47 protein-coding genes and 1 pseudogene (1 of these 48 running past the window's edge) are annotated in these 57671 nt (G+C 70.9%); 24 read left to right on the top strand and 24 right to left on the bottom strand.

Features of this window, described 5'->3' with window-relative positions:
- The 3 genes in view from C6N31_RS17210 to C6N31_RS17200 are tightly spaced (at most 32 nt apart) and all read left to right on the top strand, a layout consistent with a single transcriptional unit that may run on beyond the window.
- A protein-coding gene (locus C6N31_RS17210) for an acyl-CoA dehydrogenase family protein (protein ID WP_138353555.1) crosses the window boundary here: on the top strand, positions 1-893 show its 3' portion. The gene continues 250 nt to the left of window position 1, outside the view; the window shows 893 of its 1143 coding nt (coding positions 251-1143); the start codon falls outside the window, past its left edge; it ends in the stop codon at positions 891-893.
- Entirely contained in the window at positions 890-2368 is a 1479-nt protein-coding gene (locus C6N31_RS17205; RefSeq protein ID WP_138353556.1) for an aldehyde dehydrogenase family protein, read from the top strand. Before C6N31_RS17210 ends, C6N31_RS17205 begins: the two co-directional genes overlap by 4 nt.
- Positions 2369-2400: 32 nt before the next feature.
- The gene (locus tag C6N31_RS17200) at positions 2401-3468 is read left to right on the top strand and encodes a Zn-dependent alcohol dehydrogenase (RefSeq protein WP_138353557.1); all 1068 of its coding nucleotides are present in this window, start codon (positions 2401-2403) and stop codon (positions 3466-3468) included.
- A 110-nt stretch (positions 3469-3578) separates the two neighbouring features.
- Here the strand turns inward: C6N31_RS17200 and C6N31_RS17195 are convergent, their stop codons facing one another.
- Positions 3579-4565: a GlxA family transcriptional regulator gene (locus C6N31_RS17195; protein ID WP_232485329.1), complete on the bottom strand. Its 987-nt coding sequence runs from the start codon at positions 4563-4565 to the stop codon at positions 3579-3581.
- A 271-nt stretch (positions 4566-4836) separates the two neighbouring features.
- Here C6N31_RS17195 and C6N31_RS17190 point away from each other — a divergent pair, with 271 nt between their 5' ends.
- Entirely contained in the window at positions 4837-6129 is a 1293-nt protein-coding gene (locus tag C6N31_RS17190) for an MFS transporter (RefSeq protein ID WP_164296030.1), read from the top strand.
- A gap of 71 nt (positions 6130-6200) precedes the next feature.
- Here C6N31_RS17190 and C6N31_RS17185 read toward each other — a convergent pair whose 3' ends face one another.
- From C6N31_RS17185 to C6N31_RS17170, 4 genes are all read right to left on the bottom strand, one after another.
- Complete coding sequence (locus tag C6N31_RS17185) at positions 6201-6833, bottom strand: flavin reductase family protein (protein WP_232485316.1); 633 nt, start codon at positions 6831-6833, stop codon at positions 6201-6203.
- A gap of 206 nt (positions 6834-7039) precedes the next feature.
- Positions 7040-7885, bottom strand: coding sequence for an enoyl-CoA hydratase/isomerase family protein (locus C6N31_RS17180; RefSeq protein ID WP_198357784.1), 846 nt, complete (start codon positions 7883-7885; stop codon positions 7040-7042).
- Positions 7886-7994: 109 nt separating this feature from the next.
- Positions 7995-10172, bottom strand: a complete 2178-nt coding sequence (locus tag C6N31_RS17175; protein WP_138353560.1) for an acetate--CoA ligase family protein — start codon at positions 10170-10172, stop codon at positions 7995-7997.
- A gap of 260 nt (positions 10173-10432) precedes the next feature.
- The gene (locus C6N31_RS17170) at positions 10433-11701 is read right to left on the bottom strand and encodes a flavin-containing monooxygenase (RefSeq protein WP_198357783.1); all 1269 of its coding nucleotides are present in this window, start codon (positions 11699-11701) and stop codon (positions 10433-10435) included.
- 184 nt (positions 11702-11885) lie between these two features.
- Here C6N31_RS17170 and C6N31_RS17165 point away from each other — a divergent pair, with 184 nt between their 5' ends.
- Positions 11886-12338 (top strand): DoxX family protein, encoded by a 453-nt coding sequence (locus C6N31_RS17165; RefSeq protein ID WP_138353562.1) that lies wholly within the window; start codon positions 11886-11888, stop codon positions 12336-12338.
- On the top strand, positions 12335-12814 hold the full coding sequence (locus C6N31_RS17160; RefSeq protein WP_198357782.1) for a Zn-ribbon domain-containing OB-fold protein: 480 nt from the start codon (positions 12335-12337) through the stop codon (positions 12812-12814). Before C6N31_RS17165 ends, C6N31_RS17160 begins: the two co-directional genes overlap by 4 nt.
- On the opposite strand, the gene C6N31_RS45915 is transcribed toward C6N31_RS17160, so the two are convergent.
- From C6N31_RS45915 to C6N31_RS17140, 5 genes and pseudogenes are all read right to left on the bottom strand, one after another.
- A complete protein-coding gene (locus tag C6N31_RS45915) occupies positions 12808-13137 on the bottom strand; it encodes an NAD(P)-binding domain-containing protein (RefSeq protein WP_307811457.1) in 330 nt (109 codons plus the stop codon). The genes C6N31_RS17160 and C6N31_RS45915 overlap by 7 nt on opposite strands.
- 98 nt (positions 13138-13235) lie before the next feature.
- Positions 13236-13355: pseudogene (locus C6N31_RS45910) on the bottom strand (NADP oxidoreductase); the annotation flags it as partial.
- Positions 13356-13422: 67 nt separating this feature from the next.
- Positions 13423-14322 (bottom strand): trypsin-like serine peptidase, encoded by a 900-nt coding sequence (locus C6N31_RS17150; protein ID WP_244809211.1) that lies wholly within the window; start codon positions 14320-14322, stop codon positions 13423-13425.
- A 197-nt stretch (positions 14323-14519) separates the two neighbouring features.
- Positions 14520-15689 (bottom strand): acetyl-CoA acetyltransferase, encoded by a 1170-nt coding sequence (locus C6N31_RS17145; protein ID WP_198357781.1) that lies wholly within the window; start codon positions 15687-15689, stop codon positions 14520-14522.
- A gap of 88 nt (positions 15690-15777) precedes the next feature.
- Entirely contained in the window at positions 15778-16056 is a 279-nt protein-coding gene (locus C6N31_RS17140; RefSeq protein WP_138353565.1) for a hypothetical protein, read from the bottom strand.
- Positions 16057-16163: 107 nt separating this feature from the next.
- On the opposite strand from C6N31_RS17140, the gene C6N31_RS17135 reads away from it, so the two are divergent.
- The gene (locus C6N31_RS17135) at positions 16164-17441 is read left to right on the top strand and encodes an acyl-CoA dehydrogenase family protein (RefSeq protein ID WP_138353566.1); all 1278 of its coding nucleotides are present in this window, start codon (positions 16164-16166) and stop codon (positions 17439-17441) included.
- On the top strand, positions 17438-17944 hold the full coding sequence (locus C6N31_RS17130; protein WP_232485315.1) for a nitroreductase family deazaflavin-dependent oxidoreductase: 507 nt from the start codon (positions 17438-17440) through the stop codon (positions 17942-17944). The genes C6N31_RS17135 and C6N31_RS17130 overlap by 4 nt, the downstream gene beginning before the upstream one ends.
- 164 nt (positions 17945-18108) lie before the next feature.
- On the opposite strand, the gene C6N31_RS17125 is transcribed toward C6N31_RS17130, so the two are convergent.
- Positions 18109-18756 (bottom strand): TetR family transcriptional regulator, encoded by a 648-nt coding sequence (locus tag C6N31_RS17125; protein WP_138353567.1) that lies wholly within the window; start codon positions 18754-18756, stop codon positions 18109-18111.
- Positions 18757-19430: 674 nt separating this feature from the next.
- Between C6N31_RS17125 and afsK the strand changes: the two genes are divergently transcribed.
- Positions 19431-21938: a protein serine/threonine kinase AfsK gene (gene afsK / locus C6N31_RS17120; protein ID WP_138353568.1), complete on the top strand. Its 2508-nt coding sequence runs from the start codon at positions 19431-19433 to the stop codon at positions 21936-21938.
- A gap of 157 nt (positions 21939-22095) precedes the next feature.
- Here afsK and C6N31_RS17115 read toward each other — a convergent pair whose 3' ends face one another.
- The gene (locus C6N31_RS17115) at positions 22096-22692 is read right to left on the bottom strand and encodes a hypothetical protein (RefSeq protein WP_198357780.1); all 597 of its coding nucleotides are present in this window, start codon (positions 22690-22692) and stop codon (positions 22096-22098) included.
- Positions 22693-22823: 131 nt separating this feature from the next.
- Between C6N31_RS17115 and C6N31_RS17110 the strand changes: the two genes are divergently transcribed.
- Positions 22824-23375 (top strand): hypothetical protein, encoded by a 552-nt coding sequence (locus C6N31_RS17110; RefSeq protein ID WP_198357779.1) that lies wholly within the window; start codon positions 22824-22826, stop codon positions 23373-23375.
- 419 nt (positions 23376-23794) lie between these two features.
- Entirely contained in the window at positions 23795-24070 is a 276-nt protein-coding gene (locus C6N31_RS17105) for a hypothetical protein (protein ID WP_138353570.1), read from the top strand.
- A 19-nt stretch (positions 24071-24089) separates the two neighbouring features.
- Here the strand turns inward: C6N31_RS17105 and C6N31_RS17100 are convergent, their stop codons facing one another.
- Genes C6N31_RS17100 through C6N31_RS17090 form a run of 3 tightly spaced genes read right to left on the bottom strand, consistent with a single transcriptional unit; the run spans position 24090 to position 26510 of the window.
- Complete coding sequence (locus C6N31_RS17100) at positions 24090-24854, bottom strand: enoyl-CoA hydratase/isomerase family protein (protein WP_198357778.1); 765 nt, start codon at positions 24852-24854, stop codon at positions 24090-24092.
- On the bottom strand, positions 24851-25345 hold the full coding sequence (locus tag C6N31_RS17095; protein ID WP_138353572.1) for a Zn-ribbon domain-containing OB-fold protein: 495 nt from the start codon (positions 25343-25345) through the stop codon (positions 24851-24853). Before C6N31_RS17095 ends, C6N31_RS17100 begins: the two co-directional genes overlap by 4 nt.
- Before the next feature lie 13 nt (positions 25346-25358).
- Positions 25359-26510, bottom strand: a complete 1152-nt coding sequence (locus C6N31_RS17090) for a lipid-transfer protein (RefSeq protein ID WP_138353573.1) — start codon at positions 26508-26510, stop codon at positions 25359-25361.
- Positions 26511-26656: 146 nt separating this feature from the next.
- Between C6N31_RS17090 and C6N31_RS17085 the strand changes: the two genes are divergently transcribed.
- Positions 26657-28231 carry a FadD3 family acyl-CoA ligase gene (locus C6N31_RS17085; protein WP_198357777.1) on the top strand — a complete coding sequence of 525 codons (1575 nt, stop codon included), beginning with the start codon at positions 26657-26659 and terminating at the stop codon, positions 28229-28231.
- Between the two features lie 426 nt (positions 28232-28657).
- On the opposite strand, the gene C6N31_RS17080 is transcribed toward C6N31_RS17085, so the two are convergent.
- Both C6N31_RS17080 and afsR read right to left on the bottom strand, forming a co-directional pair.
- Positions 28658-28822, bottom strand: coding sequence for a hypothetical protein (locus C6N31_RS17080; protein WP_164294336.1), 165 nt, complete (start codon positions 28820-28822; stop codon positions 28658-28660).
- 152 nt (positions 28823-28974) lie between these two features.
- Positions 28975-31905, bottom strand: a complete 2931-nt coding sequence (gene afsR / locus C6N31_RS17075; RefSeq protein ID WP_138353575.1) for an SARP-family global regulator AfsR — start codon at positions 31903-31905, stop codon at positions 28975-28977.
- A 499-nt stretch (positions 31906-32404) separates the two neighbouring features.
- On the opposite strand from afsR, the gene C6N31_RS17070 reads away from it, so the two are divergent.
- Both C6N31_RS17070 and C6N31_RS17065 read left to right on the top strand, forming a co-directional pair.
- Positions 32405-33070, top strand: coding sequence for an AMP-binding protein (locus C6N31_RS17070; RefSeq protein WP_232485314.1), 666 nt, complete (start codon positions 32405-32407; stop codon positions 33068-33070).
- A 76-nt stretch (positions 33071-33146) separates the two neighbouring features.
- Positions 33147-34364, top strand: coding sequence for an amidohydrolase family protein (locus C6N31_RS17065; RefSeq protein WP_198357776.1), 1218 nt, complete (start codon positions 33147-33149; stop codon positions 34362-34364).
- 63 nt (positions 34365-34427) lie between these two features.
- On the opposite strand, the gene C6N31_RS17060 is transcribed toward C6N31_RS17065, so the two are convergent.
- A complete protein-coding gene (locus C6N31_RS17060; RefSeq protein ID WP_198357775.1) occupies positions 34428-35858 on the bottom strand; it encodes an FG-GAP and VCBS repeat-containing protein in 1431 nt (476 codons plus the stop codon).
- A gap of 230 nt (positions 35859-36088) precedes the next feature.
- On the opposite strand from C6N31_RS17060, the gene C6N31_RS17055 reads away from it, so the two are divergent.
- From C6N31_RS17055 to C6N31_RS17040, 4 genes are all read left to right on the top strand, one after another.
- Positions 36089-37066, top strand: coding sequence for a TIGR03619 family F420-dependent LLM class oxidoreductase (locus C6N31_RS17055; protein ID WP_138353579.1), 978 nt, complete (start codon positions 36089-36091; stop codon positions 37064-37066).
- Positions 37067-37124: 58 nt separating this feature from the next.
- The gene (locus C6N31_RS17050) at positions 37125-37907 is read left to right on the top strand and encodes an SDR family NAD(P)-dependent oxidoreductase (protein ID WP_138353580.1); all 783 of its coding nucleotides are present in this window, start codon (positions 37125-37127) and stop codon (positions 37905-37907) included.
- Between the two features lie 104 nt (positions 37908-38011).
- The gene (locus tag C6N31_RS17045) at positions 38012-39139 is read left to right on the top strand and encodes an LLM class flavin-dependent oxidoreductase (protein WP_138353581.1); all 1128 of its coding nucleotides are present in this window, start codon (positions 38012-38014) and stop codon (positions 39137-39139) included.
- 144 nt (positions 39140-39283) lie between these two features.
- Complete coding sequence (locus C6N31_RS17040; protein WP_138353582.1) at positions 39284-41023, top strand: N-acyl-D-amino-acid deacylase family protein; 1740 nt, start codon at positions 39284-39286, stop codon at positions 41021-41023.
- Between the two features lie 439 nt (positions 41024-41462).
- On the opposite strand, the gene C6N31_RS17035 is transcribed toward C6N31_RS17040, so the two are convergent.
- The gene (locus C6N31_RS17035; RefSeq protein ID WP_198357774.1) at positions 41463-43025 is read right to left on the bottom strand and encodes a CehA/McbA family metallohydrolase; all 1563 of its coding nucleotides are present in this window, start codon (positions 43023-43025) and stop codon (positions 41463-41465) included.
- A 164-nt stretch (positions 43026-43189) separates the two neighbouring features.
- Here C6N31_RS17035 and C6N31_RS17030 point away from each other — a divergent pair, with 164 nt between their 5' ends.
- From C6N31_RS17030 to C6N31_RS17020, 3 genes are all read left to right on the top strand, one after another.
- Positions 43190-44014, top strand: coding sequence for a TIGR03619 family F420-dependent LLM class oxidoreductase (locus C6N31_RS17030; protein ID WP_198357773.1), 825 nt, complete (start codon positions 43190-43192; stop codon positions 44012-44014).
- Positions 44015-44126: 112 nt separating this feature from the next.
- Positions 44127-46721 (top strand): bifunctional FO biosynthesis protein CofGH, encoded by a 2595-nt coding sequence (locus C6N31_RS17025; protein WP_138353585.1) that lies wholly within the window; start codon positions 44127-44129, stop codon positions 46719-46721.
- 210 nt (positions 46722-46931) lie between these two features.
- Positions 46932-48035 (top strand): ADP-ribosylglycohydrolase family protein, encoded by a 1104-nt coding sequence (locus C6N31_RS17020; protein ID WP_138353586.1) that lies wholly within the window; start codon positions 46932-46934, stop codon positions 48033-48035.
- A gap of 47 nt (positions 48036-48082) precedes the next feature.
- On the opposite strand, the gene C6N31_RS17015 is transcribed toward C6N31_RS17020, so the two are convergent.
- From C6N31_RS17015 to C6N31_RS17005, 3 genes are all read right to left on the bottom strand, one after another.
- A complete protein-coding gene (locus C6N31_RS17015) occupies positions 48083-49663 on the bottom strand; it encodes a sodium:solute symporter family protein (protein WP_138353587.1) in 1581 nt (526 codons plus the stop codon).
- Between the two features lie 387 nt (positions 49664-50050).
- Positions 50051-50833: an SDR family oxidoreductase gene (locus tag C6N31_RS17010; RefSeq protein ID WP_138353588.1), complete on the bottom strand. Its 783-nt coding sequence runs from the start codon at positions 50831-50833 to the stop codon at positions 50051-50053.
- A 266-nt stretch (positions 50834-51099) separates the two neighbouring features.
- A complete protein-coding gene (locus C6N31_RS17005; protein ID WP_232485312.1) occupies positions 51100-52341 on the bottom strand; it encodes an aminotransferase-like domain-containing protein in 1242 nt (413 codons plus the stop codon).
- 173 nt (positions 52342-52514) lie between these two features.
- On the opposite strand from C6N31_RS17005, the gene C6N31_RS17000 reads away from it, so the two are divergent.
- From C6N31_RS17000 to C6N31_RS16990, 3 genes are all read left to right on the top strand, one after another.
- Positions 52515-53354: a hypothetical protein gene (locus C6N31_RS17000; RefSeq protein WP_198357772.1), complete on the top strand. Its 840-nt coding sequence runs from the start codon at positions 52515-52517 to the stop codon at positions 53352-53354.
- Between the two features lie 159 nt (positions 53355-53513).
- Positions 53514-53939 (top strand): hypothetical protein, encoded by a 426-nt coding sequence (locus C6N31_RS16995; RefSeq protein ID WP_198357771.1) that lies wholly within the window; start codon positions 53514-53516, stop codon positions 53937-53939.
- Positions 53940-54010: 71 nt separating this feature from the next.
- Positions 54011-56299, top strand: a complete 2289-nt coding sequence (locus C6N31_RS16990; RefSeq protein WP_307811444.1) for a tetratricopeptide repeat protein — start codon at positions 54011-54013, stop codon at positions 56297-56299.
- 87 nt (positions 56300-56386) lie between these two features.
- On the opposite strand, the gene C6N31_RS16985 is transcribed toward C6N31_RS16990, so the two are convergent.
- Positions 56387-56596, bottom strand: coding sequence for a DUF397 domain-containing protein (locus tag C6N31_RS16985; protein WP_198357769.1), 210 nt, complete (start codon positions 56594-56596; stop codon positions 56387-56389).
- 180 nt (positions 56597-56776) lie between these two features.
- Positions 56777-57634, bottom strand: a complete 858-nt coding sequence (locus tag C6N31_RS16980; protein ID WP_198357768.1) for a helix-turn-helix domain-containing protein — start codon at positions 57632-57634, stop codon at positions 56777-56779.
- Positions 57635-57671: the final 37 nt, after the last annotated feature.

The raw sequence follows: 57671 nt of genomic DNA, 5'->3' as shown, positions 1-57671 counted from the left end.
ACCTGCTCGCACCCACCCTCCTCGCCCACGGCACCCCCGCGCAGCGGGACCGCTTCCTTCCTTCGATAGCCCGCGGCGAGGAACTGTGGTGCCAGGGCTACAGCGAACCGGACGCCGGATCCGACCTGGCCGGGATCCGCACCGCGGCGGTCCGGGACGACGGCGGCGGCTACCGGATCACCGGCCAGAAGATCTGGACGTCGCTCGCCCAGGACGCCGACTGGTGCTTCGTCCTGGCCCGCACCGAACCCGGCTCCCGCCGGCACCACGGCCTCAGCTTCCTGCTGGTGCCGATGGACCAGCCCGGCCGGATCGAGGTCCGGCCGATCCGCCAGATGTCGGGCGACGCCGAGTTCAACGAGGTCTTCTTCGACGCGGCACACGCGTCCGCCGACCACCTCGTCGGAACGGAGGGCGGCGGCTGGACCGTCGCCATGTCCCTGCTCGGCTACGAGCGCGGGGTGTCCACCCTCGTCCAGCAGATCGGCTTCGAGCAGGAACTGCGCGAGATCACCGACCTCGCCCGGACCACCGGCGCCGACACAGAACCCGTCCTGCGGGCCCGGATCGTCTGCCAGTGGGCCGAGCTCAGAACGATGCGCTGGAACGCCCTGCGCACCCTGGGCACCGACTCGCCCGGCGCCCCCAGCGTCGCCAAGCTGCTCTGGGGCGGCTGGCACCAGCGGCTCGGCGAACTGGCCATGGCGGTCCGGGGCCCGGCGGCCGCCACCGGCCCCACCGCCTGGACCCCGTCCCGGCCCTACGAACTCGACACGCTGCAGCGGATGTTCCTCTTCAGCCGTGCCGACACGATCTACGGCGGCTCGGACGAGATCCAGCGCAACATCATCGCCGAGCGGGTGCTCGGCCTCCCGAAGGAGCCGCGGCCATGAGCCGACCTGTACCCCCGACCTACGCGCACTGGATCAACGGTCAGTGGCACGAACCCGCCCAGGGCCACTACGCGATCATCAATCCGGCCACCGAGGAAACCGTCGGGCACGCCCCCGAAGCGACCGCCGACGACGTCGACGCGGCCGTCCGGGCGGCCCGCGCCGCCTTCGACGGCTGGTCGCGCACCGACCCACGCGAACGTGCCGCCGTCCTCGACCGGATAGCCGACGCGATCTCCGCCCGCGCCGCCGAACTCGTCCCCCTCCTCCAGGCCGAGACCGGCGCCACCGCGCGCGTCGCCTCCGCCCTGCAACTCCCGCCGGCCGCCGACCGATTCCGCCGCTACGCCCGCGGCGCGGTCGAGCCCGATGTCATCCCGCTCGCTCCACAACCCGTCAAAGCTTCTCCTCTCGCACCCGGTGGACTGATCGGCGCCGCCGCCGTACGCCGCCCGGTCGGCGTCGTCGGCTGCGTCACCTCGTACAACTTCCCGCTCGCCAACCTCGCGGGAAAGGTCGCCCCCGCCCTGGCGATGGGCAACACGGTGGTGGCCAAGCCCGCCCCGCAGGACCCGCTGACCTGCCTGCTGCTCGGTGAGATCTTCAAGGAGGCGGGCCTGCCCGACGGCGTGTTCAACGTGGTCGCCGGATCGGGTGCGGCGGCGGGCGAGGCACTCGTCGCGCACCCGGGCGTCGACATGATCAGCTTCACCGGGTCGACGGCGGTCGGGAAGGCGATCGCTTCAGCGTCCGGCCGGACGCTGAAGCGCACGCTGATGGAACTCGGCGGCAAGGGTGCGGCGATCGTCCTGCCGGAATCGGGTGGAGCGGTCCTCAAGACGGCGGTCGGGGCGGTCGCCTCCACCTGGGCCTTCCACAGCGGTCAGATCTGCACGGCGCCCACCCGCGTACTGGTCCACCGCGACCAGTACGAGCAGGTGATCACTGCCCTTGCACAGTACGCCGGAGCGCTGACCACCGGGGACCCTGTGGATAACTCGACCGTCGTCGGCCCGCTCATCAGCGCCGCCCAGCGTGATCGCGTCGAGGCGTACATCGCGGGCGCCCGCGCCCAGGGCGCCCGCGTCGTCACCGGCGGCGAACGCCCCGACCTCAAGCCCGGCTTCTACGTCGCCCCCACCCTCATCGCCGACGTCACCCCCGACATGACCGTCGCCCAGGAGGAACTCTTCGGCCCGGTCGTCGTCGCCCTCGCCTACGACACCGAGGACGAGGCCGTCGAGATCGCCAACGGCACCCCGTACGGGCTCTACGACTACGTCTTCTCCGACGACGCGGGCCGCGCCTGGGCGCTCGCCGCCCGTCTGCGCAGCGGCAACGTCGGCATCAACACGGTTCAGCGCCACCCCGAGACGCCGTTCGGCGGCTTCAAGGAGAGCGGGGTCGGCCGGGACGGCGGCTCGTTCGGACTGCACGCGTACAGCGAACTCCAATCGGTCGTCTGGCCTTCCTGAAACCGAAGGCCCTTGAGGGAACAGGACAGTTCATGAGAGGCGTCATTTTCGACGGCACACAGCCCCAGGTGGTCGACGACCTGGAGGTCCGCGGCCCCGGCCCCGGCGAGGTGCTGGTCGCCATCCAGGCCGCGGGCCTGTGCCACAGCGATCTGTCCGTCATCGACGGCACGATCCCGTTCCCCGTCCCCGTGGTCCTCGGCCACGAGGGCGCCGGCATCGTCGAGGCGGTCGGCCCCGGGGTCACCCATGTCGAACCCGGCGACCACGTGTCGCTGTCGACCCTCGCCAACTGCGGCACGTGCGCGCAGTGCGACCGCGGCCGCCCGACCATGTGCCGCAAGGCGATCGGCTACCCGGGCAGGCCCTTCTCCCGGCAGGGCAAGGACCTGTTCAACTTCGCCTCGAACTCGGCCTTCGCGGAGAAGACCGTGGTCAAGGCGGTCCAGGCGGTCAAGATCCCGAAGGAGATCCCCTTCACGTCCGCCGCCCTGATCGGCTGCGGCGTCCTGACGGGCGTCGGCGCCGCGCTCAACCGCGCCAAGGTCGACCGCGGCGACACGGTCGTCGTCATCGGCACCGGCGGAATCGGCCTCAACGTCCTCCAGGGGTGCCGGATAGCGGGCGCCACCCGGATCGTCGCCGTGGACGCCAACCCCGCCAAGGGGGACGTGGCACGGCAGTTCGGCGCCACCGACTTCATCGACGCGTCCGCCGTGGACGACACCGTCGCGGCCGTCCGCGAGCTGCTGCCGACCGGCGCCGACCACACCTTCGAGTGCGTCGGCAACGTCAAACTCATCCGCCAGGCCATCGACCTGCTCGACCGGCACGGCCAGGCCGTCCTGCTGGGCGTTCCGCCGGCCGACGCCGAAGCGAGCTTCCTGGTGTCGTCCATGTACCTGGACAAGTCCATCCTGGGCTGCCGCTACGGTTCGTCCCGCCCACAGCGCGACATCGCGCTCTACGCCGAGCTCTACCGCCAGGGCAGGCTGCTGCTCGACGAACTGGTCACCGAGACCTACCCCGTCGAGGACTTCGCGAAGGCCGCCGACGACGCCCACCACGGCCGGGTGGCACGGGGGGTGCTCACCTTCTGACGGTCCGAACGGGCGGGAGTCCAGGAGTCACCCACCTTCCGGCAGCCCGGCGACGTCGTTGCCGATCCGGGCGTCGGAGGTGGGGTCGGTCGGAGGTGGGATCGGTCGGTTCAGGCGGTGGGTGCGGCGGCGGGTGTGGCCGTGGCGTTGTTGTTTGCGTTTGCGTTGGCGTTGAAGGTGCGGCGGTAGGCGGACGGTGAGACGCCCAGCGCCGCGTGCAGGCGCTGCCGCATGGAGGTCGCCGTACCGAATCCGGCCCGGTGCGCGACCTGGTCGACGCTCAGATCGCTGGACTCCAGCAGATGGCGGGCGCGTTCGACGCGCTGCTGCACGAGCCACTGCCCGGGGCTGATCCCCACCTCCTCACGGAACCGCCGGGTGAAGGTCCGTACGCTCATCGACTCGCGCTCGGCGAGTTCGCGCAGCGTGAGCGGCCGGTCGAGCCTGCCCAGCGCCCAGGCGCGGGCGGCCGTGGTGCTGGCCAGCTGCGGTTCGGGGAGCGGCCGCTGGATGTACTGCGCCTGGCCGCCGTCGCGGTGCGGGGGGACGACGGTGCGGCGGGCGACGGCGTTCGCGATGGCCGTTCCGTGGTCGCGGCGGACGATGTGCAGGCAGAGATCGATTCCGGAGGCGACGCCGGCCGAGGTGAGGATGTCGCCGTCGTCGATGTAGAGCACGTCGGGATCGACCTTGACCTGCGGAAAGAGCCGCTGGAAGTGGTCGGCGCTGTCCCAGTGGGTGGTGGCGGGCCGGCCGTCCAGCAGCCCCGCGGCGGCCAGCAGATAGCTGCCCGTGCAGATCGACACGACGCGGGTGCCGGGCCTGATGCGTGCGAAGGCGGCGGCCAGCGGGCCGCTCAGCCGGCCCGAGACGTAGATGTCGTCGAGCTCGTGCGTGGCGGGGACGACGACGGTGTCGGCCGCTTCCAGGACCTCGGGCCCGTTCTCGACGAGGATCGGGAAGTCCGCGTCGGTCTGGACGAGCCCCGGCACGGCCGAGCAGGTCACGACCTCGTAGAGGTTGCGACCCTCCTGGGTGCGGGCGCCGCCGAAGATCCGGGCGGGGATCCCCAGCTCGAAGGGGATCACACCGGGCATGACCAGGACCGCCACCCGGTGCCGGTCCTGATGCCGGAACGCCGTCTCTCGCGTTCCGGTGCGCGTTCCGGTGTGCTGCTTCCCGGCCTGGTCCGGAGTCGTCATGGCCCGATTCTTTCACATCATGGCCATCCGGCCACTCGTTCAGTGTTGAAGCAGGCCCGAAGCTGATCGTGTGACGCAGACACCTCAAGCCCCGACGCAGAATCCGCAGGACGTCCCGGTCTCCGAGGCACAGGACGTTCCGGTCCCCGAGGCGCCGGACGCCGGGATATCGGCCGGCGCGGTGCCCGTTCCCGGCCGGCGGTCGAGGGTTCACCGTGCCTGGTTCGTAGCGGCCGTCACCTTCGTGACGATCATCGGCGCGGCCGCGTTCGCCTCCCTGCCCGGTCTGCTGATCGAGCCCTTGCACGCGGAATTCGGCTGGTCACGCGGCATGATCGGCTTCGCCGTCTCCATCAACCTCGCGCTGTACGGGATCACCGCACCGTTCGCCGCCGCCCTCATGGATCGATTCGGCATCCGCCGTGTCGTCGCCGCCGCGCTCACCACCATCGCGCTCGGCGCCGGCCTCACCATCTTCATGACGCAGACCTGGCAGCTGATCCTGTGCTGGGGCATCCTCGTCGGCACCGGCAGCGGGTGCATGGCGCTCGCCTTCGCCGCCACCGTCGCCAACCGGTGGTTCGTCACCCGCCGTGGACTGGTGACCGGCATCCTGACGGCGGCCGGCGCGGCCGGACAGCTGGTCTTCCTGCCGCTGCTGTCCTGGATCGTCGAGCAGCACGGCTGGCGGCCCGCCGCCGCGACCGTCGCCCTCTCGGCGCTCGCCGTCGTCCCGTTCGTCTGGCTGCTGCTGCGCGACCACCCCGCGGACGTCGGCCTGTCGGCCTACGGGGCGCCGGAGTTCACCGCCAAGCCGGCCCCGGTGCGCGGAGCCGCCCGGCGGGCGCTCAAGGCACTGTCCGTCGCCGCCCGTACGGGCCCCTTCTGGCTGCTCGCCGGATCCTTCGCGATCTGCGGAGCCTCCACGAACGGCCTGATCAGAACCCACTTCGTACCGGCCGCCCACGACCACGGCATGCCGGTCACGGCCGCCGCGTCACTGCTCGCCGTCATCGGCGTCTTCGACATCGCCGGAACCATCGCCTCCGGCTGGTTCACCGACCGCTTCGAGCCGCGCCGGCTGCTCGCCGTCTACTACGGGATGCGCGGACTGTCGTTGATGTTCCTGCCCCAGCTGATGGCGAACACGGTGCACCCGCCGATGATCGTCTTCATCGTCTTCTACGGCCTCGACTGGGTCGCCACCGTCCCGCCGACCATCGCCCTCTGCCGTGAGTACTACGGCGACGACAGCGCCATCGTCTTCGGCTGGGTCCTGGCCGCACACCAGATAGGTGCCGCCGTCGTGGCCTTCCTGGGCGGTGTCGCGCGGGACGCCTTCGGCTCGTACGACCTCGTCTGGTACAGCTCGGGCGCGCTGTGCGCGGTCGCCGCGCTGATGGTCCTGGTCATCCGGCGGGGGCGCTCGACGGGAATCCCGGCCATAGCGGCGGCGTGAGTGGGTGCGTGCGACGACGTGAACCGAGCGTCCTGGCTCGACCCTCTGTGTTGACTACAGGGTGACGTCAACTACTGGGCGAACCGGCCGAAACGTCCACGGTAGAAGAGCAGTGGCCCGGCCTCGGGCGTGGTCCCGTCCGCGTCATCGGGCTCCGCGCAGCCGAGTTCGTTGACCCGGCCGACGACGATCAAGTGGTCGCCACCGGTGTGCACCGCGTGGATCGTGCAGTCGATCCACGCGGGTATGCCCGCCAGCCGCGGCGACCCGGTGACGGGCGCCGGCGTCCAGTCGACCCCCGCGAACTTGTCCGCCCCGCTCACGGCGAAGCCACGGCACAGGGTGCCCTGTTCGTCGCTGAGGATGTTGACGCAGAAGACACCGGCGCGCGCGATCTTCGGCCAGGTCGTGGACGTACGCGCCACCATGAACGCGACCAGTGGCGGATCGAGCGACAGCGACGCGAACGACTGGCACGCGAACCCCGTCGGGCCCTCCGCCCCGGGAGCGGTGACGATCGTCACCCCGGACGCGAACGTACCCAGCACCTTCCGGAACACCGCCGGATCGACCGGCGCCCGTTCGTCCGGCCCCACGGCCCGCAAGTCCGGGCGCGGCAGCGGTTCCACGGGCCCCGCCGTTGTGGCGGCCCCTACCGACCTGAGGTACCGGACGGCGGTGGCCGCCATCCCTGCGTGTCCCATCACATCGACCATTGAACCTGACGGTGCGTCAGATGGGAAGAGGGATCCGGCGGCGGATCGTGCCCCCTCTTCTCGAACTCCTCGCGATCAGCGGCGCGGTCCTGCACGTGCTGCCGGTCCTCGCGCTCTCCGCGTGGGCGGCCGGACGTCAGGGGCGTACGTGGTGGCTCTGGTGCATACCGATCGCCGCGGGGACCGCCCCGCCGTCATCGCCCCCCGAACTCCGGGGACCTGCGCTCCACGAAGCTCCGGACGCCTTCCTGGGCGTCGTCCGTCGTCATGTTGATCTCCTGGGCGGCCGCCTCCGCGGCGAAGGCCGTCGAACGGTCGGCGTCCAGTGAGGCGTTGACCAGTTGCTTCGTCAGGGCCAGGGAACGGGTCGGGCCGGCGGCGAGGCGTTCGGCCCATTCGCGGGCGGTCTTCTCCAGGTCCTCGGCGGGGACGACGCGGTTGACGAGACCGAGGCGTTCCGCGGCGGCGGCCGGGAGGTCGTCGCCGAAGAACATGAGCTCCTTCGCGCGCTGCGGGCCGATGAGCCGCGGCAGCAGATACGCCCCGCCTCCGTCGGGCACGAGGCCGCGGCGGACGAAGACCTCGATGAACTTCGCGCGGTCGGAGGCGAGGACGAGGTCGCAGGCGAAGGCGAGGTGCGCGCCGATGCCGGCCGCGGTGCCGTTGACCGCCGCGATCACCGGCTTCTCGCAGTCCAGGACGGCGGAGACGAGGCGCTGCGCGCCGCGCCGGATCGTCCGGGCGACATCGCCCGCGACGCGCTCGCCGGGCGCGGCCGCGCCGCCGCTGAGGTCGGCTCCCGCGCAGAACGCGCGGCCGGTGGCGGTGATGACGACCGCCCGGACGGCGGGGTCGGCGGACGCCGCGTCGAGCAGCGCGATGATGCGTTCGCGCTGGTCCCAGGTGACGGCGTTCATCGCTTCTGGGCGGTTGAGAGTGATCCATGAGACGCCGTTGTCAGTGGCGTGAAGTACCAATAAATCAACCGGATCGATCGGACTGATCGGGTCGACGGAATCTTCACGGGGGGTGGGCGTCATGGGGGAGTGGCTCCTATTTGTACGTAGGGCTGAGGGCGGATCGGACCGCTTACCGGCAGACAGGACACCGGCAGACAGGACACCGGCGGACGGCTCACCGGCAGGCCGCTCACCGGCAGACCGCGAGTGCGTCGAGCGCCACCGCACCCTGGCCGCGCGGCAGCACCATCAGCGGGTTGATGTCGAGTTCGGAGAGATCGCCGCCGAGTTCCATCGCCATCCGCTGTACGCGCATGACGACGTCGACGAGCGCGTCGACGTCGGCCGGGGGCGCCCCCCTGACCCCTTCGAGCAGCCGGTGGCCGCGCAGTTCGCCGAGCATGTCGCGGGCCATGTCCTCGCCGAACGGCGGTACGCGGACGGCGGCGTCGGCGAGGATCTCGACGAGGACCCCGCCGAGGCCGACGGTGACGGTCGGGCCGAAGAGGGGGTCGTGGGTGACGCCGACGACCATCTCGACGCCGCGTTCGACCATCTGGCAGACGAGGATGCCGTCGAGTTCCACGCCCTCGTAGCGGGCGATGTCGGTCAGGTCGCGATAGGCGTCGCGGACCTGGCTCGCGGAGGTCAGACCGATCTTGACCAGGCCGAGTTCGGTCTTGTGGCCGAGCTGCGCGCCGGACGCCTTCATGACGACGGGGTAGCCCACCAGGCCCGCGGCCCGGACGGATCCGGCCGCGCTGGTGACCAGCTGCTCGCGCGGCACCCGGATCCCGTACGCGCGCAGCATCTGCTTCGCCGCGTGCTCGCTGAGCTGGTGGCCCGCGCGCATCAGGGCCTGCGCCTTGCGGGCCGAGGAGGAGCGGGTGCGCGGGGCGTCGTCGAAGGGGGAGCGGTAGGCGGCGGCGAAGTGGTGGTGGTCGAGGTAGGACTTGACGGCGCTGATGCAGTTGCCGAAGGTGCGGAAGGTCGCGAGCCGGGACGAGCCGAGGAGCGTGGTGCGGTAGGCGTCCTCGGTGCCCAGCGGCGAGCCCCACACCACGCACACCAGCTTGTCCGTGCTCTCCGCCGCGTCGGCCAGGTCCTGCGCGAGCTTGTCGCTCATGGGTGGGAACGGACCGGTGATCGGACAGATGAGGACGCCGACGGACGGGTCGGCGAGGATCGCGTCGATGATCTTCCGGCCGCGCCAGTCGCCCACCGGGTGACCGCCGTTGTCGATGGGGTTCGCGACGTTGAGGTAGTCGGGGATCCACTGGTGGAGTTCGGTCTGCTTCTCGTCGGACAGGCGCGGGATATCGAGTCCGGCGGCGGTGGCGAGGTCGGAGAAGTGGGCTCCGGTGCCGCCGGATATGGAATAGACGACGACGCCGTCCGCGGTGGGCGGCTTGGCCCGGGCGAGCAGGGTCGCCGTGTCCTGGAGCTGGTCGAGACCGTCGACGCGGATGACGCCGAACTGCTTGAAGGCCGCGTCGACGACGGCGTCGGAGCCGGTCAGCTTGCCGGTGTGGGAGGCGGCCATGCGGGCGCCGGTCTCGGTGCGGCCGACCTTCACCATCACCACCGGCACCTTGTTGCGGGCCGCGCGGTCGGCGGCGAGGGTGAACGAGCGGCCGTCCCTGAGCCCTTCCACATACGCGGCGATGGCCCCGACCTCGGGCTGCTCGGCGAAGTACGAGATGAAGTCGGCGGTTTCGAGGTCCGCCTCGTTGCCGGTGGGTGCCCAGTGGCTGATGCGGATGCCCAGTTCCTGCAGCGTGTAGAGGGGCCGGCCCTGGTGGCCCGACTGGGTGATCAGCGCGATGGCCGGCCCGGTCAGGTCCTCGCGGAACTTCTCGAAGGCGTTGAGGTTGGTGTTCGGGCCGAGCAGCCGCATGCCGGAGGCGGCGACGACCTCGGCGAGCCGGGTCTGCGCGGCGGCGCCCTCCTCACCGGTCTCGGCGAATCCGGAGGCGAAGGCGACGGCGAACCGGACCTTGGCCTCGCCCAACTGCTCGATGACGGGAAGGGGGTCACCGACGAGGAGCACCGCGAGGTCCACGGTCTCCGGCAGATCCGTCACCGAGGCATAGCAGGGCAGGTCGAAGACGGTCTCGCGGCCGGGGTTGACCGGGAAGAGCCGGGCCCCGACCCGCTGCGACCAGGCGATGAGCTGTCTGGTGATGCCGGTGTTCGGCCGTCCTTCCGTGTCGGACGCGCCGACCACCGCCACGGTCTCCGGCCGGAAGAACCGGTCGAGGTCCGGGACGGTGTTGTGCAGCGGACGGCCACCGACGTCGGTGTCGGACGCGCCGCGTGCGGCGGGCCCGGGGCCGGGGCTGCGGGTGCTGTATGTCGATCCAAGCATCGGTCTCGCCCGCTCCTGCTCGAAGGTATACAGAACTGACGCATAGTCAGATTACTGAACTGACGACGTGTCAGGAACAGTGCGGGCATGTGAAAGATGTGAAGGAGGCCAACTGGGCCGCTATTCAGGGGGTTTTGGGCGCGCGAACGGACACCGGCGGACCCGGTCGGTGGCTTCTTTGGCCGGAAACGGCCAGAGCGGGGTCCGGGGCGGACGGGGGAGGAAGGGGTACGTACAAGAACGGATCGGACAGCGGTCGGTCACGGCCGCCGGGAGGTTCGGGCGGCCGCGCGGGCGATACGCCGGGCGTCGATGGCGAGTTCGCGGAACATGCCGCTGATGGGGTTGGTGAAGCCGGTGAAGTAGAGGCCGGGAGCGCCCGGCGGGGTGTGCGGGCCGTGCACGACGGGGCGGCCGTCGCTGTCGAGGACGCCCAGGTGGCCGACGAGGGGTTCGAGGCCGCGCCGGTATCCCGTGGCGGCGATGACGACCTCCGGACCGATGCTCGAACCGTCGGCCAGCACGACCTTGTCGCCGTCGAAGCTCTCCACGGCGGCGACGGGTTCCACCCGCCGTGCCTGGATCGCGTCGATCAGGCCGACGTCCTGTACCGGGATGGCTCCGTCGTCGCGCACGCGGGAGTAGAGGCCGGTGGTGGGGCGGGCGAGTCCGTAGGCGGACAGGTCGGGGACGCTGAGCCGCTCCACGTACGGGGCGACCCGGTCGACGACCGCGGTCGGCAGCCGGCGGCAGAGGATGCCGGTGGCCTGGGCGGGCCAGCCGGCCGTGGTGCGGCGCAGGATGTGCGGCGGCGTCCGGACGGCGATCCGCACGCGGGCGGCGCCTGCTTCGATGAGGTCGACGGCGATCTCGGCGCCGGTGTTGCCGACACCGACGACGAGCACGTCGCGGCCCGCGTAGGGCTGGGCGTTGCGGTAGTGGGCGGCGTGCAGCAGCTCGCCGGAGAAGCTGTCGCGGCCGGGCCAGTCCGGGAGGTGGGGCACGTGGTTGGTGCCGGTGGCGACCACGACGACGGAGGCGGTGAGCAGCCGTCCGCCGGTGGCGGGCAGCTGCCACGTGCCACCGCCCGTTCCGCTGCCCTTGCCGCCGCGCCCGCCGGCTCCTCCAGGGCTGCCCGCGGCGATGTGGGCGCCGTCGACGCGGTCGATCCGGGACACCTCGATGCCGGTGGCGACGTCGATCCGGTGGTGCGCGGTGTAGCGCTCCAGGTAGCGGATGACGTCGTCGCGGCCGACCCAGCGTCCGTACGCGCGCGGGATGGCGAAGCCGGGCAGGCCGGACAGTCGTCGCGTGGTGTGCAGATGCAGCCGGTCGTAGTGGCCGCGCCAGGACGCGGCGACCGCGTCCGACCGCTCCAGTACGAGCGTCCGGACGCCACGCCGGCTCAGCGCCGCCGCCGCGGCGAGGCCGCCGGGTCCCGCGCCGATGACGATCGCGTCGGGGGAGGCGGTGGCCGCGGCGGGCGCGGGGGAGGCCGGCGGGACGGAGGAGGTGGGGTGGTCGACCATGAGGTGCTCCCGGGGCCTGGCGGAGTGGCTGTCGGAGGGACGTACCGGAAGGTGACAGGTGGCGCGGGAGTGAGAGTAGTCCCGGAAGCGATCAATCCGAGAGCGTTTGGCGCCGGACTCTTGCGCGGATCAGTCTCCATCCGATGAACTGACGTACCGTCAGATTTCGAGAGGGAGGCCCACGATGCAGACGATCTGGCTCACCGGAGCCGAATGGCTCGCCGTGCTGCGCATAGGCCTCGGTCTGTGGTGGCTGGAGAGCTGGCGGCACAAGGACAAGAAGGGCTGGTTCGAGCGCGGCACCGGCATCGCCTGGGCCAAGAGCGTCGCGGACAAACACCGCTGGAGCTTTGTGCAGGGCGGCTTCACCACCGTCGTCGCGCCACGGCCCAAGCTGATGGCGTACATCGTCGTGTACGCCGAGCTGGCGCTCGGGCTGGGTCTGACGGTCGGCCTGCTGACACCGGTGGCGCTCGTCGGCGGGCTGCTCCTCAACCTGCTCTATCTCGTCCTGATGATCCACGACTGGGCCGAGCAGGGCCAGAACGCCATGATGGCGCTGATATCGCTCGTCGCGCTCTTCGCGATGAGCTGGCAGGCCTGGTCGCTCGACAACCTGTGGGGGCTGTTCCTGTGACGGCGCAGCGCTTCGACCTTCCCGACATCGACGCCTTCACCCGCCCGTACTGGGAGGCCGCCGCCGACGGCCGGCTGTTGATCCGGCGCTGCGCCGCCTGCGGGACCGCGCACCACTATCCGCGCGAGTTCTGCCCGTCCTGCTGGAGCGAGGACGTCGCCTGGGAGCAGGCGAGCGGCCGCGCCACGCTCTACACCTGGTCGGTCGTCCACCTCAACGACCTGCCGCCCTTCGGCACCCGGGTGCCGTACGTCGCCGCCGTCGTCGATCTCGCCGAGGGCCCGCGGATGATGACGGAGGTCGTCGACTGCGAAGCGTCCGCCCTGCGGATCGGCATGGACCTGCACGTACGCTTCCGCACCGAAGAAGCCAACCCGGAGGCACCGGCTAGTTCCCACGCTCCGGCCGTCGCCGTCTTCGCACCCGCCGCACCCGATACATCTCCTGTCTCCGGTACCCCGCTGCCTGCTCAGTGAGTTGAGTGTTCCAGGGGTGGCAGGACCGTGCGTGGGTCGCCGCCGGCGAACCATATGCCGATCACGAACGCGGCGGTGGCCTCCAGGTAGCCGGCGCGGTCCAGGCCGCCCGCGTCCAGGGGGACCGCGCGCAGGTCGGTCACGAGGGTGCGCACCAGGGCGAGGGCGTTCGCGTCGTCCCCGCACAGGGGGACGGCCAGGCCTTCCGTGGGTGCGGCCCACACCCCGGCAGCGCACAGGTTGAACGCCTTGACCACGTGTGCGCCGGGTGCCGCGGCCGCGATCCGGCGGGCCGCGGACGGGCCGCCGTCGGTGGTGAGCACGAGGCCGTCGGGCCCCGGAACGATCGGGTTCGAGCAGCGATCACCGCTCGTCCCGCGAGCGGGTCGGCGAGCGAGGTGATCACGTCGCTCATCGCGGCGTGCGGAAGCGCGGCGAGCACCGTCTCACCGTGCTCGGCGGCGTCCGCGAGCGTGCCTGCGCGGGCGCCGAGCCGGGCCGCGAGGCCGGCCGCCCTGCCCGCGTCGCGCGCCCCGACCACGCTGTTGTGTCCGGCCGGAACACGGGACGACCCTGGCCGACCAGCCGGCGGGCGCCGGGCAGGTCCCTCAGCCGCCCGCCGTCCGGTAGAGCGTGAAGAGGGCGTCCTCGAAGAGCGGGCTGTACGAGACGCTGTCGTCCGGGCCGCCGCCGTCCAGGCCGCCCACCAGGCCGATGACCTTGCCGGTCTTCGTCTTCGGATCGAAGTCCAGCAGCCAGGGGCTGCCGGACGTGCCGTCGTAGTAGCCGCCGCAGTCCATCTGCAGCTGGCGCAGGCCGGACAGCCGGGAGGTGGCCGTCGTGCAGCTGATCGCCCGGCCCGTCGGGTCGAAGGCCTCGCCGGGGTAGCCGATCACGGTGACCTTGTTGGTCCAGCCGGGTGTCCGGGCCAGGACGTTGGCGCCGGTGATGTCCTCGATGCTCCGGCCCTGGTCGTTCTTCTTCACCCGCGCGAAGGCGAAGTCGTAGTCGGAGCCGGTGTCGTAGTCCGCCCACCGCGGGTCGGTGAAGACCTGGTCGACGGCCCAGGTCCCGTACGGCTGGGTCTTCGAGCCCTTGACGTAGTCGGGGACGAAGACGACGTCCGTGCCCGCCTCGCAGTGCGCGGCGGTCAGCAGGAGGCTGCGGGACGGGCTGTGGACGACGCTCGCCGAGCAGAAGTGGGCCTCGGCCGACTCGTCGACGGAGAAGAGCACGCCGACGGTCGGGATACCGCTGATGTGCCGGGCGGCCCCGGCCGGGGCGATGGTGGTGCTGACGTTCGCGTTGGGGAGGGGCAGCTCCTCCGGCCCGAACGGAGCGGTCTGCGGCATGGCGTTCGCCATCCGCTCCGGGGTCCAGAACTGGGCCGCGGCCTGGTTCGTCCAGCCCTCCCGGGCGCTCGGCTGCGGGCTGGCCCACGGCGTCCACAGCGCGGCGGCGGTCAGCACGAGCGTGCAGGCCAGGGGTAGGGCGAAGCGCTTGACCACGCGATACCCCTCTCCGGGCCGCCGGTAGATCCACTGACCGGGCCAGCGTACTCACGCCCGCCGCGAAGAGGCCTTTCGTGATCTTCGATCTTCATGATTCTTCCGACCGGCGAGGCAATCCGACCGACGCTACAACCTGACCGACGGGACAAATGCTCCCGGTCCGGCCACTCCGTCCGGCCCGGCCACCGCACGCCCTAGCCGCGTTCGAGGATCACCGTTCCCGAGGAGCAGAACCAGCCGCCGGTCCCGGAGGCGACGGCCAGCCGTGGCAGCCGTCCGCCGGACTTGCGCACCTGCCGGTCGCCCGCCTCGCCGCGCAGCTGCCGGACGGCCTCGATGAGCAGGAACAGACCGCGCATCCCGGGGTGGCAGGCGGACAGGCCGCCACCGTCGGTGTTGACGGGCAGATCGCCGTCGATCGTGAGCCGGCCCTTCTCGACGAAGGCGCCGCCCTCGCCCTTGGCGCAGAAACCGAGGTCCTCCAGCGTCACGAGCGTCATGTACGTGAAGGCGTCGTAGATCTCGGCGAGGTCGATGTCGGCGGGGGTCACCCCGGCCCGCTCGAAGGCGAGCCGGCCCGAGACCGCCGCAGGGGAGACCGTGAAGTCCTCCCATTCGGACATCGTGGTGTGCGAGACCGAGGTGCCCGAGCCGAGGATCCAGACGGGGGTCTTCGCCGTGTCCGCCACGTACTCCTCGGCGGCCAGCAGCACCGCGCCGCCGCCGTCGGAGCGGATGCAGCAGTGCAGCTTGGTGAACGGGTCGGCGATCATCGGCCCGGACAGCACCTCGTCGACGGTGATCGGGGTGCGGTACATCGCGTCGGGGTTGCGGGCGGCGTTGGCGCGGGCCTGCACGGCGACCTCGGCGAGCTGCTCCGGCGTCGTGCCGTACTGGTGCATGTGGCGGCGCGCGGCCATCGCGTACTTGGAGATCAGGGTGTGGCCGTACGGGACCTCGAACTGCAGCGGGCCGCGGGCGCCGAAGGAGAGGTTCGCGGTGCGCCGCTTCGCCTTGATGTCGGCGCGCGCGGTGGAGCCGTAGACGAGCAGGACGGCGTTGGCGTGGCCGGCGGCTATCGCCTCGGCGGCGTGCGCGGCCATGACCTCCCAGGTGGAGCCGCCGACGGCGGTGGAATCCACCCAGGTGGGGCGCAGGCCGAGGTATTCGGCGACCTCGACGGGCGCGAGGATCCCGAGACCGGCCGAGGCGAGGCCGTCGACGACCGACCGGTCGAGCCCGGAGTCGGCCAGCGCCCGGCGGGCGGCCTGGGCGTGGAGGGCGTACGGGGTGGCCTCGTCGACCCGTCCGCAGTCGGACAGCGCCACGCCGACGACGGCGACCTTGCGAGCAGCAGCAGCCATGAATCTGACGGTACATCAGATTCGGAAGCCCGGAACAGGGGATGCGGCGAGGGGGCGGCGAGAGGGGGCGATAGGGAGGGGTGGTGCCTCAGCGCCTCTTGCGCAGCTGGGCGGCCGCCGAGGACATCTGCGTCAGGGCGACGAGCGCGAGCAGGATGTACAGCACCCGCTGGAAGCCCGAGATGTCGCTCATCCAGAACTGTGCGCTGATCCACAGGACCAGCAGCGCGGCCCAGATCGCGATGTAGACCTTGAGCTGTGTCGTCGACGTGTCCGGCCCTGGGGAGAGGAAGCGCAGCGTGGTGCTGCGCGGGCGCTGCGGCTTCGGGCGCGGGGTCTTGCCGTCCTGGCTGGAGTTCTGGCTCATGCCGGACATCATGCCCGGTCGGGAATGGGTGCTCCCCGGCCCTGTGCATCTGGACTGCCGCTCCCTAAGATGACGGACCGTCAGATTAGCCTGTGAGGAGCCCGCCGATGGATGCCGCGTTCACCGAGGAGCAGGACGAGATCCGGCGCACCCTGCGAGAGGTACTGCAGAAACGCTGCGGGCCGGACGAGGTCAAGGCCGCGGTCGGTACCACCGCGGGATACGACGAGCCCCTGTGGCGCCAGCTCGCCGAACAGCTCGGCCTGCCGGGACTCGGGCTGCCGACGGAGTACGGCGGCGCCGGTTGCGGGCCGACCGAACTGGTGCTGGCCTGCGAGGAGGCGGGCCGCACGCTGCTGCCGTCGCCCCTGTTCAGCACCGCGGTGCTGGCCGCTCCGCTCATCGCCGACCTCGGCACCGAGCAGCAGCGCGCCGACCTGCTGCCCAGGATCGCCGCCGGCGCCGTCACGGTGGCGCTCGCGCTGCCGGGCGGCCTCGGCACGGCCCTGGGCCTGACCGGCCCGAACGACGGCAGCTGGGCGGGCGGCGGCCGCGCCGGCGGCATCCAGGCCCGCCAGGATCCGGACGGGGCCGGCTGGCGGCTCTACGGGCAGGCCGACCAGGTACTGGGCGGGCACAGCGCAGGCCTGCTGCTCGTCGCCGCCCACGCGGGCGGCTACGCGGCCGCCCGCACCCGGCTCTTCCTCGTCGACGGCGACGCGGCCGGCGTCGTACGCACCCGCCTCACCGCGCTCGACGAGACCCGCCCCGAGGCCCGCATCGAGCTGCGCGACGTCGCCGCCGTGCCGCTCGGCGGCGACGAAGCGGCCGACCCGGGGCCCGCGCTCGCCCGGGCAGGTGAACTCGCCGCCGCCGCGCTCGCCGCGGAGGCGGTCGGCGCCGCGGACCAGGCGCTCGCCTCAACCGTGGAGTACGTGCAGGTCAGAGAGCAGTTCGGACGTCCCGTCGGCTCCTTCCAGGCGGTCAAGCACCGGCTCGCCGACCTCTACGTCCAGGTCCAGGCGGCGCGCTCCGCCGCCTACTACGCCGCCTGGGCGGCCGCCGCCTCCGAGGGCGACCTGCCGGTCGCCGGGCCGCTCGCGCTCGCACAAGCCCTGGAGGCCCTGCGGTCCGTCGCGGGTGAGGCGATCCAGCTGCACGGCGGCGTCGGCTTCACCTGGGAGCACCACGCGCACCTGTACTTCAAGCGCGCCGCGTCCGACGAGCTGCTCTTCGGCCCGGTACACCTGCTGCGCGCCCGCGCCGCGGACCGGGCGGGGCTCTTCGGGCCGGCGGTTCCCGTGGTTCCCGTGGTTGCGACGGCTCCGGCCGCTCCGATCGTGGAACCCGCCGCTGAGTCGACGGCCGCCGGGAGCGCGGCATGAAGAAGACGCTGATGGAACGTTCGAAGCCACTCGTCCAGAAGGTGTCGTCCACCCGCGGCTTCGCGAAGGTCGCGCCGTACGTCGTCCCGGCCATGGACAAGGTGGTGCACCGGCTGACGAAGGGAAAGGTGCTGCTCAGCGCCCAGATGCTACCCGGCGTCGTCCTGACGGCGACCGGCGCGAAGAGCGGGCAGCCGCGCCGTACGCCGTTGGCGTGCATGCCCGAGGACGGCGGCACGTTCGTCCTCATCGGCAGCAACTTCGGGCGGACCGACCACCCGGCGTGGACCGGCAATCTGATCAGGCATCCGGATGCGGAGATCAACTGGAAGGGGAAGGACCTGCTCGTCGTCGCCCGGCTCCTCGAAGGGGCCGAGCGCGAGGCGGCCTGGGCGGCGGTCCTGAAGTTCTGGCCGCCCTACGCGTCCTACGCGGCACGCGTGGACCGGCAGATCCGGCTCTTCCGTCTCGTACCGCGCGGTGAGGAACCGGCGGCGGACTGACCACCGACGACGTATCGAGCCATGGCATCCGCACGTACGAAAACGCGGGCGCCGTACCGGCTACCTCCCCCGAGGACCGGACGGCGCCCGCGTTGGGCGTGACGTGGCAGGACGGATGGACACATGAACAGGAGCGCGCCAAGGGCCGCTTGGGGCCTGATGAGTTACTTGACGGGCTTCTTTCCGGTGACGCCGAGATGCACCAGCAGTGCGAGGTTCGGCTTCAACTCGGCCTGTTTCACGCCCCAGCTGGTGAACCCCTTCTGGTGCGACGCGACGGCGGCCAGCATGGCGACCAGTGAGCCGGCCATGGCGGCCGGGCTGACCTCCTTGTCGACCTTGCCCTTGCTCTGCAGATCCTTGATGGAATCCGTGAGCGAGTTGGTGACGGCGTTGAGGATCTTCATGCGGATCTTGTAGAACCGCTTGTCCCCTTCTGCCGCTCCGAGGTCGACGACGCGCAGAATCGCGTCGTTCTTCCGCCAGAAGGAGAGGAAGCCGTCGACCAGTTCCTCCGCCGCCAGGGCGCCGGACTTGCCGATCCAGGAGCGTCCGGCGACCAGGTCGGTGAGGCTCGCTCCTTCCTTGGCCATTTCCTCGGCGAGTTCGAGGACCGCGCCCTCGACGTCGGGGAAGTACTGGTAGAACGTTGCGGGGGAGGTGCCCGCCATCCGGGCCACGTCAATGACCTTGACGTCCCGGTACGGCGAGGTGCTGAGCATCTCGCCGAGGCAGTCGAGCAGCTTCTGCCGCGTCGCCTGACCTCGACGACCGGCAACACGGCCGTCGACGGTGCGAACTTGTCCTGTCATGCCGTCAGTTTACCGGCGGGTGATCAGCGCGCGATTCGGCCTCGTGCAAATGGGTTCGACCGGATTCCGGGTGCGGTCCCGACTGCGTCGAATGCGGTCCCGACGGCGTCGGATGCGATGCGGGGGACGTTGGTCCGGCAGGCTTTCCGGTCGGCCCCGGCGCTGCCGCGCCTGATCGTCCCCGGTCCGCCTCCGGTCTGTCCCCGGTCCGCCATTCGAGCGAATCATCTTATCAACAGCCTGTGGATAACTTCTGTGGGCAGTGCTCTGCGGGGCCCAGGAAGGGCGCATATGTTCGAATAGTGGCCGAAGTGCCGTATTCGTCGTCCTTGGCGTGACGAACAGGGCCCGCGACACGCCGTCCCGACTTCTTTGATGAGTCGGTTCGCGGCCGGCCGCACTCCGGTCCGCCGTGGATGACGCGACAGCCCGCCCCACGGAGCCCCGGCCCGGGTTTTGCCTGGTTCGGGCCTGGTTCCGGCCCGGTTCGGGCCCGGTTCCGGGTCGCTTCCGGCTCCGGTCAGCCCTCTGTTCACAGCGGTCAGGACCGGGGGTCCGTACCGACAGAATCGACAGATGTCGTGTCGTTACGCCCCCGGGTTCGCAACTGGACCCTCCGCCAGGAAGAATCAGCTTCCATATGGGGAACACCCCACGGGGAGGGACGGGCACCGGTGGAGCAGCTGACGCAGCACGACCCGCGACGGATCGGCCCTTTCGAGGTGCTGGCCCGGCTCGGTGCCGGCGGCATGGGGCTGGTCTATCTCGCCAGGTCGGCCTCCGGCCGCCGGGTCGCGATCAAGACGGTGCGCGCCGAGCTCGCCGAGGACCAGCTGTTCCGGGTCCGCTTCAGCCGTGAGGTCGAGGCGGCCCGCGCGGTCAGCGGCTTCTACACGGCCGCCGTCGTGGACGCGGACGCGCGCGCGGCCGTGCCATGGCTGGCCACCGCGTACGTCCCCGCCCCCTCCCTCGAAGAGATCATCAACGAGGCCGGGCCGATGCCCGCCCAGGCCGTCCGCTGGCTCGCCGCCGGCGTCGCCGAGGCGCTGCAGTCCATCCACGGCGCGGGGCTCGTGCACCGTGACATGAAGCCGTCCAACGTCCTGGTCGTCGAGGACGGGCCCCGGGTGATCGACTTCGGTATCGCCAGCGGGGTGTCCAACACCCGGCTGACCATGACGAACGTCGCCGTCGGCACCCCCGCCTACATGTCGCCCGAGCAGGCCCGCGACTCGCGCAGCGTGCGCGGCGCCAGCGACGTGTTCTCGCTCGGCTCGACGCTGGTGTTCGCCGCGACGGGGCACGCCCCCTTCCACGGCGCGAACCCCGTCGAGACGGTCTTCATGCTGCTCCGCGAGGGCCCGGACCTGGCGGGTCTGCCGAGCGAGCTGCGGCCCCTCATCGAGTCCTGCATGCGGATGGAAGCCGACCAGCGGCCCACGCCCGCGGAGCTCCAGGCCCAGCTCGCCCCGCATCTGTTCTCCACCGGCAGCGACGACACGGGTACGGCGTCCGCGTGGCTGCCGCCCGGGGCGGTCGCGCTGATAGAGCAGCGCCGCAGCGGGCGGCCGGCCGTCGCCGTCAACGCCGGCACCGCACCGCCGCCACGGCCTCCCGTGCCGCCGCGCACCCCGGACCCCGAACCGGTCGGGCACGGCCGGCACGGTGTGGACGGCCGACAGGGCCCCGGCGGCGCCGGTGGGCTGAACGGTCCCGGCGGTTTCAACGGTCCCGGCGGGCTGAACAACGGCCCCGGTGGTCTGAACGCGGGCGGTCCGAACCCTGGTGGTCGGAACGCCGGTGGTCTGAACGCGCCGGTCGGCGGGCGAGGTGGTGCCGTGTCCGAGCCGCACACCCACGGGCCCGTCCGGCTGGCCGGTTCCGCTCCGATAGGGCCGGGCCTGCGCGTCGCGGACGCCGACCACGGTGCGCGACCGCCGGAGGGCGCCCCCGGCACGGACTGGGTGCGGCGCGGTGGCTCCCACCGGGCCAACGGGCCCGGCGCGCTCCCCGTGCAGCAGCTCCAGCCGCCGGCCCCGCCGGGGGAGTGGCGGCCCTGGCGCTTCCGTATGTCCAACGACGTGTGGGGCACGCCCGTCGTCTCCGACGGGCGCCTGTACGTCACCTCCTTCGAGGTGCACGCGCTCGACATCGCCAGCGGGCGGCGGCAGTTCAAGACCCGCGACGTCGCCTGGACGATGGCCGTCGCCGACGGCCGCATCCACGCCTCCGACGGACCGAGCCTCTACGCCCTCGACACGGCCGACGGCGGCGACCTCTGGCGCACCGGCGTCGAGGGCTGGATCTACTCGCTGCGCGCCGAACACGGCACGGTCGTCACCGGCACGCGGGGCGGCGGCGTCCAGGCCTGGGACGCCGACCGCGGACTGCTGCGCTGGGAGCGCGGCGGCGCGCAGACCGAGTTCGAGTCCCCCGAGTCGGGGCCCTCGATCGCCGCCGGCACCGTCTACTTCCAGGGCGGCGGCCGCTTCTACGCCATCGACGCCGGGTCCGGCGCCGAGCGCTGGTCCTACCCGGTCGGGGCGTCCGGCGTCCCCGGCGCGACCGGCAGCGTCCCGACGCGGCCGGTCGTGGCCGACGGCATCGTCTACGTCACCGCGGGCACGCGTGTCCTCGCCCTCGACGCCAGGTCCGGGGCGGAGCGCTGGCGCTTCGACGCCCCCGCCGTCATGTTCGGGCCGCCGGCCCACGTTCCGGGCGCCGGCGCGGCGGGCGGCGGCATCTACATCGCCGACCACCTCGGCACGGTCTACGCCCTCGACCCGCACACCGGCCGCGACCGCTGGCGCGTCGCCACGGAGCCCCGGCAGTCCCTCGAACCGGTGCTCGTCGCCGGCGGCGACGTGCTCCTGGGCGCGGGCAGCGCGCTCTACACGCTCGACGCCGTCACCGGCAATCCGAAGTGGCGCTTCGCCGCCCAGGGCGAGATCGTCGGATCGCCGGTCGTGGCGGACGGACGCGTCCACTTCGGCTCGAAGGACCACTGCCTGTACACGGTGGACGCCGGGGGCGGCCAGCTGCGCTGGAAGCTCGAAACGGGCGGCGAGATCACGGGGTCGCCGGTGGCGGCGGACGGGGTCGTGTACGCGTGCAGCAAGGACCGCTGCGTCTACGCACTGGACGCGGTGAAGGGAACGGGCGCTGCTGCGAGGCGGCCTTAGCGGTTGCGGGTTTGTTCGTGGTTCCGGTGCCCGGGTCCTGCGGGGCGGCGGTTCGAAATCGACTATTTACGGGCCTGGCGGCCCACAAATAGCTCGGCAGCATTTCGAACCCCCACCCCTCCGGCCCCGGGCACCTCGCGTTCCAACCCCTGCCGTCCTAGTCCGGACGTTCCGGTGTCGGTCGGTGCTCCGGTGGGATCCAGGTTGCTGTCCGGGTGTCCTCGAGTGGGGGTTCGGCCGGTTCGGGTGGGGTCTCGGGCGGGGTCGGCCAGGTGGGGGGAGTTTCCACGGGCTCGACGGGGGCGACGGTGTCGATGGGGTGGGGCGGTGGGGTGCCGTAGTGCGGGTGGTGGCGGCCGGACATGGTGGCGGCGCCGATCAGGAGCAGGATGCCGCCGCCGAGGGCGTTCGCCACGCCGATGCCGAGGCCGTTGCCGCCCGCGGTGAGGGAGCCGGCGGCCAGTCCCTGGCGGACCATCCACAGGATGGTGAAGCCGAGGACCAGGACACCGGAGAAGGCGACGAGGAGCCGGGAGCGCAGCAGGATCCCCAGGAGGGTGATCAGGGTGGCGAAGAGCATGGGGAGGAACAGGGAGCCCATGACGGCGGCCCGGTCGGTGGTGATCCCGTCGAAGAGGTCTTCGATGCGGATCTCGGAGCCGTGACGGCCGTCGTACCAGGCACGGAAGGGGCTCCAGACGGCGGCCGCCGCTCCGATGAGGGCGATGAGGGACCCGAAGACGTTGCGGATCATCGTGCGTCGTCCAATCTCGGCGCCCCCGTGTGGCCCACGCTATGCCGGTCGGCGTGAGCTCGCCACGCGGGGCAGACGCTGCCGCATGGACATCGGGAAGCCGCGCGCTTGGTGGTCGCACCGTCAGGGTCTTGACGGGTCGGTGGCTGCGGACGACGCGGCCGGGACGTTGGGGCGTACCGGGTGGGCGCGGTCCGTGGGCGGGTCCGGGCTGTATCTGGGGCTCCACGCGCGGGCCGGGACCGCAGGTCGAGCCCGGCCTGCTGTGGACGGAGGGGACGGCGGCGGAGTACGCGCGGTTCACCGTGCCGAAGGACCCCTCGTACGCGCTGGTCGCGGGCATCGACGGGATCCATCTGCTGCACCGCGACTTCGGGCGGCTGCTCGATCCGGCGGACGCGCGGCGCCCGGACCTCACCGGGCCGAAGGCGCTGGGCGCCCTGTCGGACTCGCCCGCGCACATGATCGTGGACCGGGGGCGGCTGGTCGGGCTGTGGGAGTTCGACACGGAGGCGCAGGAGCTCGTCCGGCAGCCGTGGGTGCCGCGGGACGCGGAACTGCGGGCCGCCGTCGCGTCGGCGGAGGCATGCGTCCGTGACCAGTTGGGCGACGCCCGCAGCTTCAGCCTGGACTCGCCGAAGAGCCGGGCGCCGCGGATCGCGGCGCTCCGGGCGGGGCGATGAGGCTGCTAGCCTGACGCGCTCCTGCCAACCACTGGGGATGGTCAGCCTTGCAGCTCCGTCAACTGCGCCTTGTCGCGGTACTCGCCGTCGTCGTTCTTTCGCTCACCGGTTTCAGCGGGAGCAAGAGCAAGAGCAAGAGCAAGAGCAAGAGCAAGAGCCACAGCAAGGGGGGCGGTTGCAGCAGTAGTCACAGCAGCAGCAGTTCCTCGAGCTCGAACTCCGGCTCCGGTTCCAGTTCCGGTTCCAGTTCCGGCTCCAGTTCCGGCTCCAGTTCCGGCTCGGGCTCGAGTTCCGGTTCCACTTCTGATTCGACGTACAGCCCGCGACCGCAGTCCACCAGCACCTACCGCCGGAGCACCAGCTCGCCGACGTCCTCCGGTTCGGCCAGTCCGACGGGGCTGCCGGCCGCGATCGACCAAGTGTCCGTCGTGCAGTGCCACGGCTCCGGTTCCAGCGCCGCGCGGCCCACGTCGCAGCTGCGGATCGACAACAGCCGGGGCACCAAGTCGTACTACTTCTCCGCCGTGGTGCGCCTGAAGAACGCGCAGGGCGTGCAGATCGGCAGCTCCACCTTGGCCCGCACCCTGGTGAAGGCCCGCTCGACGAAGACGGTCGACGCCATCGGGACGCTCGACTCGGGCGTCGCGAGCGGGGAGTGGACCGACTGCGTCATCGCGAGTGCCAACCGCAGCTGAGCTCATGGGTGGGTGACCGTCAGCGCACCCGGAACTCTCCGCTGCGCGACGTGAACAGTCCCGCCTGACGTTCCGGCGGCAGGTTCCCGAGCGCGATGAGGTGCGGGGCCTGCGCCAGTGCGTGCGCGCGGGCCGCCTCGCGGGCGGACCAGACGGCGCGGACAGTGCCCTGGACCGCTTCCGTCGGGTAGGAGGCGATGACGGCGGCGGCGCGCAGGGCCGCGTCGAGCAGCTCGTCCGCCGGGACGACCTCCGACACGAGACCGGTCTCGTGGGCCCGTCGCGCGCCGACCCGCTCCGCCGTGCCCATCAGCGACATCCGCATGACCTCGCCGTACGGCATGCGCTGCGCCATGAGGACGGACTCGTAGGCGCTGACCATGCCGTACGTCGTGTGCGGGTCGAAGAAGGTGGCGTGCTCGGCGGCGATGACGAACTCGGCCTCGCCCAGGAGATAGAAGGCGCCGCCGCAGGCCATGCCGTTGACGGCCGCGACGACCGGCTTCCACAGGTCGTTGGACTTGGGGCCGAGGCGCAGCAGCGGATCGTCGATGGAATACGGGGACGGCGGCTGCGGGACGTCGACGGAGCGGTCGATCCCGGTGCAGAACGCCTTGTCGCCGGCGCCGGTGAGGACGATCGCGCGGACGTCGTCGTTCATCCGGAACTCCCGCCACAAGGCGGTGAGTTCGGTGACGGTGTCGAGGTCGATCGCGTTGAGGCGCCGCGGGCGGTCCAGGGTGACGACGGCGACGCCGTCCTTCGACGTACAGGTGACGCTCATGGCCGCTCCAGCAGCCAGCGCGGCACGGTGACGCCGTCCGCCATCGCGTGGAAGGCGACCTTCACCCCGGCGCCGATGCGGAGCCTCGACGGATCGACGGAGTCGAGCGGGGCGTCGGCCGACGTGACGAGGTTGCCGACCAGACGGATCCGCGGGGCGTCCAGCAGCTCCACGACGATCGCGTTGTACGGCGCCTGTTCCGCGTAGGCGGGCAGCAGCGGCGGGTGCGGGAAGACGTACGACCAGATGCGGCCGCGGCCGCTCATCCGCCGCCACTCGCTGTCGAAGGACTGGCAGTGCGGGCAGCAGGGGCGCGGCGGGAAGCGCAGGACGCCGCAGGCGGCGCACGCCTGGACGCGCAGCTCGCCACGGCGGGCGTACTCCCAGAAGGGCGCGCCGTCGTCGTCGGGCACGGGCAGCAGCAGGCCGTCGCCGGTCGTGGCGGTGGCGGACTCGACGGTCCTGGCGGGCTCGGTGGGCAGGGCGGTCATGGCGGTCAGCTCCTCAGCTTCGCAGCAGCAGCGCGGATGTCGGTACGCCCTCGCCCGCCGTGACCAGGCAGGTCGCGGCGTCGGGGACCTGGGCGGTGGAGTCGCCGCGCAGTTGCTTGACGCCCTCGTTGATGAGGTTGAAGCCGTGGACGTACGCCTCGCTGAGCCCGCCGCCGCCGGTGTTGATGGGGAGCCGGCCACCGATCTCCAGGGCGCCGCCCTCGGTGAACGCGGCGCCCTCGCCGCGGCCGCAGAAGCCGTAGCCCTCCAGGGAGAGCGGGATGAGCGGGGTGAACGCGTCGTAGATCTGGGCGACATCGACGTCCTCAGGGGTGAGGTCGGAGTTCTTCCACAGATGGCGCGCGGTGGCCCAGGACGGGCCGGTCAGCGGGTCGTCGTTCCAGTAGTTGACCATGCCGTGGTGCTGGGCGGGCAGGCCCTGGGCGGCGGAGTGCACGTAGACGGGCTTGCGGCGGCAGTCGCGGGCGCGCTCGGCGCTGACGACGACGCAGGCCAGCGCCCCGTCGGTCTCCAGGCAGTTGTCGAAGAGGCAGAGCGGTTCACTGATCCAGCGGGACGTCATGTACATCTCGCGGGTCAGCGGGCGCTCATACATCATCGCGGCCGGGTTCTGGTTGGCGCGGTTACGGCAGGCGAGGGCGACGTTGAACAGGTGATCGCGGGTCGCGCCGAACTCGTGCATGTAGCGGCGGGCGAGCATCCCGATCTCGTCGGCGGGACGCAGCAGCCCGAAGGGCCGGGTCCACTGGCCGGGGGTGGGGAGCTGGACCGCGGTGTTGGTCCAGGGGCGCTTGCCGCTGCCGCGTTTGCGGGACCGCCAGGCCACGCCCACGGTCGCCTGCCCGGTGGCGACGGCCGCCGCGAGGTGCGCCACCGTCGCGCAGGAGCCGCCACCGCCGTACCCGACCTTGGAGAAGAAGGTGACGTCCCCGGCGCCGATGGACTTCGCCACCTCGACCTCGTCGGTCTCCTCCATCGTGTAGGAGGCGAAGCCGTCGACCTCGGCGGGTGCTATCCCGGCGTCGTCGAGTGCCGCGATGATCGCGCGGCAGGCCAGGGCGCGTTCGGACTCCACAAGGTTCTTGGCGAACGGGGTCTGGCCTATTCCCACGATCGCTGTCGCGTCCTTCAGGGCAGCGCTCACGGACACCTCCCGGCATGGTCATCACTGCTGACAGCCAGTCAGGGTACCGCTAATCTGACGGGTAGTCAGGTAGTGGTGGGTCAGAGGTATCCGGGTATTCCGGTAGCGGTGGTCAGGCAGTCGGTAAGCCCGTTGAGGGGAGCATCATGCGCGGTGACCTGGACTGGGGCAGCATCCCGGGGCTGGTACGAGCGGCGGTACGACAGTACGGCGACCGCGAGGCGGTCGTCGACGGCCGGACCCGCATCAGCTACGCGGAGCTGGGTGAGCGCGTCGAGCGGGCCGCCGCCGCCACGATCGCGGCGGGCGTCGAAGCCGGCGACCGTGTCGCCATCTGGGCGCCCAACACGCTCGACTGGATCGTCGCGGCGCTCGGCGCCGTGTCCGCGGGCGGCGTCCTCGTCCCCCTCAACACCCGCTTCAAGGGCGCCGAGGCGGCCTACGTCCTGGAACGGACCCGCGCCAGACTGCTCTTCGTCACCGGCACCTTCCTCGGCACGTCCTACGTGGCCTCGCTGCGCCGCGCCGACGCCGAACTGCCGCACCTGCAAGAGGTCGTCGTCCTCTCCGACACCGCCCCCGAGGGCTACCGCACCTGGCGGGACTTCCTGGCGGGCGGCGGGACGGTCTCCCGCGAGGCGGTGCGCCGCCGGGCGGACTCGCTGCGCCCGGACGACCCCTCGGACATCACGTTCACCTCCGGGACCACGGGCCACCCCAAGGGCGCCGTCATCAGCCACGCCCAGACGCTGCGCGTCTACAGCGTCTGGAGCGAACTGGCCGGCCTCACCGAGGGCGACCGCTACCTGATCATCAACCCGTTCTTCCACACCTTCGGCTACAAGGCGGGCATCATCGCCTGCCTCATGCGCGGCGCCACGATGGTGCCGCAGCCCGTCTTCAACGTCGACACCGCGCTCGCCAACATCGCCGCGGAACGCATCAGCGTCCTCCCCGGCCCGCCCACCCTCCACCAGTCGATCCTCGACCACCCGGCCCGCGCCAAGCACGACCTGAGCGCGTTGCGCCTCGTCGTCACCGGCGCCGCCGTCGTCCCGCTCGAACTCGTGGAACGGCTGCGCTCCGAGCTGAAGATCGCCACCGTCCTGACGGCGTACGGCCTCACCGAGGCCGGCGGCACGGTCACGATGTGCCGCCAGGGCGACCCCGCCGAAGTCATCGCCTCCACATCGGGGCGCGCCATCCCCGACACCGAGGTACGCGTCCTGTCCGCAGGGCCCGGCGAACCCGGCGAGGTCCTGGTCCGCGGCTACAACGTCATGCGCGGCTATTTCGAGGACCCCGACGAGACGGACCGCGCGATCGACGCCGACGGCTGGCTCCACACCGGCGACGTCGGCGTCATGGACGCCGACGGCAACCTGCGCATCACCGACCGCATCAAGGACATGTTCATCGTCGGCGGATTCAACGCCTACCCCGCCGAGATAGAACAGGCCCTGCGCCACCACCCCGACGTCACGGACGCCGCCGTCATCGGCATCCCCGACCCCCGCCTCGGCGAGGTGGGCAAGGCCTACGTCATCCGCCGCCGCGACTCCACCCTCTCCGCGGACGACCTCATCGCCTGGTCCCGCCGCGAAATGGCCAACTACAAGGTCCCGAGGGAAGTGAACTTCCTGACGGAACTGCCGCGGAACGCGAGCGGCAAAGTGATGAAGGCGGAGCTGCGGGGGGCGGCGCGGACGCCGCCCGCGTAGCCGGGCAAAAGTGCGAAGGGGACGTCGACCGCTCCCCTCGCGGCGGTAGAGCCGGTCCCGCACAGGAAGAGAGACCGGCCACGGCGCCCCCTCCACGCCATGGTCGGTCTCTCGCGTTCCCCCTGTGCGGTCCCGATCGTTCCGCTGAGTCCCCCCGGACTCCGGATTCGTGCCGGGTCCCCCCGGACCCGTTCACCAGTGGGCTCCCTCGAGCCCCGTGCACTCCTGAGTTCCCCCGAACCCCTGAGCTTCCCCCGTGCGGTCCCCCCGGACCATGGGCCCCCCGAGCCCGTTCGCTCCTGAGCTCCCCCGAGCTCCTGAGCGTTCCCCCGTCGTTCCCCCGTGCTTCCCCGTGCTTTGTGGTTCCCCCCGGTCACCCCTGGCGCTCCCCCGAGCGGGCGGGGCCCGATTCGCCGGCCCGGCCTGTTACTTGGCGGGCTCGGAGTCGTTGTGCCAGTTGTCGGGCTTGGTCTCGGGGCCACCGTCGGCGAGGAGGACGTCGGGGATGGGCTCCGTCGTGCTGTCGTTGTGCCAGTTGTCCGGCTTGACGGTGCCGCCGTCGTTCTTTGGCTTCGGGATCTCGGTGGTCATATGGACTCCCCAGGTTTTGTCGGTCCTGTGTTGCACCCACCCGGTGGCGACCCCCGTGCGCCACCGGGTGGGTAGCTCGTGCAATGAATGGAATCCTGGCATCCCGAGATAATCAACAGATAAACGAGCGCGTTGATTGAGGTGACCTGCGATTATATGGCAACGGCGGGGGACGACCGGTCGTCGATGAGCCGTCGGACCTCGTCCGCCTCGGGGGATCCGAGCGCCGTGAAGATGCCGAGGGCGTCGTGCCAGCAGGCGCGGGCACGGATGGTCTGGCCGAAGCCGGCGAGGGCTCGCCCCAGGACGGTGAGGGCGTTCGCGGTGCGCCATTCGCCGCCGACCTCGCGGAGGATGACGAGGGCCTGCTCGGCGTGGGACGCGGACTGGCGCCACTGGCCGCCCGCCAGGTGGACCTTGGAGAGCCGGAAGAGCGTCATGCCCTCCCAGAACCGCTGCCGCGCTTCGTGGAAGATGCCCAGGGCCTCGGTCAGGCAGACGGTCGCCTCGTCGAGCCGGTCGGTCGTGGTGAGGGCGATGCCCATGGCGTACAGGCCGTTGCCGAGCCGGAAGCCGGCGCCCAGTCCGCGGTAGATCGCCACGACCTGCTCGGTGGCGGACACCGCGGCGTCGGTGTCGCCCAGCTCCAGCTGGGCCCGGGAGAGGTTGCTGAGCGCGGCGGCCTCGCCGTGCCGGTTGCCGTCCTCGCGGAACGCTTCCAGCGCGTTGCTGTGGTACTCGGCGCACTCGTCGAAGCGGTGGCCCTGCAGGGCGATCCCGCCCCGCAGGTTGAGGGCGTAGCTGCGGGTCAGCGGGTCTTCCGCGGCCATGCCCAGGATGAAGGAGCGCTGCGCCTCCATGTCCGCGGCCACGAACTGCCCGGACAGCCGGTGGAGTTGGCCGAGGAGGACGCGGGCCCGGCCCTCGACCAGATGCTCGGCGCAGTCGCCCGCCGTCGTCACCAGCGCCTGCACACCCTGCTCGTACTGCCGCGCGTAGACGCCCGACTCCATCAGATCCTGGGCCGCCCACAGCAGGTCGACCGCGCGCCGCATCGGGCCCTCGCAGCCGCCGCCGGCGGCCTGCTGCACGGCGGCGAGCAGGCCCTGGGCCTCGGAGAAGAGCCATTCCAGGGCCTCTTCGCGGGTGCCGAAGGCCAGGCCGGTCCGTTCGGTCGGGGCGAGGTGGTCGAGGACGCGGTCGCCGGGGTTCTCCAGCTCGTACGCGCACGCGGCGGAGGAGAGGTAGAAGTCGAGCAGCCGGGACAGCGCCCGGCAGCGGGCCTCGTCGGTCTCGTCGCGGTCGGCGCACTCGCGGGCGTACAGCCGCAGCAGGTCGTGGAAGCGGTAGCGGGCCGGGGCGGCGGACTCGATGAGGCTGATGTCGACGAGGGCTTCGAGCAGTTCCTCGGTCGAGTACGGGTCCATGTCCAGGACGGCGGCGGCCGCGTCCAGCGAGATGTCCGGGCCGTCGGGCAGCGACAGCAGGCGGAACGCGCGGGCCTGGAGCGGTTCGAGCTGGCCGTAGCCGAGTTCGAAGGTGGCCTTGACGGCCAGGTCACCGGCGCGCAGTTCGTCGAGGCGGCGGCGCTGGTCGGCGAGCTTGCGGGCCAGGACGGCGACGGTCCAGGTGCGGCGCGCGGCCAGCCGGGAGGCGGCGATACGGATGGCGAGCGGCAGGAAACCGCAGGCGGCGACGACGTCGAGCGCGGACTGGCGCTCGCTGGTGACGCGCTCCTCGCCGACGATCCGGGTGAAGAGCTGCAGCGCCTCCTCGGGGCTCATCACGTCCAGGTCGACGAGATGCGCGCCCGCGAGGTCGACCATCCGGACCCGGCTGGTGATCAGCGCGGCGCAGCCGGGCGTGCCGGGCAGCAGCGGCCGGACCTGGGCGGCGTCATGGGCGTTGTCGAGCAGCGCCAGCACCCGGCGGCCGTCCAGGGTGGAGCGGTAGAGCGCGGCGCGGTCCGCGAGCGAGTCGGGGATCGCGCTGTCGGACAGGCCCAGCGCCCGCAGGAACGAGCCGAGGACGGCTTCGGGTTCCGCGGGCCTGGCGTCGGTGCCCTGCAGATCGACGTAGAGCTGCCCGTCGGGGAAGGCCTCGCGGGCGGCGTGGGCGACATGGACGGCGAGGGTGGTCTTGCCGACGCCGCCGATGCCGGCCAGCGCGGAGACGGCCATGACGCCCTTGTCGGCCTCGGTGAGCTGGGCGCCGAGTTCCCGGACGAAGGCGGCGCGGCCGGTGAAGTCGGCGACGGTCGCGGGAAGCTGGGCCGGCCGGACCACCTCGGCGGTGTGCGCGCCGGGCCCGGCGGGGGCGGCCAGGCCCGGATCGGCCTCCAGGATCCGCTGGTGGAGTTCGCTGAGCTCGGCGCAGGGGTCGACGCCCAGCTCGTCGGCGAGCAGCCGGCGGGTGTCGGCGTACACACCGAGCGCCTCGGCCTGCCGGCCGCTGCGGTAGAGCGCGAGCATCAGCAGGCAGCGCAGCCGTTCGCGCAGCGGCTGCTCGGCGGAGAGCGCGGTCAGTTCGGAGACGGCCTCGGCGTGCGCGGCCAGCTCCAGGTCCAACTCCAGGCGGGTCTCGGTGACGGTGAGCCGCCACTCCTCCAGCCGGTTGCGCTGGGCCTCCGCGTACGGGCCGGGCAGTCCGGCCAGCGGTTCGCCGTTCCACATGCCCAGCGCCGTCGCGAGCAACTCGCGGGCCCGGACCGGGTCGCCCGCGCCCCGGGCCTTCTCGGCCTCGGCGGCGAGCCGCTCCGCCGCGGCGAAGTCCAGCCCGTCGGGCGCCACATGCAGGGCGTAGCCGCCGGATTCGGTGACGAGCGCGTCGGCGCCGAGCGCCTTGCGCAGCCGGAACGCGTACGAGCGCAGCGCGGCCAGCGCGGTGGTGGGTGCCGTCTCGCCCCACAGGGCGTCGAGGAGTTCGGATGCGGTCGCGGTCCGGCCGCCGCGCAGCAGCAACGCGGCCAGGAGCGCCCGCTGCTGCGGCGACCCGGTGACGATCGGCTGGTCGTCGCGCCATGCCCGTACCGGACCGAGAACTGCGAACCGCAGTCCCCGGTCGGGCCCTGTCGCGCTGTCCATGCTGCCCCCTGAGGCGTGCCGGCCGATGCGGTGTCAATCGGCACGACGCGCGTATATCTATCGTTCATCGCGTACCGGAACAGTGTCCGCATGACGGGTGGGGCCGATCGCTCAGCCCCCCGTCCCGTGCCAGTTTGCCGTGTCGGAGGGCCGGGGTCACCCCGTGCTGGGGCCCGACCCGGCGTTACGGGGAAAGTTGTGCTGAATTTGAGGTTCCGTCTGTGTCTGCCCGCGGATTGTGCTGTGTGAATTTCGGTGGTGCCGGTGTGTTTCCTGGTGCGAGGGAGGTGAGAGGTCAGTCATGTGTTCACAATGCGTACCGGTGGCGGTGACAAGAGGTGGGTCCGGATCCGGTTCCGGGACCGGATCCGGTTCGGGAAGCGGTTCAGGACCGGGTTCAGGGTCAGGGTCGGGTTCCGGCCATGGTCCGGGGTCCGGATCTCGCCCCCGGAGCGGAGCCAGGGGCCTGGCGGCCGTCGACCGGCTGCCCGGACCGTGGTTGCGGCGACGGGCGGCGTGGGCACCGCAGTCGGTGCCGGTGCTGCCGTTCCCCGACGGCGCCACGGCGGGCACCGCCGGGTGCAGCTACCGGGAGTTGGACCGCCGGGCGCGGGCGGTGGCCGCGCGGCTGGGGCAGTTGCTGCCGCCCGGCAGCCGGGTGCTGCTCGCCTACCCCGAAGGGGCCGATCTCGCGGGGGCGTTCTTCGGCTGCCTCTACGCGGGGATGACGGCGGTACCGCTCGTGCTGCCCGCGCCGGGCGTGACATCGGCGGTGGCCCGCTGCGTCGAGCGCTGCGCGCCGGCCGCGGTACTGACGGGTGGCGACGGCTGGACCGCGCTGGCGGTGGACCGGTCCCGTACGCAGGTGGTGGAGGCGGACGGCACCCTCGTCGGCGGTGAGCCGGTGTGGAGCCTGGCCGAGAGCTGGCGCCCGGTGGGCGTCCTGCGCACCGCGCCGGGCTACCAGCGCTACCTGGACGACGGGCCGGCGGGCGGCCGGCTGGAGCCGGCGATGGGGCACGGGGACCTGGCGGACGTGGTGGCGGAACTGGCGCAGGCGGTGCGGCTGGGGACGGAGGAGGAGAACGTGGGGTGGATCGCGGCGGTGCACGGGGTGGAGGACGCGGTGTGGCGGATTCTGCTTCCTACGCATGTGGCGTTGTAGCGCGCGGGGGTGGGCCGTGAACAGAAGGCCGTTCACTTAGCTGACGGATCGTCAGATCGGCGCTACCGTGGTCGTCATGGAGACCTTCCCGAAGATCATCTCGGTGGACGACCACACGGTTGAGCCCCCCAACGTCTGGCGGGACCGGCTCCCGTCCAAGTACCACGACATCGGCCCGCGCGTCGTCCGCGCCCCCCTGAAGGAAATGACCTTCATGGGGGGCAAGTTCGCCCCCGTCATGGGGCAGCCGGGCGATGACGGGCCGATCGGCGACTGGTGGATCTACGAGGATCTGCACCGGCCGCTGACCCGCCTCGACACCGCCGTCGGTTACTCCCGCGACGAGATCAAGCTCGAGGTGATCACCTACGAGCAGATGCGTCCGGGGTCCTTCAGCGTGCCCGAGCGGCTGGTCGACATGGACGTCAACCACGTCCAGTCCGCGCTCTGCTTCCCGACCTTCCCGCGGTTCTGCGGCCAGACGTTCACCGAGGCCAAGGACCGGGAGCTCGGGCTGCTCGGGGTGCGGGCGTACAACGACTGGATGGTGGAGGAGTGGTGCGGCCCTGAGGCGCACGGGCGCCTCATACCGCTCACCCTCGTCCCGCTCTGGGACGCGGAGCTGGCGGCGGCCGAGGTGCGCAGGAACGCGGCGCGCGGTGTGCGGGCCGTCTGTTTCTCGGAGATCCCGCCGCACCTGGGGCTGCCCTCCATCCACACCGACGCGTGGGATCCGTTCCTGCGGGCCTGCGACGAGACCGGCACCGTCATCGCGATGCACATCGGCTCGTCCAGCAGGATGCCCTCCACCTCGGCGGACGCGCCGCCCGCGGTGGGTTCGACGATCACCTTCGCCAACTGCTGCTTCTCGATGGTCGACTGGCTGATGTCGGGCAAGTTCGAGCGCTTCCCGAACCTCAGGATCATGTACGCGGAGGGCCAGATCGGCTGGATCCCGTACATCCTGGAGCGCGCGAACGTGGTCTGGGAGGAGAACCGGGCCTGGGGCGGCGTGGCCGACAAGGTGTTCCGGCCGCCGTCCGAGCTGTTCGCCGAGCACGTCTACGGGTGCTTCTTCGACGACGCCTTCGGTCTCAAGAACCTCGACGCCATCGGCGTGCCCAACGTGCTGTACGAGACGGACTACCCGCACTCCGACTCCACGTGGCCCAAGTCGAAGGAGGTCGGCGAGGCGCAGATGGGGCATCTGGCCCCGGACGTCGTCGACCGCATCGTCCGCGGCAACGCGATCGACCTCCTCGGCCTCACCCCGGACGGCCTCTGGGCGGGCTGATCCGTCTCTCGCGGTGCCGTGCTCCCCGGGGGGCGGGGAGCACAGCACCGCGAGAGCGGGGGGTCAGCCGATGAGGTCCCCGCCGTAGGCCCGCTTGTCCTTCAGGCCGAAGTCGGCGGGCCCGAAGCGCACGGTGCCGGTGGCGCGCAGGCCCTCGGCGGTGCCGGGGAGGATCCAGGCGGATCCCATGTTCCTGTCGTCCTCCGGGCCGCAGACGGTGAGGTCGGCCTTGCCGTCGTTGTTGAGGTCGCTGAGGGTCAGCCGCTCCCCGAAACGGTCCCGCTCGACACTGTCGCCGGGGATGCCGGGGGTCTCCTGGGTGAAGTACTGGCCGCCGGCCGTGGTGAGGCCCTTCGCCGAGCCGCGCAGGAGTATGACCCTCCCGGCGTTGATGGTCGTCCCGAAGGGCTCCGCCCCGTCGCCGATGGCGAGGTCGGCGAAGCCGTCGCCGTTGACGTCGCCGAGGGCGACGCTGTCGGCGAACGGGCCGCGGGGAGGGGGGCCGGGGAGGCCGGGGGTGTCCTTGCTGATGACCTGGTCGGGGCGGCCGTCGCCGGGGCCGTCCTTGCTGCCGTAGGTGACGGTGACGAAGCCGGCGCGGCTCTCCTGTCCGTCGAACTGGTGGCTGGAGGAGTCGCCGATGGCGAGGTCGCCGTAGCCGTCATGGTCGATGTCCCCGATCGCGGTGACATGCCCCGCGGCGACGTCCTTGCCCTCCACGTCGGCCAGGCCCTGCCGGGAACCCTGGAAGAAGGTGTTCCCCGGGGGCTTGTCGTTGTCGGTGTACCAACGGGTTCCGACGATCAGGTCGCTGATGTGGTCGCCGGTGAGGTCGCCCGCCGTGAGGTGCGTCTCCAGCGGGCCCAGCCCGCCGGCGTTCGCGAATACGGACGAGAATGCGAGGTCGTAGGTGCCGGAGCGGGGCCCCTTGCGGGTGAAGCCGCCCGCGAGGACCGAGATACGGGGGTTCTTCTTGGTGCCGATGAAGGCGGCGAGTTCGGCCTTCCCGTCGCCGTTGAAGTCGCCGACCGCCAGGGCGCCGGCTCCGCCCGAGGAGTCGGACGGCTGGCCGGGCAGGTCGAACGCCGTGCCGCCGGACAGGCCGTCGGCGCCGCCCCACACGACGACATCGCTGAAGACCAGGTCGGTGTAACCGTCGTTGTCGAGGTCGCCGTAGGTCATGACGCCGTCGAGATGTCCGTCGGGAATGCCGTCGGTGTCCTGGTCGATGACGGTTCTGCGGGCGGCGTCCAGCCCGTCCTTTCCGCCGTAGGTCACCACGATCGCGCCGGGTTTCGTCTCCAGTTCGACGCGGAGACCGTTCACACGGACGGCCAGGTCGTTGTACCCGTCGCCGTTGAAGTCGGCACGCGGGCCCCCGGCCGCCTTGGCGGCTGGAGGGGTGTGCACGGGGGTGGGCGCGTCGGTGCCGGAGCAGCCCGCGATGCCGGCCAGCAGCACGGCTGCGGCGATGGGTGATATCCGGTGCCGCATGTGGTGCTCCTGTTGTCTGGTGTGAGTACTGGTCCTTCTGGTCATGGTGTTACGTGTCCGACTGCCGAAAGGTGCGGACGGTTGTACGACGCGGGCGCCGGGCGCCCGTACGACGCGGGCGGCGGCCTGTCGTACGACGTGGGCAACGGGTCGTTGTGTGACACCGGCGACGGCAGGCCGGCCCAGAAAACCCCGCGTACCCCTTTACTGACACACCGTCAGATACGACGATGGGCCGCGAAGCCCGGGCCGCAGGCCCGCCCCGTCGACCAAGGGAGAGCCGCGCCGTGCGTTACGGGATGCAACTGCCCGTCCAGTCGCTGAGCACGATGTACGCCGAGCCGTGGGAACGACAGGCCGGCCCCGCCGACCTCGTCGAGATCGCCCGGGCCGCCGACCGGTCCGGGTTCGACTACATCGCCTCGTGCGACCACGTCGCGATCCCGCGACGCCTGGCCGACGCGATGAGCACCACCTGGTACGACCCGGTGGCGACCCTCGCCTACCTCGCCGCCGTCACGACGAACGTCCGGCTGCTCAGCCATGTCGCCGTCGTCGGCCTGCGCCACCCCCTGGTCACCGCCAAGGCGTACGCGACGCTCGACCACCTCTCCGGAGGCCGGCTGATCCTCGGGGTCGGGGCGGGTCATGTGGCGGAGGAGTTCGACGCGGTCGGCGCCGACTTCGCGCGGCGCGGCCCCGTGCTGGACGAGACGATCGACGCGCTGCGGGCGGCGTTCGCCGAGGAGTTCCCCGAGCACCACGGGGAGTTCTTCGACTTCAGCGGCCTCGGGCAGCGCCCCCGCCCCGCCCGGCCGGGCGGGCCGCCGATCTGGGTCGGCGGGTCGTCGCCCGCCGCCGTGCGCCGGGCCGCCGTCCGGGGCGACGGGTGGCTGCCGCAGGGCGACCCGCGCGACAAGTTGCCCCAGCAGATCGCCCGGATCCGGGAACTGCGCGAGCAGGCGGGCGTCACCACGCCGATCGAGATCGGCACCATCGCCGAGCCGCTGTACGTCGGGGCGCCGGCATGGGAGGTCGGGCGGCGCACGCTGCACGGCAAGCCGGACGCGCTCGCGGCGAGCCTGCGGGAGTACCGGGCGATGGGGGTCGGGCAGATCCAGGTCCGGTTCCGCAGCCGTAGCAGGGCCGAGCTGATCGAGCAGATGGAGGCGTTCGCCTCCGATGTCGCGCCGCACCTCGACGAGTAGGTCGCGCCGCACCTCGACGAGTAGGTCGCTCCGCACCTCAACGAGTAAGGGGACACACATGGGCAAGCTGGACGGGCGCGTGGTGCTGATCACCGGCGCGTCGCGCGGGCAGGGCGAGCAGGAGGCGCGGCTGTTCGCCGCCGAGGGGGCGAACGTCGTCCTCGCGGATGTGCTCGACGAGCAGGGCGAGGCGCTGGCCAAGGAGATAGGGGACAGCGCCCGCTACGTCCATCTGGACGTGAGCCGCGAGGAGGACTGGGCGGCGGCCGTCGCCGCGACGACGGAGGCCTTCGGCCGGCTCGACGGCCTGGTCAACAACGCGGGCATCCTGCGCTTCAACGAGCTGGCGAGCACCCCGCTGGAGGAGTACCAGCTGGTGGTGCAGGTCAACCAGGTCGGCGCGTTCCTCGGGATGCGGGCGGCGATCCCCGCCATCGAGGCGGCCGGCGGCGGCACGATCGTCAACACCGCCTCGTACACCGCGCTGACCGGTATGGCGCTGCTGACGTCGTACGCCGCCACGAAGGCCGCGATCGTCGGGATGACGCGGGTGGCCGCGATGGAGGGCGCGCCCAAGGGGATCCGGGTGAACGCGATGTGCCCCGGCGCCATCGACACCCCCATGTCCAACCCCTCCCAGCTCGATCCGGAGGCGGACCCGGCGGAGTCCACGGCCGCGCTGGACGAGTTCTACAAGAAGCTCGTACCGCTGGGCCGGATCGGTCAGCCGGCCGAGGTGGCGAAGCTCGCACTGTTCCTGACCAGCGATGACTCGTCGTACATCACGGGGCAGCCGTTCGTGATCGACGGTGGCTGGCTCGCCGGGGTCTCGGTCTTCTAGTCGCTAAATCTGACACATCATCAGCTATTGACGCTCCGCCGAGGCGGTGCCAGAGTCGTTCGTATCTGACGGAGTGTCAGAAAACTTTAGGACGGTGAACCTCCTTGGAATTCGGGCTCTTTGTACAGGGATATGTGCCTGTCGCGCGCTCCGCGGTCGACCCCCAGGCGGAGCACAAGGTGCTGCTGGAGGAGACCGAGTACGTCATCCAGGCGGACAAGTCCGGCTTCAAGTACGCCTGGGCCTCCGAGCACCACTTCCTGGAGGAGTACTCGCACCTGTCGGCGAACGAGGTCTTCCTCGGCTACCTCGCCCACGCCACCGAGCGCATCCACCTCGGATCCGGCATCTTCAACCCGCTCGCCCCCGTCAACCACCCGGTGAAGGTCGCCGAGAAGGTCGCGATGCTCGACCACCTCTCCGAGGGCCGGTTCGAGTTCGGCTCGGGACGCGGCGCGGGCAGCCACGAGATCCTGGGGTTCATGCCGGGCATCACCGACATGAACCACACCAAGGAGATCTGGGAAGAGACCATCGCCGAGTTCCCCAAGATGTGGCTCCAGGACGAGTACGTCGGGTTCCAGGGGAAGCACTGGTCACTGCCGCCGCGCAAGATCTTCCCCAAGCCGTACGGGAAGTCGCACCCGGCCATGTGGTACGCCGCCGGATCGCCCTCCTCGTACGCGATGGCCGCCAAGAAGGGCCTCGGCGTACTCGGCTTCAGCGTCCAGAAGGTCTCCGACATGGAGTGGGTGCTGGAGCAGTACAAGAACGGCATCCAGGAGGCCGAGCCGATCGGCGACTTCGTCAACGACAACGTCATGGTGACGTCCACCGCCATCTGCGCGGAGACGCACGCCAAGGCCGTCGAGATCGCCGCCAAGGGCGGCCTCAACCGGCTGCAGTCGCTGGTCTTCCGCTACCACGACACCTTCCCCCGGCCCGAGGGCATCCCCGAGTGGCCGGAACTGCTCCCCGAGTACAGCGAGGAGATCATCGAACTCCTCATCGCCGAGGAGCTGATGATCTGCGGCGACCCGGACGAGGTCACCGCGCAGTGCAAGCGCTGGGAGCAGGCCGGCGCCGACCAGCTCTCCTTCGGGCTGCCGATCGGGATCTCGTACGAGGACACGATGAACACGATCAAGCTCATCGGTGAGCACGTCATCCCGAAGATCGACACGGACCCGGTGCACCGCACCACCCGGTTCCGCCAGGCGGCGGGCCAGTAGAAGCGGGGGCGGCGTCTTCCCGGACCGCCGCCCCGCGCCTCCGGCCGGGACAGGGCGTCATACGGCAGCGGTCTGCCGACCTGTCCGGACCGGAGGCGCAACCACGCCCGCACGACTTCACAACCCGGAGAGGTGAGATCGACCATGCTTGACCACCTGATCAAGGGCGCCACCGTGGTGGACGGCACGGGAGCCCCCGCGTACACCGCCGATGTCGGTCTGCGCGGCGGCAAGATCGCCACCATCGCCGAACCCGGCACCGTCACGGAGCCCGCCAGGACCGAAGAGGACGCCACCGGCCTCGTCCTGACCCCCGGCTTCGTCGACCCCCACACCCACTACGACGCCCAGCTGTTCTGGGACCCCTTCGCCACCCCGTCCATGAACCACGGCGTCACCACCATCGCGGGCGGCAACTGCGGCTTCACCCTGGCCCCGCTCAACCCCGCCCGCCCCGAGGACGCCGACTACACGCGCCGCATGATGTCCAAGGTCGAGGGCATGTCCCTCAAGGCCCTGGAGGAGGGCGTCGACTGGACCTGGTCCTCCTTCGGCGAGTACCTCGACGCCCTCGAAGGCCGGATCGCCGTCAACGCCGGCTTCATGGTCGGCCACTGCGCGCTCCGCCGGCACGTCATGGGCCCGGACGCCGTCGGCGGACAGCCGACCGGGAAGCAGCTGGAGCAGATGCTCCAGCTCTTCCACGAATCCATGGCCGCCGGCGGCTGGGGACTGTCCACCACCCAGTCCTCCACCCACTCCGACGGCGACGGCCGACCCGTCGCCTCCCGGCACGCCGGCCGCGACGAACTCATCGCCCTGTCCCGCGCCGTCGGCGAACACGAGGGCACCCAGATCGAGGCGATCGTCGCCGGCTGCCTCGACCAGTTCGCGGACGAGGAGATCGACCTCTTCGTCGACATGAGCGCCGCCGCCGGACGCCCCCTCAACTGGAACGTCCTCACCATCGACGCCGCCGTCCCGGCCCGCGTCCCCCGCCAGCTCGCCGCCTCAGAACGCGCCCGCAAGGCCGGCGGCCGCATCGTCGCCCTCACCATGCCGATCCTCACGCCCATGAACATGTCCCTCGGCACGTTCTGCGCCCTCAACCTCATCCCCGGCTGGGGCGAGATCCTCAACCTCCCCATCCCCGAACGCATCGCGAAACTCCGCGACCCCGCCGTCCGCGCCGAAATGCTCCGCAGCGCCAACAGCCCCGAAGCCGGCGTCTTCCGCCGCCTCGCCAACTTCGGCCGCTACGTCATCGGCGACACCTACTCCGAGGCCAACACCGGCGTCAGCGGCCGCGTCGTCAAGGACATCGCCGCCGAACGCGGCCAGGAGGCGTTCGAGACCATCGTCGAGATCTGCGCCAACGACGACATGCGGACCGTCCTGTGGCCGATGCCCACCGACAACGACCCGGACAGCTGGGCGCTCCGCGCCCGCACCTGGGAACACGAGGACGTCATGCTCGGCGGCTCCGACGCGGGCGCCCACCTCGACCGCATGTGCGGCGCCCCCTACACCACCCGCTTCCTCGGCGACTGCCTCCGGGGCCGCCGCCTGGTCCCCCTGGAACAGGCCGTCCGCATGCTCACCGACGACCCCGCCCAGCTCTTCGGCCTCCGCGGCCGAGGCCGGGTGACCGAGGGCTACTACGCCGACCTCGTCCTCTTCGACCCCACCCGCATCGACGCCGGCATCGCCACCCTCGTCCACGACCTCCCGGGCAATAGCCCCCGACTCGACTCGCGCGCGATCGGCATCGTCTCCGTACGGGTCAACGGCGTCGAGACGATCAGAGACGACGAAATCACCGGCGCCGTCCCCGGAACGGTGTTGCGGTCGGGCCGCGACACGGCATCCGTCCACACGGTGTAACGGGCACTGACGGGGTGCGGTACGTCGGCGCCCGCCCCACCGTTGCGCCTGCGGCGGGTTCCCCACCCACCCGCCCTTTGCCGGTACGGATGCATGTGCGTCGGCACCTGGCCCGCCGTTGCGCCTGCGGCGGGCTTTCCCCACCCACCCGCCCGATACCGGCATAGATGCACGAGCGTCGGCACCCGCCCGCAGACTCGACGCGGGCGCAAGGGATCCGGAGGCGGTGGCGCACCCGCCCCCGCACCCGCGGACGTGAAGGGGCGGGGGACGGACCCGATGCACGTGTATCGGCACCCGCACCAGTGCGCCGGTTGTGACGTGAGGGGGACGGGGCCGCAGGGGGAGGGGTCCGAAATGCTGCCGTGTATTTGTGGGCCGCCAGGCCCGTAAATATACGATTTCGGACCCCTCCCCCGGAGGGCCCGGCCCCCGACCCCTACCGAACGTTCAGCCACATCGGATTCGTCAGCGCAGCAACCGCCCCCGGAAGCCCACTCACCCCACCGTCAGTAACCGGATGCCGCACCTCCGCCCGGACGTACGCCGCCAGCGACGCCGTCGTCCGCCACTCAACGGAACCCGCCCCGCCGGAGGGAGCAAGCTGCGTGGCGAACATCTGGCCCTCGTCCGTCATCAACCGCACCTGCGCCCCGAACACCCCGCCCCCAACCGGCACCCCCGGCACCCCCGACACCTCCAGCCGCACCGTCACGACGTCCTCCGCCCCCACCACCAGCCGCTCCCCGATCCCCGCATGCTCCCCATGCGGCCCGGTGGCCGTGAAAGCGAGCTGGACGTCGGACGACTCCGCGAGCCAGCTGCGCCCCGCGCGGATTCCCGCGAGCAGAGCCGCACGGTCAAGGCCGTCCGCGAGGACGACCGTCTGGGGGAGGCCCACGACCTGCGGCTCGCGGTGGGCGTCCGAGTTGCCCATGGCGGGGATCCAGTGACCGTCGCCGCGGGTGGACGCCGTGAGGAGGTTGTCCCAGGTGTTGAGGGAGAGCTCGTCGTCGGGGCCCCAGGGGCCGTTCCAGACCTCGATGGCGTCCGCCTGGTCGTAGCCGAACTTCCACTGGCTGGCGGGGAAGATCCCGTACGGATGGGCCGGCACCACCAGGCCGCCCGCCCCGCGGATCTTGCGCGCGAACCGCGCGTACGCGTCGTCGCGGGCGCGGTAGCGCCAGTCGAACCAGACGCCGGGGTCCGTGCCGATGGCCAGGTAGTGGCCGTTGCGGGTGGTGATCTCCTCGCCGGTGAGGACGAGCAGGTCGTCGCCGGCGAGCGGCCCGTAGACGGAGTGCGCGGACGTGGTGTTGTGCTCGCTGGTGTTGATGAAGTCGAGTCCGGCGGCGCGCGCGGCGGCGGTGACCTCGGCCGGGGTGCGCTGCCCGTCGGAGTGGACGGTGTGCAGATGGCAGTCGCCGCGGTACCAGGCGCGGCCGCGCCCCTTGGCGTGCTGCGGCGGGTAGGTGGGCGCCGGGGTGGTGCCCCGCGGGCCGTAGCGCAGGGTGATGGTGACGGAGTAGTCCAGCCCCTGTGGGGCGACGGTGTACGGCCCGAGGACGACGTTCCAGGTGCCGGGAGAGACCGGTCCCGCGAGATACCCCGGCGTGGCCTGCTCGGCGCTGATCGTGAATGCGGTGCGGGCGCCGCCGGACCAGCCGCGGAAGCCCTTGCCGCCGAGCGCGGTGCCGTGCTGGTCGAAGATGCCGATGTCGCAGGCGTTGCCGACGGTTCCGACGGGCACGGCCGGCCGGTCGTAGGTGTACGAGACGGCGATCTCACGGACGCCGTGCGGCACGTTCACGGGCAGGTAGACGAAGTCCGCCACACCCGTGGGCAGATGCCCGGTGACGGTACGGGTCTCCTCGGCCGCGGGGGCGCTGTCCTGCGCACCCGCGCCCGCGGGCTCGGCTCCAGCGAAGCTCACAGGAGCCAGCGTAAACACTCCGGTGGCTCCCGCGAGCGCTGTGAACTTGAGAACTTCGCGTCGTTCCATCCGTCGTGCCTCCTGGGCGAGAGGGGTGGGAGGTTCCGCAGCGAACTGTTCTACTCCGGAGCGTCGGAGGCCGGAACGGCGAGCGGCCGGCGGATGACCGGATCGCATGCAAACGCACACGTAGCTGAACGAAGTTCGACTCCACCCTCAACCGGAGGTTGCCCGTGCGGATCAACACCACGATCTTCCTGACCGACGAGACCATCGGCCCCGTGCGCCTCGCCGAGGAACTGGAGCAGCGCGGGTTCGCCGGGCTGTTCCTGCCGGAGCACACGCACATTCCGGTGGCCAGGACCACGCCGGCGCCGATGGGGGAGCCGCTGCCGCGCGAGTACGGGCGGACGCTCGACCCGTTCACCGCGCTCGCGGCCGCCGCGGCGGTCACCCGGCGGATCGCGCTGGGGACCGCCATCACGCTGGTCGCGCAGCACGATCCGATCGTGCTGGCGAAGCAGATCGCGACGCTCGACCACCTCTCGGGCGGGCGGTTCACGCTCGGGGTGGGTTTCGGCTGGAACGTGGAGGAGGCGGCGGACCACGGAGTGGAGTGGGCGCGCCGGCGCGATCTCGTACGGGACCGGATGCGGGTGATGCGGGCGCTGTGGGCGCCCGAGCCGACGGCGTACGCGGGGGAGTTCGCGTCGGTGGCGGCGAGCCAGGCCCATCCGAAGCCGGTGGGTCCGCTGCGGACGCTGGTCGGCGGGGCCGCCGGGCCGAAACTGTTCGGACACATCGCGGACTACGCGGACGGCTGGATGCCGATCGGGGGCGGCGGCCTCGCCGACGCGCTGCCGCGGCTGCGGGAGGTATGGGACGGGGCGGGCCGCGGACCGGGCGGGCCGCAGATCGTTCCGTCGGCGGTGCGCCCGACCGAGGGAAAGCTCGCGCACTTCGGTGAGCTGGGCATCGAGGAGTGCGTGGTCCAGCTGCCACCGGCCGGCGAGGACGAGGTGCTGCGCGTGCTGGACGACTACGCGCGGTTCCTGTGACCCGCGCCGTACGACCACGCGCGGTCCCTGCGACCCACACCGCCCCCCGGGTGGCCAACGCCATAGCAAATGCCATGACCCCGCGTGCCGGGCAGCGACCTATGCTCGGGAGATGACCATGAGCCTGTCCCGCCCCGAGGAGCCGACCCCCACTACCAACGGCATGCGGCGCGCGCTGAAGCGTGCCCGCGACGGAGTCGCGCTGGACACCGCCGAGGCGGCGGTGCTGCTGCAGGCACGTGGTGACGACCTGGTGGACCTGTCCGCGACCGCGGCCCGGGTGCGTGACGCGGGCCTGGAGACGGCCGGCCGTCCCGGGGTGATCACGTACTCGCGGAAGGTCTTCATCCCGCTGACCCGGCTGTGCCGTGACAAGTGCCATTACTGCACCTTCGTGACGGTGCCCGGCAAGCTGCGCCGCGAGGGGCACGGGATGTACCTGTCTCCCGACGAGGTCCTCGACATCGCGCGCAAGGGCGCGGAAATGGGCTGCAAGGAGGCCCTGTTCACGCTCGGGGACCGTCCGGAGGAGCGCTGGCCCGAGGCGCGGGAGTGGCTGGACGCGCACGGGTACGACGACACGCTCGCGTATGTGCGCGCGATGGCGATCCGGGTGCTGGAGGAGACTGGACTGCTGCCGCACCTGAACCCCGGCGTTCTGTCGTGGCAGGACCTGCAGCGTCTCAAGCCGGTCGCGCCGTCGATGGGCATGATGCTGGAGACGACGGCGACCCGGCTCTGGTCCGAGCCCGGCGGCCCGCACTACGGCTCGCCCGACAAGGACCCGGCCGTACGGCTGCGGGTCCTCGAGGACGCCGGCCGCTCCAACGTCCCGTTCACCACCGGCATTCTGATCGGGATCGGGGAGACATACGCGGAGCGCGCCGAATCACTGTTCGCGATACGGAAGATCGCCCGCCAGTACCACGGCATCCAGGAAGTGATCATCCAGAACTTCCGCGCCAAGCCGGACACGGCGATGCGCGGCATGCCGGACGCGGAGCTGGAGGAGCTGGCGGCGGCGATCGCGGTCGCCCGGCTGCTCCTCGGCCCGGCGGCCCGCGTCCAGGCGCCGCCGAACCTGGTGGACGGGGAGTACGCGCGATTCATCGACGCGGGGATCGACGACTGGGGCGGGGTGTCCCCGCTGACCCCCGACCACGTCAACCCCGAGCGCCCGTGGCCGAACATCGACGAGCTGGCCGAGAGGACCGCCGCCGCCGGGTTCACGCTGCGCGAGCGGCTCACGATCTACCCCGAGTTCATCCAGCGCGGCGAGCCGTGGCTCGACCCGCGGCTGCTGCCGCACGTCCGGGCCCTCGCGGACCCCGAAACGGCGCTGGCGGACGAGGACGCGAAGCCCGTCGGGCTGCTCTGGCAGGAGCCGGACGAGGCGTTCACGGCCACCGGCCGCACCGACCTGCACGCGACGATCGACACCACCGGGCGCACCGGCGACCGCAGGGACGACTTCGACGACGTGTACGGCGACTGGGAGTCGCTGCGCGAGCAGGCGGCGCCCGGCATGGTGCCGGACCGCGTCGACGGGGACGTACGGTCCGCGCTCGCGACGGCCGCGGACGATCCGACGAAGCTCACCGACGAGCAGGCGCTCGCGCTGCTGCACGCGGACGGCCCGGCGCTGGACGCGCTGTGCCGGATCGCGGACGACGTGCGGCGCGACACGGTCGGCGACGAGGTCACGTACATCGTCACCAGGAACATCAACTTCACCAACGTCTGCTACACCGGCTGCCGGTTCTGCGCCTTCGCGCAGCGCCGCACCGACGCGGACGCGTACACGCTGTCCCTGTCGCAGGTCGCCGACCGCGCCGAGCAGGCGTGGGAGGTCGGCGCGACCGAGGTGTGCATGCAGGGCGGTATCCACCCGGACCTGCCGGGCACCGCGTACTTCGACATCGCGCGGGCGGTGAAGGAGCGCGTGCCGGGCATGCACGTGCACGCCTTCTCGCCGATGGAGGTCGCCAACGGGGCGACGCGTACGGGCATGTCGATCCGCGACTGGCTGGCGGCGGCCCAGGAGGCCGGGCTCGACTCGATCCCCGGCACGGCCGCCGAGATCCTGGACGACGAGGTGCGCTGGGTCCTCACCAAGGGCAAGCTGCCGACGGCGACGTGGGTGGAGGTCGTGAAGGCCGCGCACTCGCTGGGCCTGCGCTCGTCCTCCACGATGATGTACGGGCATGTGGACCAGCCGCACCACTGGCTGGGCCATCTGCGGCTGCTCGCCGAGATCCAGCAGGAGACCGGCGGCTTCACGGAGTTCGTGACGCTGCCCTTCATCCACACCAACGCGCCCGTCTACCTGGCCGGTATCGCCCGCCCCGGCCCGACGCTGCGGGACAACCGGGCGGTCACGGCGATGGCCCGGCTGCTGCTGCACACCCATATCCCCAACATCCAGACGAGTTGGGTCAAGCTGGGCGCGGAGGGCGCGGCGGAGATGCTGCGCTCCGGGGCGAACGACCTGGGCGGCACGTTGATGGAGGAGACCATCTCCCGGATGGCCGGCTCCAGTTACGGCTCCTACCGGTCGATCCAGGACCTGGTCGCCATCGCGGAATCGGCCGGCCGGCCGGCCCGTCAGCGCACCACCCTGTACGGCGAGGTCTCCGCGGAGCGCCAGGCGGCGGGCCTCGCCTCCGACGGCCATCTGCCGGAGTTGCTGCCGGTGCTCGACGCGTAGGGGACGGCGGTGGAGGGGACGGCGGTGGAGGGGACGGACGGCATCCGTGATGGGGGCGGACGGCGTACGGACAGGGGGCGTGCGACGGGCCGTGGGGGCGTGCGACGAGCCCTGGCCGGTGCACCCCCTGTGCCGTCGGGGACACGGGACGTGAGCGGCAATGTCGACTATCGTGCTGCGACTGACAGCTGCTGACCGAAGGGGCTCGCTTTGACGGCGGTTTGGGGACGGGCGCAGCAGCAGGATTTCCGCAGCCGCGTACGCGGCTGCCTGCTCGGCGGGGCGATCGGCGACGCGCTGGGCGCGGGCATCGAGTTCGACTCGCTGAAGGCGATCCGGGCGGAGCACGGCCCGGACGGCGTCACGGACTTCGTGCCGGCGTTCGGCCGCCGGGGCACGGTCACCGACGACACCCAGATGACCCTTTTCACCACGGAAGGCTTGATACGGGCCCAGGTGCGGCGCGACAGCGGCGCCTGGCATCCGCCCACCGACGTGCACCGCGCCTATCTGCGCTGGGCGGCCACCCAGAGCGACTGGGGGCCCGACGAGCGCCGCAAGGACACCGGCTGGCTGGCGCGCGAGGAGTGGCTGTACGCGCGCCGCGCGCCCGGCCGGGCGTGCCTGAACGGGCTCGGAGACGACCGGATGGGCACCGTCGAGCATCCGAAGAACCCCGACTCCAAGGGCTGTGGCACGGTGATGCGCTCGGCGCCGTTCGGGCTGCTGGTCGGCTGGGAGCCGGGGCTGGTGTTCCAGCTCGCGGTCGAGTGCGCGGCGCAGACCCACGGCCACCCCACCGGGCAGCTGGCCGCGGGTGCGTTCGCCGTCATCGTGCACGGGCTGGCGCGCGGCGACGCGCTCGACGGCGCCGTGCAGCACGCGCTGGCGCTGCTCGGCTCGCGCCCCGACCACCAGGAGACCACGGACGCCCTGCAGCGGGCGCTGGGCGCCGTCCGGCAGGGGATGCCGTCACCGGAGCGCGTGGAGTCGCTGGGGGAGGGCTGGACGGCGGAGGAGGCGCTGGCGATCGGCGTGTACTGCGCGCTCGTCGCCGAGGACGTCCGGCACGGCCTGCTGCTGGCGGTGAACCACGGCGGGGACAGCGACTCGACCGGTTCGGTCTGCGGCAACCTGCTGGGCGCGCAGCACGGCGAGACGGCGCTGCCGCCGTCGTGGATAGCGGAGCTGGAGGGGCGCGGCACGATCCTGCAGCTCGCCGACGACTTCGCGATGGAGATGACACAGGCCCCGGCGCTGCACGGCCCGGCCGGGTCGTCACCGTCCTGGCTGGAGCGCTACCCGAACGCGTAAGGACCGGTCCCCTGGAGGACCGGCCCTTACGTTTCGTAGCCGCCGCCTCAGTCGTTGGCGGGGACCGCCGCCGTGTCCTGCGGCTTGGCCGGCTCCGGGACGGCCGCGGCCGCGGCGGAACCGCTGTCGCCGCCACCGTCCGTGTTGATCTTCTCCAGCAGCGCGTCCCGCTCCGGGGTGTCCTCCGGCTTGATGAAGCCGATGACGATGTACAGGACGAGCGAGACGGCGAGCGGTACCGAGATCTGGTACTCCAGGTTCACCCCGCCGTCGATCGCGTCATTGACCGGGTAGTTGAGCAGGTAGAACGCCAGGAGACCCATCGCCCAGCTGGTGAGCGCGGCGGTCGGCCCGGACTTACGGAACGGTCGCAGCAGGCCGAGCATGAAGGGGATGGCGATCGGCCCCATCAGTCCCGCCACCCACTTGATGACGATGGTGATGATGTCCTTGAAGGTGGGCGAGTTGACCTGGGTGGCGATCGCCATGGACAGGCCGAGGAAGGCGAGCGTGGTGAGCCGCGCGGCGATCAGTCCGGCGCGCTGGGTCCAGGCCCGTGCCGTCTTGGAGAACGCCGGGGCGATGTCGCGCGTGACGACGGCCGCGATGGCGTTGGCGTCGGAGGAGCACATGGCCATGGTGTGCGAGAAGAAGCCGACGACGACCAGTCCCAGCAGTCCGTGCGGCAGCAGTTGCTCGACCATCAGGCCGTACGAGTCCGACCCGTCGGGCTTCTTGGCGGTCACCAGCAGCGGGGAGACCCACATCGGGAAGAAGAGCACCAGCGGCCAGATGAACCACAGGGCGGCGGAGAGCCGGGCCGAGCGGACGGCCTCCTTGGCGTTGGCGGTGGCCATGTAGCGCTGGGCCTGGTTCCACATGCCGCCGTTGTACTCGAAGGTCTTGATGAACAGATACGCCAGCAGGAAGATCAGCGTGTACGGCCCCGCGGTGCCGCTGGTGTGCCCCTGCAGCTTCGGGTCGTCCCAGACGTTCCAGATCCCGCTGATGCCGCCGATCTTGCTGAGGGCGGCCACCAGCATGGCGAGACCGGCCAGCAGCTGGATGACGAACTGCCCCAGTTCGGTGAGCGCGTCGGCCCACAGACCGCCGACGGTGCAGTAGACGGCGGTGATCGCGCCGGTGATGACGATGCCCTGGGTGATCGTGACGCCGGTGAACACCGACAGCAGGGTCGCGATGGCCGCCCACTTGGCGCCCACGTCGACGATCTTCAGCAGCACACCGGACCAGGCGAGCGCCTGCTGGGTGGTGAGGTTGTACCGGTTCTTGAGGTATTCGAGCGGCGAGGCGACATGCAGCCGGGAGCGCAGCCGGCTGATCCGGGGCGCGAACAGGTTGGCGCCGATGGCGATCCCGATCGCGATCGGGAAGGACCAGGTGACGTAGGACGTCACCCCGTACTTGTAGGCGATGCCCGCGTATCCGGTGAACATCACCGCGCTGTAACCGGACATGTGGTGCGAGATGCCCGCCAGCCACCAGGGCATCTTGCCGCCGGCGGTGAAGTAGTCGCCGACATCGTCGATGCGCTTGTGCGACCAGACTCCGATCGCGATCATCACGCCGAAGTAGGCGATGAGTACGGCCCAGTCGAGATTGTTCATGTCCCCTCCAGGGGGTCCGCCTTGTGAACGTGAAACGCACTTCGCTGTGACGTTCGCTGCGGCGGGTGCCCCCGTGCGGGAGTGGGGACTTCCGGGATTGAACCCCCTGTCAGGGCGGTCGGTCAAGGGTCTCCGCGTTCAAGAGTCTGAACAGAAATCAGAAAGCCGAACGATTTTACTCGTTCTTGACCTTCCTTGGCATTGTCGTGACCGTGACCGCGAACACACGATGAGCGGGCACTTCGCTGGACGTCCTGCGGGGCATGACGAAGTACCGCGCGGGAACGGGATCCCGCGCGGTAGAGAGAGGAGGGGGCCGGTCGCGCCGATTGCCGCTGCGTGTCCGCCGCGTCCTGGAGGGACGCCGGGCCGCGTTGCCGCCGAGTGCTACCGCATCAGCTCGCCGGCGTTCACCAGCAGCGACTGCCCGGTGATCGCACGAGCCCGGTCGGAGGCCAGGAAGACCGCGGCCTCCGCCACGTCCCCGTCCGTCGCCAGCTCCGGGAGCGCCATCCGCTCGGTGAGCCGGCCCAGCACCTCGTCCTCGGACACGCCTTCGGTGTGTGCCGAGAACTGGACGAACGCCTGCACCGGCGGGCCCCACATCCAGCCGGGCAGCACCGTGTTCACCCGGATCCGGTACGGGCCCAGCTCGCGCGCCACCGAGTACATGGCCGACGTCAGAGCGCCCTTGGACGCCGCGTACGCCGCCTGCCGCACCTGCGAGGGCGCCGCCACCGCGGACTGCGTCCCGATGATCACCACCGAACCGCCGTGCGCCTTCAGTGCCGGCAGGCACGCCTTGGTGAGCCGCAGGGTGCCGAGCAGATTGACGTCCAGGACCCGCTGCCACGAGGCGAAGTCCGCGTCCTCCAGACCGCCGAAGTAGCCGTCCATGGCGGCGACATGCACAACCGCGTCGATCCCGCCGAACCGCTCGACCGCCAGCGCCGCGAGCGCCTCGCACTGGTCGCCTTCGGCGATGTCGGTGGAGAGCCACGCCACCTTCGACCCTTCGGGGTCGATCTCCTCCGCCACTTTCGCGAGCTGCGCCTCGGTCCGCGCCCCGAGCACCACGTTCGCGCCGTCGCGCGCGGCGGTGACGGCCACGCGCTGCCCGAGCCCGGCGCCGACCCCGGATACGACCACGGTCTTTCCTGACAGCAACATGCGTGCCTCCGGCGCGGTTCCAGTTCTGACCCGAGCAGTTCTGACGGATCGTCAGGTTAGGGCCATGTCGACCAGAACGCCACCCTCGCGCCGGGCGGGTGCCGGTGCCGGGGTCCTCCGGGGCGGGGCTTCGACATCGACTGTTTACTGTCCCCCAACCTTCGGCCGGGGGCGCCCCCAGCGGCCCACAAATAGCTCGGCAGCATTTCGAGTAACCCCTCCCCTCAACCTCCGGCCGGGGGCGCCCCCAGCCGGCCCCGGTCACCTCACGTTCGGACGGGTCGGCGCACCGTAGGTGCCGACGTTGCGGTCAGGGAATTGGCGAGGCGCCGCAGGCCCTCCGTGATCTCGGTGGGGGTGTGCGTCGTGAAGGACATGCGCAGGGTGGCCGGGTCGCCGGGGCCGGCGTAGAAGGGGGCACCGGGGACGTACGCGACATCGTGCGCGACGGCGACCGGCAGCAGGGCGGTGGCGTCGAAGCCGTCCGGCAGCCGGACCCACAGGAACATCCCGCCGTCGGGCCGGTTCCAGGCGCTGCCCGCCGGGAGCGCGGCCGGCAGGCCGGCCAGCAGGGCGTCGCGCCGCAGGCGGTACGCGCCGCGCACGCGGTGGAGATGGGCGTCGAGGTCGCGGTCGGCGAGATAGCGCGCCGCCGCGGCCTGGTCGACGGTGGACGAGTGCAGGTCCGCGGCCTGCTTGGCGATGACGCAGGCACGCCGCAGCGCCTCCGGCGCCCGCAGCCAGCCGAGCCGCATGCCCGGCGCCATGATCTTGGAGAACGAGCCCAGCAGGACGGTGCGGTCGGCGGCCGCCTCCAGGGAGGCGATCCACGGCACGGGCTCCCCGTCGAACCGCAGCTCGCCGTACGGGTCGTCCTCGACGATCCACAGCCCGTGCCGTGCGGCGACCTCGGCGACCGCCTGCCGGCGGGCGAGCGGGAGCGTACGCCCGGTGGGGTTCTGGAAGTTCGGGATCAGGTAGAGCAGTTTCGGCCGCTCGCGGACGACGAGTTCCTCCAGTGCGGCGGGATCGATCCCGTCCTCGTCGGACGGCACCGGCAGCACCCGCGCCCCCGTGAAGCCGAAGCACTGCAGCGCGGCCAGATAGGTGGGGTCCTCGACGAGGACGGTGTCGCCCGGCTCCAGCAGCGCGGTGGCGAGGAGCGCCAGGCCCTGCTGGGAGCCGGCGGTGACGAGCAGGTCGTCCGCGTCGGTCGGGAGCCCGCGCGCCCCGAGCCGGGCGGCGACGGCGCCGCGCAGTGCCGGGTCGCCCTCGGTGGTGGAGTACTGGAGCACGCGCTGGGGCGCCTCGGCGAGCACTTGGTCGTAGGCGGCGCGGATCCCCTCGGCGTCGAAGAGCTCGGGGGCCGGCAGTCCGCCCGCGAAGGAGATCACTTCGGGGCGCGCGGTGAGCGCGAGGATCTCGCGTACCGGCGACGCGCCGACCGAAGCGGCGCGGGCGGCCAGGGCGGGGACGTCGGCTCGGTTCGCTCGATGCATTCGCGTCATGCGCGCAGCCTACGAATAATCGGTGGCGTGTCCACCTATTTGACCAACATACGAAACAGGAGCACGGTTCGCGACGGCGTGCCGCTCGGCAGGCAAGCCCGCGCGGCCGGATCCGTCGCGCGGTCGCGACCGACCCCTCCCCATCTGACGTATCGTCAGCTACACCTGTAGGCATGACAGATGAGACGCGCAGCGAGGTGTACGCGGAGCTGGCCTCCGTCGGGCCGTACGGGGTGCGGGTCGGGCACGCCCTGATCACCATGGTGGAACCCCTGCCGGGCCATGAGTACGCCTACAACAGGTGGTACGAGGACGATCACTTCATCGCGGGCGCGATGGCCATGCCCTGGATGTACGCCGGGCGCCGCTGGGTCGCCACCCGCGATCTGCAGCTGCTCCGCTACCCGGAGAAGTCCGCCGTCGCCCAGCCCGTCACCGCGGGCTGCTACATCTCCACCTACTGGGTCACCGCCGGCCGCTACGACGACCACATGAAGTGGACCGTCGGCATCAACAAGCGCCTCAACCGGGACGGCCGGGTCTACCAGGACCGCACCCATGTCTTCACGGCCTTCCAGGACCACTCCGCCACCGTCTACCGCGACGGCGCCGCCGGCCCCCGGGACTTCCACGCGCTCGACCACCCTTACGCCGGGCTGGTCGTGGAGGTCATCGACGCCGAATCGGCCGAGCAGCGCGAGGAACTGCTGGAGTGGCTGCGCTCCCGGCACCTGCCCAAGCGCCTCGCGGGCTCACCGGCCGCGATGGTGACGATCTTCAAGCCGACGCCGCTGCCCGGCGACAGGATGACGTACGTGAAGCAGGTCGAGGGGGTCGACACCCGTCTGACGCTGCTCTGGTTCCTGCAACAGGATCCCCGCGAGGCGTGGGACGCCCATTTCACCGGCCTGGACGACGAGGTCGCCGCCTCCGGCCTGGGCCGCGTCGAGCTGGTAGCGCCCTTCGTCCCCACCGTCCCCGGCACGGACACCTACGTCAACGAACTGCGCTGATCGGTTCCCGGCGGCGGGGAAGCGGTCGCCGTCGAGAAGAGGGCGGCGGAGGGACGCCGCATGCAGTCATCGTGTGGATTCGGAGGGCAACCGGTCCAGGTCAGCCGTAGCGTAGAAGCCGGAACGACTGGGCGGACACGTTACGTAGCTGGGGGCGGAATGGAACCGGAGATCGTAGATCTGGCGCGCGCGGCGGGGACCACGTTGGTCACGCTGATGGCCACCGACGCATGGCAGAGCGCCCGAAGCGGGATGACCGCTCTGTGGCGCCGGGTGCTTCCGGCGCGGGCTGACGGCATCGCCGGTGAAATGGATTCGGCACGGGAGGAACTGATCGCGGCACGCCGGACGGGCGACGAAGAGGCTGAGCAGGAGTTGCGTGCGGAGTGGTCCGGACGTGTCCGCCGGCTCCTGGCCCAGCAGCCGGATGTCGCGGAAGAACTACGGCAGATCCTGCTGGACTTGGAACCGGCTCGGGCGGAGGAGGACCTGAGGGCTCGTACCGAGATCAATCTCCGCGCCGAAGTGAGTGGAAGCGGTCGGGTCTATCAGGCCGGGCGCGACCAGACCATCACGGAACGATGAACGTCCCGGGGGACCAGGCAGAGCCTTCCGTGCACGGAAGGGCATCAGGCCAGGGGCGGGTCTACCAGGCGGTGGGCGACCAGCACATCTCCGAATACCACTACCACTACGGAAGCCAGGAAGAGGAGTTGCTGCCCCTCTCCGCGATCGAAAGGTCGATCGTGGGGAGAGGATCGCCGGGGCCACTGGCCCAGGTGCCCGTACCCGACGCGGTGCGCGTCCCGCTGGTCGGACACACGCCGAAGATCCTGCGCGACCGTACGGAGTTGATGGAATCACTCCTGGAAGCTGCTGAGAACGAAGGCGGTGGCATCCATGTCCTCCACGGGCTCGGTGGATGCGGGAAGACGTCGTTGGCGCACGCATTCTTTCGAGACGTGACACGAGAGGGCCGAAGGATCGGGTTCTGGGTCAACGCGTCCGATCGCGGTTCTCTGCGTGCCGGGATGCTGGCCATCGCCGCTGACCAGGGTGCGGGGACGACGGAACTGGTAGCGGCGCACAGCGGTCTGCGTGCCGCTTCGGATCTCGTATGGCACTACCTGAACCAGGCCTCGGTTCCGTGGCTTCTGGTATTGGACAACGCGGATGATCCGGCTCTCCTGTACGAGGGAAATTGGCTGCGGGAAAGCGACCGGGGTCTCGCTCTGGTGACGACGCGGCGTGCCATATCGACCGCCTGGCAGGACGTCACCTTTCATGAAGTAGGTGTTCTCCCGGTTCATGACGCAGCACAAGTTCTGCGCGACCTGGCTCCTGAAGCAGGATCGACAGCGGAGTCCGTGCGGGTAGCGGAGAAACTGGGCTGCCTACCGCTCGCGTTGACCCTCGCCGGCTCGTATCTGGCACATCAAATATTGGAGTCATGGTCCATGGCGGACTACGAACATCATTTGGAGAGTGACCCGACGAACCTTATCGATCAGGGGGATTCTGCCGCCGGCAAGCGGAGCCAGCCTCGCCGGCTGGTCAGCCGTACCTGGCAGCTGTCCCTGGAGGCCATAGCCGATGAGGGGATGCCCGAGGCCGCTACTCTCATGAGACTGCTCTCCTGCTGGGGTGCCGACCCGGTTCCACTGACACTTCTGTCCTCCGCGGTTGCTGGTGCGGCCGACTTGACGGCCCTGGATCCGCCGCTGGGCCAAAGCCAGGTGGGGGCGGCCCTGCAGGCACTGCTCGCTCACTCGCTGGTGTCGATCGTGCCCGTCCCTGTGGGGGCCGGGAGCATTCGCTGTCTCCAAGCGCATGGTGTGCTGCTGGACAGCGTGGCCGCCGATGTGCCGACGGGTCAGCGCCCGATCCTGACCGATGTCGCCGTCGGTCTGATCGAAGCGGAGCTGCCGGCGGATGAAGCGGAGCCCGTGCGAGGTGAGCAGTATCGGCTGTTCCTCCCGCATGCCATGAAATTGCTGCGGGGCCAGCAGGGGGCCGCGGCAGCGGAGCGAGCGGTGTCCATGGCGGTGAGACTGGTCCTGTGCGTCCATGAGACCGGCGACTACGCAGCTGCCTATGCTTTGGCAGAGACGGCCGTACAGACCGCGGAGCGGCTGCTCGGCTCCGAAAATCTCGGGACGCTGCGAGCACGTCGCTGCGCCGGGTGGGCGTTGTTCCGGATGGGTCGCTTCGAAGAGGCAGCGCAGTGGCACCGACAGACTCTCGAAGTCTGTGAACGAGTGCTCGGATCTGAGCACGCTGAAACGCTGGAGACCTGTTGTGCACTGCAGGCGCCACTTTGTCAGACCGGGAGGATGGAGGAGGGCGTCTCCCTGTTGCGCGGTGTCATCGCCACGCGAGAGCGGCTATGGGGAGTGACCCATGCGAAGACGCTCAACGCCCGTGCCGCGCTGCTGGAATTCCTCGTTCTCTGCGGAGAGGTGGAGGAGTTCGAACAAACGGCCCGCATCACGGTCGAAGATTGTGAAGGAGCGCTCGGCCCAGACCATCCGACGACTCTCATGGCTCGCCACAACTACGCTTTCGGTCTGTTCAAATGCGAGCAACCGCAAGAGGCTGATCCTGTGGCCAGAAGAACGTTGGCGGATCGGGAGCGTGTCCAAGGCGCTGAACACTCCCAAACGCTGTCGGCGGCATTGCTGCTGGGCTGGATTGCCGAAAGGTGCGGTCGGCCGGAGGAGGCAATCGTCCTCGCACAGCGAGTGGTCGTGGGGCAGGAGCGGGCCCTGGGCAATGAACACCCGTACCTCTTGACCAACCGTGCGGGGCTGGCGACAAGCCTTGCTGCCCTCGGTCGGACAGAAGAGGCGCGGGAGGTGGCCGAAAGGAATCTCCCCCTCTGTGAAAGGGTTTTGGGACTCCAGGATTCTGTGACCGTTGAGACCCGGCGCATTCTGAGCGAATGACCCCGGGTCCCCGCTGCTTCGGCAGCGAGCCCTCTCGGCTCGGACGGCGGCCAGTCGAGAGGGCTCTGTGCGTCTCGCGTTCCGCTGTCAGACGCGATCGAAGGTCCCCCGGTTGACGTGGTCCACAAACGCCGACCACACCTCCGGATCGAAAACGAGAGACGGGCCGTAGGGATCCTTCGAGTCGCGCACTGCGACACGATCGACGGTGGGGGCCGAAACCTCCACGCAATTCCCATTGTTGCCAGAGTACGAAGATTTCTTCCACTCTGTCGTGATTCCGTGCCGAGTAGTCATGGTCGCTCCTGAACCGTGCCGATGCTTGTGAAGCGCTAGCGCCTCGAGACATCCCCGAAGGTACGCGTCACCTCGGCTTCAGGAGGGTGCCGTTCACTCGACCGGATGGCATATTTCTTGATCTCTTCCACGCCGACGGGTACAGGGTGTACCTTGTGGCCCGCTCGCGTCGACCGCTGGTCAGCGGGTGTACTCCTTGGCGATATCGATCATGAACTGCCTTGTCTGATCGGTGTTCAGAGCCTGGGCTCTGAGATGCTCGTACATCACGCTGTATTGCTGGACTTCGATCGGCTTTTCCAGGTACAGGTCGCTGGTGACGCCCTCCAGATAGACCACGCTGGAGTCGGAGGCTTCGGCGAACTCCAGGAGCGAGAAGGTGCCGACCATTCCGGGATGTGCTCCCACGGCGTACGGAAGCACCTGAACCGTGACGTTGGGCGCGTGGCTGAGTTCGACGAGCCGTTCGATCTGCTCGCTCATCACGTGTCGGTCGCCCACCACTCGGCGCAGCGCGGATTCATCGAAGACCGCCCAGAAGCGCAGCGGATTGTCGGGATCGTTGACCCGGTCCTGCCGCTTCATCCGGACCTCGGTCCGCTTGTCGATTTCTGCCGGCGTGGCTTCGGGCTCCATGCCGGTGACGACGGCGTGCGCGTACTCGCGCGTCTGGAGGAGTCCGGGGATGAGCAGGGACTCGTAGTTCCGGACCGACGCGGCTTCGGTCTCCAGGCCGATATAGACGCTGTACGGCACATCCCCGAAAGCGTGCCACCAGCCTTGCTGGCGGGACTCCTTGGCCATCTGCATCAGGGAGTCCACGATGCGGTGGTCCTCGACCGCGTAGACGCTGCACAGGTCGCGGACGTCACGCTGGCTGATGCTGCGGCGCCCGTTCTCCAGCCGGCTGATCTTGGATTGCGAAACGAGCAGGCGGGCCGCGACTTCCTCGGCCGTCATTCCTCTCAGTTCGCGCAGTTTGCGCAACTCCGATCCGAGTCGGCGTCGCCTGACAGTGGGATTGGCATTGGCGACCACAGGGAGTGCACCTCCGGTTCCGTACTGCTCTTTGTAC

It is taken from the genome of Streptomyces fildesensis, assembly GCF_016107395.1.
Classification (GTDB): Bacteria; Actinomycetota; Actinomycetes; order Streptomycetales; family Streptomycetaceae; genus Actinacidiphila; species Actinacidiphila fildesensis.
The sequence above is the reverse complement of the archived record's forward strand: the minus strand, read 5'-3'. Positions and strand labels throughout refer to the sequence as shown.

Coding starts and splice junctions, on each gene's coding strand:
- C6N31_RS17205 (WP_138353556.1), top strand. CDS start 890: ATGAGCCGACCTGTACCCCCGACCTACGCGCACTGGATCAACGGTCAG.
- C6N31_RS17200 (WP_138353557.1), top strand. CDS start 2,401: ATGAGAGGCGTCATTTTCGACGGCACACAGCCCCAGGTGGTCGACGAC.
- C6N31_RS17195 (WP_232485329.1), bottom strand. CDS start 4,565: ATGCCCGGTGTGATCCCCTTCGAGCTGGGGATCCCCGCCCGGATCTTC.
- C6N31_RS17185 (WP_232485316.1), bottom strand. CDS start 6,833: ATGGGACACGCAGGGATGGCGGCCACCGCCGTCCGGTACCTCAGGTCG.
- C6N31_RS17180 (WP_198357784.1), bottom strand. CDS start 7,885: ATGACGCCCACCCCCCGTGAAGATTCCGTCGACCCGATCAGTCCGATC.
- C6N31_RS17175 (WP_138353560.1), bottom strand. CDS start 10,172: ATGCTTGGATCGACATACAGCACCCGCAGCCCCGGCCCCGGGCCCGCC.
- C6N31_RS17170 (WP_198357783.1), bottom strand. CDS start 11,701: ATGGTCGACCACCCCACCTCCTCCGTCCCGCCGGCCTCCCCCGCGCCC.
- C6N31_RS17165 (WP_138353562.1), top strand. CDS start 11,886: ATGCAGACGATCTGGCTCACCGGAGCCGAATGGCTCGCCGTGCTGCGC.
- C6N31_RS17145 (WP_198357781.1), bottom strand. CDS start 15,689: ATGGCTGCTGCTGCTCGCAAGGTCGCCGTCGTCGGCGTGGCGCTGTCC.
- C6N31_RS17140 (WP_138353565.1), bottom strand. CDS start 16,056: ATGAGCCAGAACTCCAGCCAGGACGGCAAGACCCCGCGCCCGAAGCCG.
- C6N31_RS17135 (WP_138353566.1), top strand. CDS start 16,164: ATGGATGCCGCGTTCACCGAGGAGCAGGACGAGATCCGGCGCACCCTG.
- C6N31_RS17130 (WP_232485315.1), top strand. CDS start 17,438: ATGAAGAAGACGCTGATGGAACGTTCGAAGCCACTCGTCCAGAAGGTG.
- C6N31_RS17125 (WP_138353567.1), bottom strand. CDS start 18,756: ATGACAGGACAAGTTCGCACCGTCGACGGCCGTGTTGCCGGTCGTCGA.
- C6N31_RS17115 (WP_198357780.1), bottom strand. CDS start 22,692: ATGATCCGCAACGTCTTCGGGTCCCTCATCGCCCTCATCGGAGCGGCG.
- C6N31_RS17100 (WP_198357778.1), bottom strand. CDS start 24,854: ATGAGCGTCACCTGTACGTCGAAGGACGGCGTCGCCGTCGTCACCCTG.
- C6N31_RS17095 (WP_138353572.1), bottom strand. CDS start 25,345: ATGACCGCCCTGCCCACCGAGCCCGCCAGGACCGTCGAGTCCGCCACC.
- C6N31_RS17085 (WP_198357777.1), top strand. CDS start 26,657: ATGCGCGGTGACCTGGACTGGGGCAGCATCCCGGGGCTGGTACGAGCG.
- C6N31_RS17080 (WP_164294336.1), bottom strand. CDS start 28,822: ATGACCACCGAGATCCCGAAGCCAAAGAACGACGGCGGCACCGTCAAG.
- afsR (WP_138353575.1), bottom strand. CDS start 31,905: ATGGACAGCGCGACAGGGCCCGACCGGGGACTGCGGTTCGCAGTTCTC.
- C6N31_RS17065 (WP_198357776.1), top strand. CDS start 33,147: ATGGAGACCTTCCCGAAGATCATCTCGGTGGACGACCACACGGTTGAG.
- C6N31_RS17060 (WP_198357775.1), bottom strand. CDS start 35,858: ATGCGGCACCGGATATCACCCATCGCCGCAGCCGTGCTGCTGGCCGGC.
- C6N31_RS17055 (WP_138353579.1), top strand. CDS start 36,089: ATGGGCCGCGAAGCCCGGGCCGCAGGCCCGCCCCGTCGACCAAGGGAG.
- C6N31_RS17050 (WP_138353580.1), top strand. CDS start 37,125: ATGGGCAAGCTGGACGGGCGCGTGGTGCTGATCACCGGCGCGTCGCGC.
- C6N31_RS17040 (WP_138353582.1), top strand. CDS start 39,284: ATGCTTGACCACCTGATCAAGGGCGCCACCGTGGTGGACGGCACGGGA.
- C6N31_RS17035 (WP_198357774.1), bottom strand. CDS start 43,025: ATGGAACGACGCGAAGTTCTCAAGTTCACAGCGCTCGCGGGAGCCACC.
- C6N31_RS17025 (WP_138353585.1), top strand. CDS start 44,127: ATGACCATGAGCCTGTCCCGCCCCGAGGAGCCGACCCCCACTACCAAC.
- C6N31_RS17015 (WP_138353587.1), bottom strand. CDS start 49,663: ATGAACAATCTCGACTGGGCCGTACTCATCGCCTACTTCGGCGTGATG.
- C6N31_RS17010 (WP_138353588.1), bottom strand. CDS start 50,833: ATGTTGCTGTCAGGAAAGACCGTGGTCGTATCCGGGGTCGGCGCCGGG.
- C6N31_RS17005 (WP_232485312.1), bottom strand. CDS start 52,341: ATGACGCGAATGCATCGAGCGAACCGAGCCGACGTCCCCGCCCTGGCC.
- C6N31_RS17000 (WP_198357772.1), top strand. CDS start 52,515: ATGACAGATGAGACGCGCAGCGAGGTGTACGCGGAGCTGGCCTCCGTC.
- C6N31_RS16995 (WP_198357771.1), top strand. CDS start 53,514: ATGGAACCGGAGATCGTAGATCTGGCGCGCGCGGCGGGGACCACGTTG.
- C6N31_RS16985 (WP_198357769.1), bottom strand. CDS start 56,596: ATGACTACTCGGCACGGAATCACGACAGAGTGGAAGAAATCTTCGTAC.